The sequence below is a fragment of the Paraburkholderia sp. SIMBA_054 genome (genome assembly GCF_046534875.1).
Classification (GTDB): domain Bacteria; phylum Pseudomonadota; class Gammaproteobacteria; order Burkholderiales; family Burkholderiaceae; genus Paraburkholderia; species Paraburkholderia hospita.
Window position 1 is genome coordinate 1 of record NZ_JAWRXV010000057.1, and the last position, 57,671, is coordinate 57,671.

Sequence of the window (57,671 nt, forward strand, 5' to 3'; positions counted from 1 at the left end):
GAACAGCAAGCGCTGGCGGCGCTCGTTGCGCGGCGTCGGCAGTTGATCACGATGCTCGTCTCCGAGGGCAACCGGCTGGCGCCCGCGCATGCTCAAACCCGCAAAAGCATCGAAACCATAATCCAGGCGCTGAAGGATGAACTTGCCCGTATCGATAGCGATATGGGCGGGCATATCCACTCGCACTTTGCGGACCTGTCAGCGTTGCTTCGTACCGTTAAGGGAGTGGGCGATGCAACGATTTCGGTTTTGATTGCCGAAGTCCCTGAGCTGGGCAAACTGACGCGACGGGAAATCAGTGCGCTAATTGGCGTCGCGCCAGTCAATCGCGATTCAGGCACGATGCGCGGCAAACGAACGATCTTTGGGGGCCGAGGCGGCGTGCGACGTGTCCTTTACATGGCTGCCCTGGTGGCGACCCGTCACAATCCGGCGATCAGGCTGTTTTATCGCCGCCTCGTCGAAGCCGGAAAGCCAAAGAAGGTCGCGCTCGTCGCCTGCATGCGCAAACTGCTGACCATTCTGAACGCGATGGTCAAAGCCGGCAGGCCGTGGGACGCATCGTTTCATGGGACGGACCTCAAAAATGCTTGACCTCCAAGACAGTTGCTATCCTCTTTGAGAAGGAGGTGCCGAAATGGGCAAGACTCGTACACCGTACCCAGCGGAATTCCGGGCGCAGATGGTGGAACTGGTCACGTCGCTGTCCGGGCCACGAAAGGGAACGCCGGAGACGCAATTGTTCGCTGACAAATTGACGACTCGCAAACTCGACGCTGTTGGATGTCGTGGCATCGTAGGTCTCCAGGCATTCAATCCCGCATCCTCTTCAAAACCATCAAATCACGGGTTTTTCCTACTTTCGATAGGTTGCCCGGAAACCATGGCTGAATTAGTCTGGTCGCTCACCAGTCTAAAACTTTGGAGACATAATGCGTCTGACCATAACAATGGCTGTTCTAACAGCCGCCGGCTTCGTCGCTTCAGCGAACGCACAAACCGTCGTCACCATCGGTCACTCGGCTCCGCTTACGGGACCGCAGGCACCAAACGGGAAGGACAATGAGAACGGAGCACGTCTTGCAATCGACGAGTTGAACAAGGCTGGCGTCAGTGTCGGCGGTCAAAAGGTGACCTTCAAACTGGACTCAGAAGACGACCAGGCTGACCCGAAAGTTGGTGTTCAGGTCGCGCAAAAAATGGTCGACAGCGGCGTGGTCGCAGTGATGGGTCCATACAACTCGGGTGTCGCTATCCCGGCTTCAAAGGTGTACAACACGGCAGGAGTCCCGATGCTGCCCGTTGCCTCGAATCCTGCGCTGACCAAGCAAGGCTTCAAGAACATCTTCCGTATTGGCGCAAGTGATGAACAACTGGGTGGCACAATGGGCCAGTTCGCAGCCAAGACGCTGAAGGCGAAGACCGCTGCAGTTATCGATGACCGAACGGCGTACGGGCAAGGAGTTGCTGAGCAGTTCGTGAAGGAAGCCAAAGCCAACGGAATCCAAATCATCGACCAGCAGTTCACCAACTCGTCGGCCACTGACTTCCTCGGCATTCTCACCAGCATCAAGTCCAAAAACCCTGACGTTATTTTCTTCGGTGGCTACGCCTCGCAAGGCGCGCCGATGGCAAAGCAAATGAAGGGTCGTGGCTTGCGCGCCAAGCTGCTCGGTGGCGACGGTATCTGCTCGGCCGATATGGGCAAGGTTGCTGGTGAGGCGGCATCCATTGTCTACTGCGCTCAAGGTGGCGTCTCGTTGGATAAAACGCCGGCCGGCCGCGAATTCCTGCAGAAATACAAGGCTGCCTACAACATCGATACGCAGGTGTACGCGGTTAGCTACTACGACGGCGTCAAGCTGCTGGCCGATGCGATGGTCAAGGCTGGCACCACGACCGATAAAGCGAAAATCACTGCCCAACTGTCCAAGACCGACTACAAAGGCGTGGCAGGAACGTACTCCTTCGATGCGGACGGCGACCTGAAGGGCGCACCGACCACCGTGTATGTCATCAAGAACGGCCTGCCGGTGCCCTACGGTCAGTGAAGTTGATAGCGTAGCAACGAATGACACATGAAACTCACTCGCACCATTTCTACTGTCGAAGTCCATACCGGCGGAGAGGCGTTCCGCATCGTCACCAGCGGACTTCCTCGTCTGCCGGGCGACTCCATCGTGAAGCGTCGCGCATGGCTGAAAGAGAACGCAGACGACATTCGTAAAGCATTGATGTTCGAGCCGCGTGGCCACGCCGACATGTATGGCGGCTATCTGACTGAACCGATTAGCCCGACTGCTGACTTCGGAATCATTTTCCTCCACAACGAAGGATACAGCGACCACTGCGGACATGGCGTTATCGCGCTGTCCACCGCGGCAGTCGAGCTGGGTTGGGTCCAGCGCCAGATTCCTGAAACGCGAATCGGTATCGATGCACCCTGCGGCTTTATCGAAGCATTCGTGCAGTGGGACGGCGAACATGCCGGTAATGTTCGCTTCGTGAACGTCCCGTCGTTCATCTGGAAGCGTGATGTCACTGTCGAGACACCGTCATTCGGTACGGTCAAGGGCGACATCGCTTTCGGCGGTGCATTCTACTTCTACACCGACGGCGCGCCTCACGACCTGGAAGTTCGCGAGTCTTCGGTCGAAGACCTGGTCCGCTTCGGCGCTGAGGTGAAGCAGGCCGCAAACAAGGCCTTCCGGGTTGAACATCCGGACATCCCGGAAATCAATCACATCTACGGCACCATCATTGCCAACAAGCCGCGGCACGACGGTTCGACGCAAGCGAATTGCTGCGTGTTTGCTGACCGGGAAGTGGACCGCTCTCCAACCGGCTCGGGAACAGGCGGCCGTGTCGCTCAACTGTACCTGCGCGGCGAACTCGGCAAGGACGAAACCCTGGTAAATGAGTCCATCATCGGGACTGTTTTCAAGGGACGTGTGCTCAGCGAAACGAACGTTGGTGATTTCAAGGCGGTGATTCCGGAAGTCGAAGGCAATGCGTATATCTGCGGCTTCGCACAATGGATTGTTGATGAGCGTGACCCCCTGACGTACGGGTTCCTCGTTCGATAAACGGCTCCTTGCAGTACCAGTTAGCGCGGAAAGCTGCGACTTAGCATCCGCGCTTTTTTTCGCCCGCGGACAGGTTGGAGCCCCAAACAGAGTGAATGTTGTCTGGAGCACCTGAACGTTTCAACATAGGTCCATCACCGTGCCAAGTTCAGCCTATGCGCAATCCTCTCTGCCGACAACCAAACGGCGTTTTGAGCTTTATGTGCCGCTTCGCGCGCGTGCCCGAAGCAGCTCTCGCCCGGTTCAGGACAGTTCGACCCGACCATGGGATACAGGGCGTATGCGGAGTTCGGACTGACATCTTCTCGAGCATGACTTAACCTCGACGGCATAAGCTTGCGCCCCGGCCAAGGAAACCACGACGTCAAACTTGAACCATGGCGAGAAGCGCCGGCACGTCGCCGATGACACGACTCTGATGTCCCTTGCCCGTGGTATCCCCAAGCAGTATCGCGCCTCCTGCCGCGACGCGACGTCGCTCACCGTCACTGGCCTCGAACTCAATCTCCCCGCTGAGAAAAAATACCCACAGGCACGTGGGCGAAGGATGAAGGTCTCCGACCCATCCGCTGGGCACGTGCACAAAACCGTAGCGGGTCGCTGCCGCGAAATCCGACACGTCAAAGGATTCAGCGGGGGGTGCGAAGTTGCGGGTGACCAGTTCGATGTTTACCGACGCAAAGTGACTTTCGCCAACCGAGTCTGAAAACAGTTGTGAAAACGACAGTGCAAACGCCACGGGGTTTCTCCTTCCGCGGCCTATGTTCCAGTCGGCGTTCGACGTGCCCCGTCAGAGTGTCTCGGAGGCCTGCGTTACTCAGCGCCGCGCGAGACGTCGGCCGCACAACGACTCACGTTGAGTGTCCCGCCCGCCGGCCCGGGCGTCAAGGCACGGTGACGTAAAGCGAGGACAACGCGCCAGCACGGCGAACCGGGTCGCAGAGGTGTGCTGTCCGCTTCGCCGGGACTATTTCTGTCCTGGCCCGATGTAAGACGCACGTGGCTCCGTCGGCCGCCTTCCTCCGCGGCGACCGCCTGTCGCCAGCTCAACGCGAAATTTTCGGTTTCAGAACTCACAAACCCGTGGTCAACATCCCGGCCATCGGCGACGTTAAGGATGCAAGAGGCGAGAACCGTCCGCCTCGCGACCCGCGCTCATTTCAACGCCGGTCGGCTTTGTACCTGCTGGAGCGGAACATGAAAAGCGTGAACGGGCACTCGCTGCGTTGCCAGGTCGAGAAATGGCTCGCACCGGCTCCGGCGATATCGGGTCATGTAACCAGATTCAGTCGCACCCAGTTGGGCGGGCGACGGTGTGTGTACGTTGAGACGTCGTCCTCACGCGGAGTGCGCGCGTTGTTCTTCTTCAGGCACGATGACGGCGGCTGGTACGTGTTTCCGCCGGCTGCCGACAGGCCGAGGGGAACTGCCGGCAGCATTGCTCGTGAGGGGTCGGCTCTGACGTCCACACCCCTGTAACGCCGCGGACCATCGCGCGTTACGCTCGCGGCTAGCCCCTGGTGGACGTCGCTGGGTCCGCCATGAGATTGTTGTCGCCGGGCTGATTCCATCACTTCCCGCGTACGGCGCCGAATTGCCGGAAGAACAACAACATCGTCCCTATCACCACAGACAGAACACGCGTCAACGGCATGCCAGGCAACACTGGCGAACCCCATGTCGACAGGAAAGACGAGGCCCGATGAAACCCGCGCGTTGGAGCGCATCGTAAGCGCCGCTCGCTACGTACAAGCCGCATCGAGCGCCCTTGAACGACACTTCGCGTCAGATGGCAACGGCCGGCCATCGACGCTCGAACTTGTCAGGTTCGAAGCGAATCCGTGGAGAACGAGTTGCCCTTCGCGCTCGAAAGCCGTCGCGCAAATCCGACCGAACTGGATGTTCTGGTCTTCGAACCGGGACTCGCCGTCTTTCGACCAACCATGGAGCGTCCACCGCCGCGCCGGCGCCCGCGTTTCCGAAACACGGAATGTTAAGGCGGCGGGCGCGAGCGAGTACTACGCTTCGCTGGCAGCGGTTTCAACGGCCTTTTTGGTCGCTTTCGTGGCAGCCGCATACGCTGCGCTAGCCGTCTGGCCCGCCGCACCGAAACTGGCCTTCCACATAGCCGCAATCGCGTCACCGCCCGGCACACCCGGCAGTGCATTTTTCGACAGGTTGTCGAACCACGCCTTCGTGTCAAATGCAGGCTGTTTAAAGACCGTTTTGGCCGTCGCCTCGAATTCAGCCTGGGTGCTCGACACGATTTCGTTCACGTGCGTCCAGTAGGCCTGCGCTTTTTGAACGGCGGTCTGCAGCTGGCTTGTCTGAACTGCGAAAACGGCCTGCGGCTCCTTTCTGGAAAGGGACTGGGCAGCGAGCTCTTGCGCTTCGGCTAGCGTTGCCTTGACCGTCTGCGCGTTGAGCTCGATGAGTTTTTCGAAGCCCAGCAAAGCCTTGCTGGTAAGGCCGAAGGCTGTGTCGAAGCCTGCTTTGGTTGCACCGATAGTTTGTTCAGGGACGAGAGAGGTCATGGTCGATTCCAAAAGAAAAGTGGGGCCGCACGTCGGCCGATGAATATGCTGCGATGCAACAATGCAGACTCATCATAACCGCGAGCGCTGCGAAGTCAATGCAAATTTCAAGTATCTATGGGCTTTGGTCCTGCCCCGTCCGGCGCTCGGCCTTTCCGTTTCTCCTCCACAGTTGAGATGAATGAATGTGATATTTTCATAATCATGTTGCATTGCATCAATAAGGTCTCATACTGGGGATTACCCGCACATACGTGCTCCTATGGAGATGCAATGACAAGCATTGAACTCAAGCCGCCCTCGGCAACGCTTCTGGCTCTGGAACCGTTTCGCGCAGCAGTTGACTATGTCGCTGGTCAGGCCCCACTGACCTTCCCGCTGCCACTTGGCGACGGCCACCCGGTACTTGTATTTCCAGGCTTGGGTGTCAGCGGGGCCGCCACGTCGGACTTGCGCCAGCGCCTGCAGCGGCTGGGCTACGAAGTCTATGACTGGGAACAGGGCGTCAATTTCGGGCCGAATGGTGACAATGACCTGCAGCTCGAACTCCTGGGCGACCATCTGAAGCAGATACATTCGTTGCATCGACGTTCGGTCTCGCTGGTCGGCTGGAGCTTTGGTGGTATCTATGCCCGTCAGTTGGCCGCGAAATATCCGGAACTGGTGCGTCAGGTCATCACGCTGGCGACACCTGTTGACGATAACTCGGACGCTACGCATGCGGGGTGGCTGCTGAACGTGCTGAGCAGCGGCATCGCTCCAATGAATCTCGACTCGACGCCGCACCTCGATGCAGCCCCGTCTGTTCCATGCGCTTCCGTCTATTCGAAAACTGACGGCATTGTTGCGTGGGAGGGATGTGTGTCGGCGGAGTCGCCGAGTCACCGCAACATCGAGGTCGAGGATGTGAGCCACTTTGGCATGGTCCATCATCCGGAGGTGCTGCGCGTGGTGGCAGACCTTCTCGCGCAGGATTCGCACGGTTCTCCGCTTGCGGTCACGCAGGCCGTCGACCGATAAGACTGTGCGCAGTTACGCGGCCTACGTCAGACGACAAATGAAAACGACAGCGTGGGCAGGCAACGCGGCCCGCGCTAACGTTTAATCTTCCAACTGGGTACGACGGTATCGTTGCCTCACCCACCAACCTCGCTGAACATCTCAACCGACTTTGGAGGCGACCGATTGGAGGTCTTGAATGTGAGGTGACCCTCGACGCTTAAGCCGACGAAGACTCGTTCGCTTTCAGGAATATGCACCGCACGTCGATTAGTCGAGCCCGGCATCGTGGATTCACGTCCTTTCCGGGAGAAGATGTCTTGCTCGCCGCCGCCCGGTTTCAATGTGCTGCCCGATGGAACGCACAAGCACCGAGGACGTCATCCATTGAACGTGATGCGGGTCCGGCAACGCTTCCTTGTGCTGCTGGTTGCAGCATGTGCATTCTATGTTGCACGTCGAGACGACAGGCTTCGCCAGCTAATGGAAACGCCCCGTTTCTGGGGCGTTTCCGTTTCAGGCTTTCGACTTGTTCTTGGGGCGCTGTTTGGTCATTTGGGGGCTTTTCTCGCCCTGCGCCTTTCCGGCGGCCTTCGCCGGCGAGGCTACCTTCTTCTTGCTCGACATTTCGGCTTCAGCCCCGTGAGCAGGCGAGGCCTTTCTGGGCGATGGCATGATGTACTCCTTATGTCTCGTGCCGTTTTGGCACTTTCCACGATAGGTGGCGTATTGGCGAGAATCAAGAGTCGAAAGAACGACGATTCGCCTCGTTCGACGCGCAATTCAGACTCTGTCGGCTCCTGGTCATCGACGTCCACGACGCATATGCAATTCCTGCCTTGCCGTTTGGCAGCATACAGTGCGCGGTCGGCGGCTCCGATGAGCAATGCAGGGTCGCTGTCTTGCCCGGCCTGCGTCGCAGTGACTCCGACGCTAATCGTGACGATACCTGGCCCCTACTGCAGAGTCGTCGAGCAAGTCCCTCAAATCTATCGTGCCGCCCAAACCAGAGGCCCGGAACGTATAGGGTGGGCATTGGACCGGCTAGTCCACGGCGCTGCCAAAGCGCAGCCGCGCTGCACCCGGGTATGCGTGCAAAAAGAAGCACGGGCAACGAGCGCTCCACTCCTTCTTCGCCACGCCAACGTGGCATTGCTTTCATCGTCCAGGCTGATTTGAATCCAGGCGCCGGTGCCTCCCGTATATACGGTCATGGCAGCGCAATCGAGCGTTGCCTGTTTCAGGAGACCAGCATGAAGCGCGCAATATTCTTTGCGGTTGTGGCACTGACGATGGCAACGTCGAACGCATTTGCAGCAGGTGAACCTGTCATGGTGGGCGGACAGGCGATGTATCCCAGCAAGGACATCGTAGACAACGCTGTCAACTCAGCGGACCACACTACGCTCGTTGCTGCAGTCAAAGCGGCTGGGCTCGTCGATACCTTGAAAAGCGCTGGCCCGTTTACCGTCTTTGCCCCGACCAATGAAGCGTTTGCAGCATTGCCTCCGGGCACTGTAGAGACGCTCGTGAAGCCGGAAAACAAGGCTGCGCTGACCAGCATCCTGACCTACCACGTCGTCCCTGGCCGATACGACTTCTGGAAGCTGGACACGGCTATCAGGGCAGGCGGTGGGAAGACAGAGCTGAAGACCATCAACGGAGAGATGCTCACGTTTTCGGAAAACGGACCTCACAACATTGTCGTTGCAGATGCCTTCGGGCACACCGCCGAGATTTCGACCTATGACGTCGTCCAGAGCAACGGCGTCATCATGGTAGTCGACAAGGTGCTGATGCCGAAATAGGGGCCGCCTCAATGAGTGGTCGTGCACTCGAATTTGGCAGATGCGGATACCCATTTTCCGTGTGTGAAGGTCAAGCAAAACGTGGGTGAAGACCAAGTCATGTCGACGAGCGTCGACATGACAATCGCATTGCTGAAACGATGTGGAGCGCAGTGTTGTACCTAAGTCCCTAGCAGGAAGTAGCTGCGAGAGATTGCAGAAAAGAATCGTGGCAGTTTCAGTTTATTTGATGACGAGAGCGAACCCGTGCGCCATCACTCTTCCTGGTTGCTATCAACTCTCTTGTTTCGTTGTCGCCTCGATCCGCCTGTCCTTCGCACATTTCGGTAGGGAGTAGCGAGTGCCTCCGTCTGCGCCCTAACTCTTCGTGCTTCCCTCTGCCAATGGCGCTTTCCTCCGCGCCTAACTGAGGAAGCCTTCTCTGGTTTGCGCACGGAAAGCTTGTCGGACACGCGAAGTAATTCTTTCGCCAATGTACCCTGTGCCGAAGCATCAAGCTTGTCCGATGGACCGAAGAGCGTTATTGAAAGGACTATCTGGCCCGCGTGGTCGAAGACGGGTGCGCTTAAGCTGTCGACGCCGGGGATGGGTACACCTTGAGTTCGTGACAGAAGGGTGTGCCGTATATCTGCTGCGAGGCGATTAAGGTCATCATCTACATTGGCTACCGCAGGTCCCTGACTTTTTGCGACTTCACGACCGAGCATATGCTCCAATTTCTGTTGCGGCAGGAATGCCGCGAAGAATCGCCCTGCACCGCTGTGGACCATGGACATCACAGTGCCGATATGTAGTCCGACATCGAGATACGTCTCTGCGCCTTGATATTGAATGACTGTGGGACCAAAGTCCGTCCAAACCGCAACGAATGCCCCATGACTCGGGTCCTCGAGCAGGTCGCCCGCCAACCGGATTGCCCGTTGCACCGGGTAGAGCTGCACGAGAGCCCGCAATCCTAACGTCAGTGCACGCGGCCCCGGCTCGAAACAATGAGTCATCCGGTCTCGCCTGAACGACTGCGAACAGTCCCCGAATCGGTGAACCGTTCGAGTCGAGAACACGGCAGGACGCATCAGCCTTCAGACCGGCGAATGTCCCGACGTCGCCGACCCGAATTTTCAGCGCATAGAATGGCCCGCGCTCGATAGGTGCGACGCACGGATTTGGCGAGTGGAGAGCATCGCCCTGGTAACGGTTATATGCTTTACCGCCCTTGCCGAAGAGCGCGGGTCCCGGCCAAGAGTTGCCTCGGCGTTGTAACCCTGTACGGTCTCCTTGAGGTTCAACGCGTTCACACCAATTTTTTCGGCCAGCAAGAAAACCCGCCATAGGGCGAATCAAGTAACTTCTGAACGGGAATGTCCGCACGGACTGACGGCCCGCCCATCGAGTTCGAGGGGTGATGGCACACGACTCCGAACTGCTGCGACGCAGCAGCGAAAATACGAAAGCCGCAGACTTTGTTGTCACCCCATAGCACAAAAAAAAGGCGCCATGTTTCCATGGCGCCTTCAAAAAGTTCTAGCCATTCCGAGGGCCGTGCTAGAACCTGAGAGACGGTACTGAAAAACTACCTGGAAAGCGGCGCCGCAGCGGCTGCATCTGCTTATGACACGCGCGCGATTACCGCTCGCTTTCGAAATATAGTTCCATTTTTTATGGTAATGCTGACTAAGTCAAGCAAAATTTAATCGGTGCGGACTGCTCAAAAGTTACATTCCTATACAATGAATCGTCGTAGGAAAAAGGGACTTAGGCCTTGCTGAGAGAAGGCCTGGAGCGCTTCGAAGGAATCGGTATCCCGGAGCGTGTTCCACAATATTGAAATAACGTTTCATAAAAACCAACATGAACCAGTCATCGACGCGCCCGGCCGTCATGGATTCCGCGAAAGAAAAAGACGGTTCCGGCGACGAGGTCACCGCGCTCGCACGCGGCCTGACGGTACTCCGGCGGGTCGCGGCCGCCGACGCCCCACTGTCCAACCGCGAGCTGACCGAACTGACGGGCATTCCAAAACCGACCGTCTCCCGGATCACCGCGACTCTCGTGAGCGCCGGCTTTCTGTTCCGTCTGCCCGACAGCGAGCGTTTCGTGCTCACGTCGTCGGTGCTGGAGTTGAGCAACGGCTTTCTGCGCAACTTCGACATCCGCGCCCGCTCGCGGCCGTTTCTGATCGAGCTGGCCGAGCGGACCTCGCTGTCCGTGCACCTTGCCGTGCGCGACCGGCTCGAAATGGTCGTCATCGATGCGATCAAGCCGCGCTCCGCCGTGCTGGTGTCGCGCCTCGACGTCGGCTCGCGGATGGACCTGAGCCGCACCGCCGTCGGACGCGCGTATCTGGCGGCGCTCACTGACACCGACCGCGAAAAGCTGCTGATCGGCTTGCAGGCCGCGGCAGGCGACGACTGGGGAAACATCAGCGCCCGGCTCGACGCGGCGCTGCGTGAAACGACCGCGCAAGGCTTCGCCATCGCGACGGGTGAATGGCACGAAGGGCTCAACGCGATTGCAGCCGGCTTCATCGGGCCTTCGGGCGAACGTTACGCGGTCAACTGCGGCGGGTCCGCGCATCAGTGCCCGCGCGACTGGCTCGTTTCGCGCGCGGCGCCGGCGCTGCTCGCGACGATCGACCGGATCGTCCACGAGATCGGCGGCACACCGGGGCGCCGGCTCGACGCCTGAGCACGGTGAGCCACAGTCGCGCGCCGCAGCGGCAAGCCGATGAAAAACCCGACATCCCGCTGACGCACGCCTTTCGACCGCGCGAAATCTGTGTAACGGTCGTAATCCGCCGAAAAATACGCCGCTGGACTGTAACTCGGCCCGGGACGTAGCATCATGCTTTCCCGCGCGCCCGGGGAAGCTGCCAGAGTCTTCCTCGCGCCCCGCCAGCGCATGCGCATCGGCAACGCGGGCGGGAACGCGCCCGGCAACGGACGCAGCGGCGGACACCAGCACGGCCAACAGGGAGGAGCCGTCAGTCATGCCGATAACGTGTCTGGCCGCGAGCGGCCGCCGTCACGTCACGGTCATCGCAATGAATCACGCATCAATTAGCATCGCGCAGGCACGCGCGATCAACACGAAGCGGCGCCCGGCGAAACTCGGCCGCGCGTATTGCACGTACACCAGCACGTACACCAGCACGTTTGCCCCAGCACGTTTGCCCTATTAAGCCAGCCACCTGATCGAACGATGGACGAACAAAAAAAGCAGTCTGAACCTTCACGCAACGCCGCCCCTGCCAGCCCGCCTCCCGGGCGCGATCCCGGTCCTGGACCTGGCGCGGTCAAGCGGCATCGCGGGCGCACGATCGCTCTGATCGTCGCCGTCGTGGTGATCGCGGGCATCGTGCTGGTGCGCTGGCATCCGTGGAACAAGACCACTGACGGCGCGAGCGCAGCAGCGGGCGCCAGCGGCGCACAGGCGGGACGTGCCAGCGGCGGCGGCCGCCGCGGCGGCGCAGGCGGCGCGAACCAGCCGCAACCCGTTCACGTGGCGACCGTCAAGCAAGGCGAAATGCCCGTCGTGCTGAATGCGCTCGGCACCGTCACGCCGCTTGCGAACGTCACCGTGCGCACGCAGTTGACAGGCACGCTGCAGACGGTCGCATTCCAGGAAGGTCAGATGGTCAACAAAGGCGATCTGCTCGCGCAGGTCGATCCGCGTCCGTATCAGATCAGTCTCGCGAATGCCGAAGGCACGCTCGCCAAGGACACGGCACTTCTGCAAACCGCCCGTCTCGACCTGAAGCGCTATCAGACGCTGCTGTCGCAAGACTCGATCGCGAGCCAGCAGGTGGACACGCAGGCGTCGCTGGTCAAGCAGTACGAAGGCCAGGTGAAGGCGGACCAGGCGAACATCGACACCTTCAAGCTCGATCTCACCTACGCGCGCATCACGGCGCCCGTCTCGGGCCGCGTCGGCCTGCGCCAGGTCGACGCCGGCAACTACGTGACACCGGGCGACACGAACGGCGTCGTCGTGATTACGCAGTTGCAGCCGATCAGCGTCATCTTCACGACCTCCGAAGACAACCTGCCCGCCATTCTCAAAGGCATGCGCGCGAACAAGAAGATGTCGGTGACGGCGTACGACCGCAGCAACACGACCTCGCTCGAAGCCGGCTATCTGGAAACCATCGACAACCAGATCGACACCACCACGGGCACCGTGAAGCTGCGCGCGACCTTCCAGAACAACGAAGGCCTGCTGTTCCCGAACCAGTTCGTCAACACGCGCCTGCTCGTGAACGTCGTGAAGGATGCCGTGATCGTGCCGACTTCGGCGGTACTGAACGGCTCGATGGGCGCGTTCGTGTATGTCGCGAAACCCGACAACACGGTAACGGTGCGTCAGGTGAAGGTCGGCCCCGTCGACGGCGAGCGCACCAGCATCGCGTCGGGCCTGCAGGTCGGCGAGCGCGTCGTGATCGACGGCTCGGACCGGCTGAAGGAAGGCGCGAAGATCACCATTCCCGCCGATCGTCCGCGCGGCGCGTCGGGGGCTTCAGGCGCATCGGCGGCCCATGCGGCTTCGGGCGCGTCCGGTGCGATGGGTGCCTCTGGCGCGCACCGTCATCGGCACGCGTCGCAGACGTCGGCGGAATAAGGCACGGCTGATACCGCATGAATCCATCCCGCGCCTTTATCCTCCGCCCGGTCGGCACCGCCCTGCTGATGGCGGCGATCATGCTGGTCGGGCTCGTCGCACTGCGTTTTCTGCCGCTGTCCGCGCTGCCCGAAGTCGACTACCCGACCATCCAGGTGCAGACGTTTTATCCGGGCGCGAGCCCGGATGTGATGACGTCGTCGGTGACGGCGCCGCTTGAGCGCCAGTTCGGGCAGATGCCGTCGCTGAACCAGATGTCGTCGCAAAGCTCGGCCGGCTCGTCGATCATCACGCTGCAGTTCAGCCTCGACCTGCCCCTCGACGTCGCCGAGCAGGAAGTGCAGGCGGCCATCAACGCGGCGGGCAACCTGCTGCCGTCCGACCTGCCCGCGCCGCCCATCTACGCGAAGGTCAATCCCGCCGACGCGCCCATCATCACGCTCGCGATCACCTCGAAGACGCTGCCGCTCACGCAGATCCAGGACATCGCCGACACGCGCCTCGCGCAGAAGATCTCGCAGGTCGCGGGCGTCGGCCTCGTGAGCCTGTCGGGCGGCCAGCGCCCCGCCGTGCGCATCCAGGCCAATCCGCGCGCGCTCGCGTCGTACGGGCTGAATCTCGACGATCTGCGCACCACGATCTCGAACCTCAACGTCAACACGCCGAAGGGTAACTTCGACGGCCCGTCGCGCTCGTACACGATCAACGCGAACGATCAGCTGACCGACGCCGACGCGTACAAGAGCGCTGTCGTCGCGTACAAGAACGGCCGCCCGGTGATGCTGACGGACGTCGCGAACATCGTGGCCGGCGCGGAGAACACGAAGCTCGGCGCATGGGTCGACAGTACGCCCGCGATCATCCTGAACGTGCAGCGCCAGCCGGGCGCGAACGTGATTCAGGTGGTGGACAGCATCAAGAAGCTGTTGCCGACGCTGCAGCAGTCGCTGCCCGCCGCGCTCGACGTGCAGGTCGTCACCGACCGCACGACGACGATCCGCGCGTCCGTGCGCGACGTTCAGTTCGAACTGATGATGTCGGTCGTGCTCGTCGTGCTGGTGATGTATCTGTTCCTCGCGAACATCTACGCGACCATCATCCCCAGCCTGTCGGTGCCGCTCTCGCTGATCGGCACGCTCGCTGTGATGTACCTCTGCGGCTTCTCGCTCGACAACCTCTCGCTGATGGCATTGACGATTGCAACGGGCTTCGTGGTCGACGACGCGATCGTGATGATCGAGAACATCGCGCGCTACGTCGAGGAAGGCGAGTCACCGTTAGAGGCCGCGCTGAAAGGCTCGAAGCAGATCGGCTTCACGATTATTTCGCTGACGGTCTCGCTGATCGCGGTGCTGATTCCGCTGCTGTTCATGGGCGACGTGGTCGGGCGGCTCTTCCATGAGTTCGCGATCACGCTTGCCGTGACCATCGTGATCTCGGCCATCGTGTCGCTGACGCTCGTGCCGATGATGTGCGCGAAGCTCTTGCGCCACACGCCGCCGAAGGAAAGCCACCGCTTCGAAGCGCGCGCGCACGCGGCCATCGACTGGGTGATCGCACGCTATGCGGTCGCGCTCGAATGGGTGCTCGACCGGCAGCGCTCGACGCTCGTCGTCGCCGTGCTGACGTTGGTGCTGACGGGCGTGCTGTACGTCTACATTCCAAAGGGCTTCTTCCCGGTACAGGACACGGGCGTGATCCAGGCGATCACGCAGGCGTCGCAGTCGGTGTCGTATGCGTCGATGGCCGAGCGCCAGCAGCAGCTCGCCGCGGAAATCCTGAAGAACCCGAATGTCGAAAGCTTGACCTCGTTCATCGGTGTGGACGGCAGCAATATCACGCTGAACAGCGGCCGCATGCTGATCAACCTGAAGCCGCGCGACGACCGCGACGCGACCGCGAGCCAGGTGATCCGCCAGTTGCAGCGCGACACGTCGCACATTCCCGGCGCGACGCTCTATATGCAGCCGGTGCAGGATCTGACCATCGATTCGACCGTCAGCCCGACGCAGTACCAGTTCATGCTGACCGATCCGAATATCGACGAATTCGCGACCTGGGTGCCGAAGCTGATGGAGCGCCTCGCGCAGTCGCCTGAAATCGTCGACGTCGCAACCGACCTGCAGAACAACGGCCAGTCGGTGTATGTCGAGATCGACCGCGCGTCGGCGGCCCGCTACGGCATCACGCCCGCCACCGTCGACAACGCGCTCTACGACGCATTCGGCCAGCGCATCATCTCGACGATCTTCACGCAGTCGAACCAGTACCGCGTGATTCTCGAAGCGCAGCCGACCATGCAGCACTACACGGAGTCGCTGAACTCGATCTATCTGCCGTCGTCGACGTCGTCGGGCGGACAGGTGCCGCTCAACTCGATTGCGAGCTTCCACGAAAGGCCCGCGCCGCTGCTCGTCACGCACCTGAGCCAGTTCCCGGCCACGACCGTCTCGTTCAACCTGGCTCCTGGCGCGTCGCTTGGCGCGGCCGTGAAGGCGATCCAGCAGGCGGAAAAAGACATCGGCCTGCCCGCTTCGTTCCAGACGCGCTTCCAGGGCGCGGCGCTCGCGTTCCAGGCGTCGCTCTCGAACGAGCTGTTCCTGATCCTCGCGGCCATCGTCACGATGTACATCGTGCTCGGCGTGCTGTACGAGAGCTTCGTGCACCCCATCACGATTCTTTCGACGCTACCGTCGGCGGGCGTCGGCGCGCTGCTCGCGCTGCTCGTCACGGGCCACGATCTCGACATCATCGGCATCATCGGCATCGTGCTGCTGATCGGTATCGTAAAGAAGAACGCGATCATGATGATCGACTTCGCGCTCGAAGCGGAGCGCGAGCACGGCAAGCCGCCGCGCGAAGCGATCTATCAGGCCTGTCTGCTGCGCTTCCGCCCTATCCTGATGACGACGATGGCAGCGCTGCTCGGCGCGCTGCCGCTGATGCTCGGCACGGGCGCGGGTTCGGAGCTGCGCCGTCCGCTCGGTATCGCGATTGCGGGTGGCCTGATCGTCAGCCAGCTGCTGACGCTCTTCACGACGCCCGTGATCTATCTCGGCTTCGATTCGATTGCGCGGCGTCTGCGCGCGCGCTTTCATCGCGAAGGTCATAGCGACGGTCCGACCCGGCCGCCCGTCACCGACGCCGACGCCTGAATGAAGAGGCCGAACCGATGAACCTGTCGCGCCCCTTCATTCAACGCCCGGTCGCCACCACGCTGCTCGCTATCGGCATTGCGCTGGCGGGCCTCTTCGCGTTCGCGAAGCTGCCCGTCGCACCGTTGCCGCAGGTTGATTTCCCGACCATCTCGATTCAGGCGAGCCTGCCGGGCGCGAGCCCGGAGACGGTCGCGACCAGCGTGGCCAGCCCGCTCGAACGGCATCTCGGCACGATTGCCGACGTCACCGAGATGACCTCGTCGAGCTCGGTCGGCTCGGCGCGCATCACGATGCAGTTCGGCCTGAACCGCAACATCGACGGCGCCGCGCGCGACGTGCAGGCGGCCATCAACGCGGCGCGCGCCGACCTGCCCGCGAGCCTGCGCTCGAACCCGACTTACCACAAGGTCAATCCCGCCGACGCGCCGATCCTGATTCTCGCGCTCACGTCGAAGACGATGACGGCGGGCCAGTTGTACGACTCGGCGGCGACCGTGCTGCAGCAGTCGCTGTCGCAAGTGGACGGCGTCGGCGAAGTCGACGTGAGCGGCTCGGCGAACCCCGCCGTGCGGGTCGAACTGGAGCCGCAGGCGCTGTTTCACTACGGCATCGGTCTCGAAGACGTGCGCGCGGCACTGGCGTCGGCGAATGCGAACAGCCCGAAGGGCTCGATCGAGTTCGGTCCGAACCACGTGCAGCTCTACACGAACGACCAGGCGAAGAAGGCCTCGCAATACAAAGATCTCGTGATCGCGTATCGCGACGGCGCCGCCGTGCATCTGTCCGATGTCTCTGAAGTCGTCGATTCCGTCGAAGACCTGCGCAACCTCGGCCTGATGAACAACGAGCGCTCGGTGCTCGTGATTCTTTACCGGCAGCCGGGCGCGAACATCATCGAGACGATCGACCGCGTGAAGGCGATGATCCCGCAGCTGAAGGCGTCGCTGCCCGCCGCTGTCGAAGTCACGCCGACGGCCGACCGCTCCACCACCATCCGCGCGTCGCTGAAGGACACACAGTTCACGCTGATGATCGCCGTGGCGCTCGTCGTAATGGTCGTGTTCCTGTTCCTGCGCAACTGGCGCGCCACGCTGATTCCGAGCGTCGCGGTGCCGATCTCGATCATCGGCACGTTCGCGGCGATGTACCTGCTCGACTTTTCGATCGACAACCTGTCGCTGATGGCGCTGACCATCGCGACGGGCTTCGTCGTCGACGACGCGATCGTCGTGCTGGAGAACATCTCCCGGCATATCGAGAACGGCATGCCGCGCATGAAGGCGGCCTTCGTCGGCGCGCGCGAAGTCGGCTTCACGGTGATGTCGATCAGCATCTCGCTCGTCGCCGTGTTCCTGCCTATTCTGCTGATGGGCGGGATCGTCGGGCGGCTGTTCCGCGAGTTTGCGCTGACGCTGTCGCTGGCGATTGGCGTGTCGCTGATCGTGTCGCTGACGCTCACGCCGATGATGTGCTCGCGCCTGCTGTCCGAGCCCCACGAAAAGAAAGAGGAAGGCCGTTTCGCGCGCTGGCTGGAGCGCGGCTTCGACTGGATGCAGCGCGGCTACGAGCGCACGCTCGGCTGGTCGCTGGCGCATCCGCGGCTGATTCTCGTCGTGCTGGTCGCGACGATCGGACTGAACGTGTATCTGTACATCATCGTGCCGAAGGGCTTTTTCCCGCAGCAGGACACGGGCCGGCTAGTGGGCGGCATACAGGCCGACCAGTCCACGTCGTTCCAGGCGATGAAGGTGAAGTTCTCCGAGATGATGAAGATCGTCCAGGCGAACCCGGCCGTCGACAGCGTGGTGGGGTTCACGGGCGGACGGCAGACCAACTCGGGCTTCATGTTCGTGTCGCTCAAGTCGAAGAGCGAGCGCAAGATTTCCGCCGATCAGGTGATCCAACAGTTGCGCGGGCCGCTGGCGGACGTCGCTGGAGCACGCACGTTCCTGCAGGCGGTGCAGGATATTCGCGTGGGCGGCCGGCAGTCGAACGCACAGTATCAGTTCACGCTGCTATCGGACTCGACTGCCGATCTCTACAAATGGACGCCGATTCTGACGGAAGCGCTGCAAAAGCGCCCTGAACTCACCGACGTCAACTCCGACCAGCAGCAAGGCGGTCTGGAAGCGATGGTGACGATCGACCGGGCGACGGCGGCGCGTCTGAACATCAAGCCCGCGCAGATCGACAACACGCTGTATGACGCCTTCGGCCAGCGCCAGGTCTCGACCATCTACAACCCGCTGAACCAGTATCACGTCGTGATGGAAGTCGCGCCGAAATACTGGCAGAGCCCAGACATGCTCAAGCAGGTGTGGATCAGCACGTCGGGCGGCAGCGCGAGCGGCTCGCAGTCGACCAATGCGACGGCGGGCACGGTCACGTCGAGCGCGACGTCGAGTGCTTCATCGGGCGGCACGGGAGGCACGACGTCATCGAGCGCGGCCGCTGTCGCGGGCGATGCCGCGCGCAATCTGGCGAACAACTCGATTGCGGCGAGCGGCAAGTCGAGCGCATCGACGGGTGCAGCCGTGTCGACGTCGAAGGAAACGATGATTCCGCTTTCCGCGATTGCGAGCTTTGGGCCGGGTAGCACACCGCTAGCGGTGAACCACCAGAGCCAGTTCGTCGCGTCGACGATCTCGTTCAACCTGCCGCCGGGCAAGTCGCTGTCGGAAGTGACGGATATCATCTACCAGACGATGGCCGAGATCGGCATGCCGGGGACGATCCGCGGCAGCTTCCAGGGCACGGCGCAGGCGTTCCAGCAGTCGATGTCCGACCAGCCGATTTTGATTCTCGCGGCGCTCGCGGCGGTTTATATCGTGCTTGGGATTTTGTACGAGAGCTATATTCATCCGCTGACCATTTTGTCGACGTTGCCGTCGGCGGGGGTCGGGGCGTTGCTCGCGCTGCTGCTTTTTAATACCGAGTTCAGCATCATTGCGCTGATTGCGGTGATTCTTCTGATTGGCATCGTGAAGAAGAACGCGATCATGATGGTCGATTTTGCGATCGATGCGTCGCGGAAAGGGCTTTCTTCTCGTGAAGCGATTGAGCAGGCTTGTCTTTTGCGCTTCCGGCCGATCATGATGACTACGTGCGCTGCGCTGTTGGGCGCGCTGCCGCTCGCGTTTGGGCGCGGTGAAGGGGCGGAGCTGCGGGCTCCGCTTGGCCTCGCTATTGTGGGCGGCTTGATTGTGAGCCAGATGCTCACGCTCTATACCACGCCTGTGGTTTATCTTTATATGGATCGGATTCGGGTTCGGTGGGAAACCAGGCGCAAGCGAGGTGCGGCGGCCTCCGGTGCGTGAGATTTAGGGTTGGTTTTGTCTGCGACGCTGGGTGGGCTGCTAGTGTTTTCGCTGGCATCCGCGTTATGGTGTTTGCCATTCGTTTTCGTTGGCATCCGCGTTACGGTGTTTGCCGTTCAAGCGTCGCCCCTGTGCGGGGCGGCACCTACTTTTCTTTGCCGCCGCAAAGAAAAGTAGGCAAAAGAAAGCGGCTCACACCGCCAGCCCGTGTTCTTATCCACGGGCCCCCAACGGCCCCACGCTTCACACGGCAGTGCCCGGGTTAGTGCTCGTTGCCAACGCTTCGAATCAGCGCCTCACCCGCTTCGAATACCCGTGCACAGGCTAGTGGCAGCGAATGGTATGTGCCGCCCAGGTGGCAAACTGTGTGTAGGTTGTCGCGTCGTACGGGGTAGCGCTCTTACAGGGTGGGACGCGTGTACTATCGGTCCGAAGTGAAGCGTGTGGAGCACTTGGGCCGACACACAGTTTGCCACCTGAGCGGCCGTGGACTATCTGGCACGGCATCCTGTAGTACGCGTGTGTGAAGTGGGTGAGGCGCACCGCAAGAGCGTTGGCAACGAACAAAGGTCACATGATTGCCGTGTGAAGCGTAAGACCTTTTGGGGGCCCTCAGGCAAGAAGAAATGTTGGCGGTGTTAGCCGCTTTCTTTTGCCTACTTTTCTTTGCGGCGGCAAAGAAAAGTAGGTGCCGCCCCGCACAGGGGCGACGCTTGAACGGCAAACACCGCAACGCGGATGCCAACGAAAACACCAGCAAACCACCCAGCGTCGCAGACAACAAAAAACCTTAAAGCTTCTGCGCCATCGCCAGATCAAATATCCTGACCCACTGCCGGGCCTCGCGTTCGGACCTCACAGGTAAGCGCCACTCGGGATGCGCCGCATCCTTAACATCAAGCTTGACCTGCCAGCGCTCCCCATCCCGCACCGGCTGCGCCTCCCGAAGATCCGCAAAAATATACGAACCCCTCAGACCAGCGACCTGCAAGTCACACAACCGCTTCCCCGCCGCGAGGCGAACCTCACCCCATTCGCCCTTGAGTTCGTGAGTCCAGTCGCCATCGCGAATATTCGCCGACACTTCCTTATGCCGACGCCACCACCACGCAAGTGCCGCAAGCACGAGTGCGGCAAACAGGATCGCAGCACCCACAGCCACGCCAAGCCCAAAATGCGCAGAGAGCGCATGAAACGCCTGCACGCAGCCATAAATCAACGCAATCAGAGCCAACAGCGCAACGACGATAGGCATGGCAACGTGTCCTGCAATGGCGGCGCGATATCTAAAACGCAAGCAACAAAACAGCAATCAGATGCCGCGCAGCGTAAAAGGAAAATATCGACCGACGCCCGCTCAGGGCTACTTATGCGTCGCGGTCCACTGCTTCAGAGCCTGCATCGTGTTCTCGACATGCTTGTCGGGCGAAAGACTCGTGTACTCATAAATGATCTTGCCGTCAGGCGCAATCACATACGACACGCGGTTCGCCATCGACGCATGCATCGGCAACCCCGCGTCATACGCGTTGATGACCTTCGAGTCGGGATCGGCGGCAACGGGGAATTTGCTGCGGCATTCGCTGACCGAGAACTTCGTCAACGTGTCGATGTTGTCGTGCGACACACCAATCACGGTCGCGCCGTACTTCTTGTACTCATCCACAGCTTCCGCGAATTCGTGCGCCTCGATCGTGCAGCCCTTCGTGAAAGCAGCGGGATAGAAGTACAGCACCACCGGGCCCTTCTTCAACGCATCGGCCAGCGCATAGGTGTACGTCTTGCCGCCCAGCGACGCCTGCGTCGTAAAGTCCGGCGCGCTGTCGCCCGGCTTGAGCGTCGCGGAAGCCGTCAACGTATACAGCGACATACCCGCGCACAGCGCAGCCGCCAGCGCGAACGGCACAATCTTTAGCTTCATGTCGAATCCTCGAATCGTAAGCGCACGATGCCCGTGCAACGCCTCGCGACGCTATGCCTTACAACATGAAGCGTCGAGGCTCAACTTGCGCCCCATATTGGACCACGTTTGGCAATTGCGCGTCGTCAGCCGGACAAGATGGACACGACGCGCGAGTCAGTCGCCAATCATCTGGCTATCAGTCGCCCAGATGCGCGCCAAACCACGCAGCCGCCGACAGATTCAGCTCGGCCAGCACGATCGGCGTAAGCGCGCCGAATTCTTCCAGCGACTGCGCGCTCGCCACGGCAGCCGCATCCTGCGCCTCGCCCGCCGCTTCCGCGATGCTCAGCAGCGCGCCCATCTGCCCCGCTCGCTCGACGATCGCATCGCGAATCAGCGGCGAGAGATCGAGCGGATCTAGTGTAGCGTCCGGCGTCGAATCGACGAGCACATGCACAAGCGAGAACACGCCCGTCATGAACGCGGCGTCAGCAAACGCCTCGTCGTTCGGGCGAATCCAGCGCGCCGCCAGCTCCATGAAGCGGGCGCGCGTCCCCGCGAGTTGCACGAGCGGGTCGGAGCGCCACGGCAGATCGCCGCCGCCCGCGTACAGCAGCAGTTGCGCCCAGCGCGCGATCTGCCGCGTGCCCGTCGCGATGATCGCCTCGCGCAGCGACGAGATGTTGCGCCCGAGCCCGAACGCGCTCGAATTGACGAGCCGCAGCAGTTGCATCACGACATTCGGATTGCGCTTCAGCTCATCTTCGAGCTCGACGATGCCCGCTTCACGCGCGAGCAGCGCGAGCAGCCGCAGCAGCGAGGTGCGCGACGAGCGCGTACGGCGCGTCGACAGCACCTGCGGCCGCGCGAAGAAATAGCCCTGGAAGAGATCGAAACCGAGATCGCGGGCGAGCGCGAAGTCCTCGCGCGTCTCGACCTTTTCGGCGATCAGCGTCTTGCCGCGACTGGCGAGCGCCTTCGCGAGGGCCGGTAGTTGCGCGCGGTCCGTCTGCAGGAAATCCACCTTGACAATATCCGCGTACGGCAGCGCAGTGAGCAGGTTCGGCGACAGTTCGCACACGTCGTCGAGCGCGATGCGAAAGCCCGCGCGGCGCAAGTCGGCGATGCGCGCGATGAGCCGCGCGTCGAACTGCACCGTCTCGAGGATTTCGAGCACGAAGCGCTCAGGCTCCATCAGATGCACGATGTCGTCGAACAACAGGTCGCGGCTGATGTTCACATAGCCGCGATGCGCGCCGAGCACGGAAGGCACGCCGATGCCGCCGATCGTGCGCACCACCACCTGCGCGGTGGCCTGCGCGTCGTCGGAAACCTGCGCGTAATTTTGCGCGCTGCCGCGAAACAGCAGCTCGTAAGCGTGCAGCGCGCCGTCGCGGTCGAGAATCGGCTGACGCCCGACATAGACGAACTGCGCCGATGAGATCGCCTCGTCCTCTTCGCCTGCTTGCGCAAACGTTTGGGGGCGGCCGGCTTCGTCGTTTTGAAACGGATCAGGCATTTTTAGCGGCTGCTTGGATTCGGAAAACGGCATGCTTGCGGGGTCGCCAACTCGCGCCCCGTCCGGGGGAATAACGGAGCGCGTTCGCCGCCACTTTAGCGGAATCCATCAGCGATGCACAGGCATCCAGGGTAGCCGCGAATCCTTACCATATGTTATGGCGCTTTTTGTGTCTGAAAGCTAAAGATTCTGCCGCAAACGTCGTTATCCCGTTCTGATGGACGGCCTCGCGCCTGCCCCGATCGGTCGGCCGACGGGCATCGCAAGGACGTCCAGCCTCAAGACGAACCGGGTAGTCAGCGACACACATGGAAGCGACCAGGATCACCCCAGCCCGCCGGGGCTTGCTGCGCACGGCAATCGACCGATTCCGCGCGGCCCGTCAGCCCGCGCGCGCGACGGTCGCACCAGGCGCATCTGGTTCGCCAGGTGCTTCGCACGGGCTCGAACAGGCCGCGCATGCCGTCGACTTCCTCGCGCACGTGGCGCGCAATCTCACCTTTCTGTATGTCTCCGAGGCGAGCCTGCGCTTCATCGGCTATCACCGCGAATATCTGCAAACGGTCACGCTGCACGAACTCGTCGCACCCAGCGACGTCGCCCGCCTCGACGCCGCGCTGCGCCGCGCCGACGAAAGCGGCGCCGTCGAAAAAGTCACGCTGGATCTGATCAAGTCGCTGACCTACCCCGTGCCTGTCGAGCTGCGCATTGCGCGCAACTGTCACGACGGCATCGAAGGGTATGCGATCGCGGGCTTCGACGTGTCGAGCTGGCGCGCGACGGAAGCGAGCCTCAAGCATCAACTGCATCACGACAACCTGACGGGCCTCGCGAACGTGCCCGCCCTCGTCGAGGAAATGCGTCACGCGCAGCAGGAGGCGGACGCGACGGGCAAGTCGGCCGCCCTGCTGCTGCTCGATCTCGACGACTACCAGCGCGTGAACCGCGCGCTCGGTTACGACGCCGGCGATGAAATGCTGCGCGACACCGCACGCCGCCTGTCCAACATGACGACGCAAGGCGAAGTGATCGCGCGCATTTCCAGCGACGAGTTCGCGATCCTGCTGCCGCCCGCGCACGCGCGCGCCGACACCGCGATCGCTGCCGAAGCGCTCGCGCGGCGTCTATTGACGGCAATCCAGCAACCGTACACGTTCAACCGCCAGCCGGTGCATCTGTCGGCGAGTGTCGGCATCGCGCTGTATCCGGACACTCAGCACTCGGGCGAATCGTCCGAACACGCGCCGCGCGACAGCCAGCTATTGCGCTGGGCGGACCATGCGCTGGCACGCGCAAAGGCGGCCGGCGGCAACACGCTCGCGTTCTACGTGCCCGACGACAGCCCCGCCGACGCCGAGCGCCTGAAGCTCGAATCGGATCTGTACGACGGCGTGCGCAATGGCGAGTTCTCGCTGCACTTCCAGCCGATCACGAGCAGTCAGTCGCACGGCGTGGTCGGCGTCGAGGCGTTGATTCGCTGGCAGCACCCTGTGCATGGGCTCGTGCCGCCGTCGATGTTCATCCCGCTCGCCGAATCCGTCGGCCTCATCAACTACCTGGGCAACTGGGTGCTGAAGGCCGCGTGCATGCAGTTGATCCGTTGGGACATACAAGGCATCCGGCTGCAATACGTCGCCGTCAATGTGTCGCCGCAGCAGTTCCGCGATCCGCGCTTCAAGGAAAGCGTGCGCGAGGCGATCGCGCTCACGGGCATCGATCCGCACCGGGTCGTATTCGAGATCACGGAAAGCCTGCTGATGCACGACCCGCAGCACGCGACGGCATTGCTCGAAGAGCTCACGGGCATCGGCATCCGCTTCGCCGTCGATGATTTCGGCACGGGCTATTCGAGCCTTGCGTATCTGCAACGCTTCCCGCTCGCGAAACTGAAAATCGACCGGAGTTTTGTGGAGAATCTGTTAACCTCGCGCAACGATCAGGCGATCGTCAGCGCCGTCGTGGGCCTCGCGCAAACCCTCGATCTCGAACTCGTCGCCGAAGGCGTCGAGACGGAAGCGCAGCGTGAACTGCTCACCGAGATGGGCTGCGGTCACATCCAGGGCTGGCTCGTCTGCAAGGCACTCCCATCGGAAGAACTCGCACAGCGCTTCGCATCGCGCGCGCTTCACGTGCATGGTGAAGCGTGACTGACATGACGCGTGTTGATATTGGGCACAGTCAACGTCACGACTTGCCACTCACTGGAACTTGTATGGCTCTTGCGGGACTCTCATGCTAAAGGCTGCGCTGCTTGACCGGCTCTGGGCTCGCATGAACGAGCGCGGCGATTTCCCGATGCTGCAGCAGTCGCTCCGCTCGACGATGGCCGCGATGAATAACGATGACCTCGATTTCAGCGCCCTCGTGCAGATCGTGCTCTCCGACTTCGCGTTGACACAGAAGGTGTTGCGTCTCGCGAATTCGGCGATGTACATGGCGTTCGGCGGCAACATCACCACGGTCTCGCGCGCGTTGATGGTGCTCGGCATGGATGCCGTCGGGCATCTCGTGGTCGGCCTGAAGATCGTCGATCACTTTCATCACAGCGTGCCGCGCCGTATCGACGCGAAACTCGAACTCAACCGCACGATGCTGTCGGGCTGCGTCGCGCGCAAGCTCACCGAGCGCGGCGACCTGCGCGACGGCGAAGAGGCTGTCGTCTGCACGCTGATGCGCCAGATCGGCAAGCTGCTCGTGGTGTTCTATCTCGATGCCGAGTGGGACCATATTCGCCGCCAGATCGATACAGGCATGGGCGAGAACGAAGCCTGCGAAACCGTGCTCGGCGTGACGTTCCAGGAAATCGGCCTCGAAGCGGCGTCGCGCTGGCGCTTGCCGGAGATGATCCGCGTCGGCATGACCGAGTTCGATCCGCTGCAGGACGACGAGCCGCGCCAGGTGCAATGGCTGCGCGCGATCACGAACTACTCGACGGAAGTCGCGAACGTGCTCACGCAGCCGCATCTGCCTCAGGCACAGCGCGACGTGCGCATCGCCGAACTTGCGCAGCGCTACAGCCGCACGCTCAACGCCGATCCCGAAGCACTCGTCGACATGAGCCTGACGCTCGCCGAAGAAGAGACCCGCGACGGCGTGATGCGCGAGATCTTCGAACTGCGCGCGAATGCCGATGCGATTGCGCGCGAGACGCTCGATCCCGAGTCGTGCATCCGCGCGGGCGTCAGTGAATTGCAGGCGTTGCCGAGCGACAGCGGACTCGCACCCGCGCTCGCGATGGCGTCGGAAACGGTGCTCGCAGGTTTGCAGTTCGAGCGCACCGTCGTATTCGTGCGCCATGGCAGCGGCATCTTCAAGGCGACGATGGGCTTCGGCGCGAAGATCGATGCCGCGCTGCCGAAGCTCAGCTTTGCAGCGGCCTTCGCGCCCGACGTGTTCCATCTCGCGATTGCGAACTCGGTCGGCATCTTCATCGAAAACGCGCGCGATCCGAAGATGCACGCGCGCTTGCCGGACTGGTATCGCCGCGCGTTCGAAGGCGTGCATTCATTTGTGCTGCTGCCCGTGGTGCTGGAGAACAAGTCGACGGTCGCCCTGCTCTATGGCGACTGGGCGCATCATGACGTACGGCGCCGCATCTCGCAGCGGGAAATGGCCGCGCTCAACGAACTGGCGCGCGAGTTAGGACGGTTCTTCGCGCATGCGCCTGTGAGCGAAGTCGAAACGCTCTAACGAAAGACGAGCGCCCTCTTCCATCGACATGCGCGGCTCATGAGTTCGAGCCGCGCATTCTCCCGCATCAATCCTCGATCCGCTCCAGCCCCGTCGCCTCAGCGCTGCGGTCGGCGACGCCCGCCCACGCAGCCGCCACCAGACCCATTTGCGCGACGTCGAGCACCTGCAGACCTTCGAGCCGTTCGCACACGCTGCCGATCTCGGTCCATGCGCCGCGTTCGAGCGCCTCGATCACCGTCAGCAACGTGCCCAACACGCCTTCACGCAACAGGATGGCGTCGCGGATCGGCTTGGACAGCGCGAGCACATTCAGCGTGTGTTCGAGCGAGCCGCCGAACACCGAGTCGACGAACGAGAACACGCCCGTGAGGAACGCCGCGTCGGTTTCGTCGCGTCCCGCTTCGGGCAGACGCTGCACGGCGAGTTCCATGAAACGCGCACGCGTCGCGGCGAGTTGCAGCAGCGGATCGTCTTCGAGCGCAACCTTGCGGCCGTCCGCGTAAAGCAGCAGTTGTGTCCAGCGCGCGATGCGGTTCGTGCCCGTCGCGTTGATCGCTTCGCGCAAGGTCGTGACCTTGCGTCCCATCGCGAGACCACTCGAGTTGGCAAGACGCATCAGATGCATCACCAGCACCGGGTTCAGTTTCAGCTCGGCTTCGAGCTGCGCGACGGTCGGCTCGCCACCGAGCAGTTGCAGCAGATTCAGCAGCGCGTGGCGCGGCGCGCTGACCTTGCGCGCGGCCGCGCCCTGCGGATGCGCGAAGTAATAGCCCTGGAAGCGGTCGAAGCCGAGATCGAGCGCCTGCTCGTACACTTCCTGCGATTCGACGCCCAGCGCGATCAACAGCTTGCCCGCCGATTTCAGCACGCTCGCAAACTTGGGGAGCATGGCTTGCGGGATGCGGTGCATGTCGATCTTCACGGCGTCGGCATACGGCAGCAGGCGCGCGAAGGTATCGTTGGCCTGCGCGACGTTGTCGATCACGAAGCGATAGCGGCGCCCATACAGTTCGACGATGCGCGAGATCAGTTGATCGTCCGCGACGATGTCGGGCGGCAGCTCGAACATGAAGCGATCGGCGGGCAGGCTGCGGATCGCGTCGTCGAACAACAGCTCACGCGTGACGGGCAGATAACCGGGATGATTGGCCAGCGCGGCGCGCACGTCGGGCTGCAGGATCGCGTGGATGATGGATCCGGCGGCGCCGGCTTGCGCCTCTGGCTGCTCGCCTTCCGTTTCCTGCTCGCCGGATTCGGCGGCGGGCGCCTGATACAGCTTGAGTTCGAACGCGCACAACATGTTGTCGCGGTTCAGGATGGGCTGACGGGCAAACGAAACGTTTGCGCGCGCGTCCTGCGCAAAGCCCGGAACGTCTTCTGCCTGGCGTTCCTCAGCGACTGCGGTGGTGGTCATTCCGGTCCCCTGTCCGGCCAGCGTTCGCGCTTCATTGCTTACGCTGGTCCCATGCAAGTAGTTGCGGCGAAGCGTGGCGCTTCGTGCTCTCGTCTGTTGAGTATCGTTCTGGCGGCTTCATCCGACATGCGTGGCTGCACCCGCAACATATCGAGCCGTCTTTCCCCGTGCGCAGATTTTAGCGCACGCGGCCATGCGCAGGAGCATGAAGAAGCGAAAAAAGACTGGAAAACAAGGGCAAAAAAACGGCCGCATGAAGCGGCCGTTCGACGTTCGACTCCGGCGCGACGATCCGCGCCGGATGAAGCGCGCATTACTTCAACGTGACCTTGACGTCGAAATACTTCGCCGCGAGCTTGTCGATCGTGCCGTCGGCTTTCAGTTCCTTGAGCGCCTGGTTGACGGCGTCCTTCAGCTGGGCGTCGCCCTTGCGCAGACCGAAGCCGACGCCCGAACCGAGCAGCTTTTCATCCGACACGGCCGGGCCCGCGAATTCGAATCCCGCCCCTTGCGGCTTCTTCAGGAAGCCCTTCGACGCCGCTTCCCCGTCGAGGAATGACGCATCGAGACGGCCCGCGACGAGGTCCGCATAGACCTGATCCTGCGCCTGATACGGAACGACGTCGACACCGAGGGGCGCCCACTTCGCCTTTGCGTAGGCCTCCTGGATCGAGCCTTGCAGCACGCCGACGTGCTTGCCCTTCAGCGATGCCGCTGTCGGCTGCAGACCGCTGCCCTTCTTCGCGATCACCTGGTTGGGGATCACGTAGATGGGATCGGTGAAGTCGATGACGGCACGGCGCTGGTCGGTGATCGACATGTCCGAGTTGATCGCGTTGAACTTGCGGGCCTGGAGCGCGGGAATCAGACCGTCGAACGCGTTCTCGACCCATACGCATTTAGCCTTGAGCTTGGCACAGACGGCGTTGCCGATGTCGATGTCGAAGCCCTGCAGGTCGCCAGCGGGCGACTTCGATTCGAACGGCGCATACGACGCCTCGACGCCGAAGCGGATTTCCTTGATCTCAGCTGCCGTTGCGGCCGTTACCGTCGCTGCCATCAAGGTGCCCGCCACTGCGGCAAGCGTGGCCATCTTTTGCCAACTCATTTTCATTAAAGCTTTCCTCAAGAAGTGCCTGTGGGCGGAATGCCCCGCCTTGGGCGTGCCGCGATCATGGGCACGCCAAAAATACGGTTCAAACACCGTCGTGCGGTTTGGTGCGGCGCACAAGGCGACGCGAGCGCGGGATTTTACAGGGTCTTCCTCAGCCACCCCCGTCGAGTGCACCGGCTTTGCGTTTCGTCGTGCGCTGATAGGTTCGGCTCAAATCAGAAAAATCCTGTCGCAACGACGCAATCCTCCTTAGGAAATTCGCCGGCACTCAAGAAACCGCTAGAGGTTGTGATGCAAATCTGTCGATAGATTCAGACGACTGGCATGCCGTCGTGCTTGCGGCGCGTCAGCGTACCCGCCGCCACACGACGACGCAATACGCCTATAGGCTAATACGCTAATTGCTTCGTATTGCGTATGATATTTTCATTAAGGATTACGACATTATTTTTTTACAAAAATAGTGTCGATATCCCTCGCACTCCAAGCATCCCAGGCGAATCTTCGAGCATCGACTGCAATGAAACACAGCACGGCCATTCCGCTGACACCACTAGCGACCAGCGCGGGCGACGTCAACGCGCCGCCATCGGGTCCGCGCTTCAAGCGGCGTTTTCACGTCATGGCCAAGCCGACGGGGTCGGCCTGCAATCTCGATTGCACGTATTGCTTCTATCTCCACAAGGAACAGCTGCTCGACCAGCGCCGCGGCGATTTCATGAACGACGAGACGCTGGAAACGTTCGTCCGTCAATACATCGAAGGGCAGGACGGCGAGCAGATCGTTTTTTCGTGGCAAGGCGGAGAGCCGACCCTCATGGGGCTCGACTTCTTTCGCAAGGTCGTGCGCCTGCAAGAGAAGTACAAAAGCGCGGGCCAGCGCATTGAAAACAACCTGCAAACCAACGGCACCGCGCTCGACGACGCGTGGTGCGCGTTTCTGAAACAGCACGATTTTCTCGTCGGCCTGTCGATAGACGGGCCGCGCGAGCTGCACGACGCCTACCGCGTGTCCCGCTCGGGCAAGCCCACGTTCGACAGGGTCATGCGGGGACTCGAATGCATACACCGTCACGGCGTCGCCTTCAATGCGCTCGCCGTGATCAACCGGCTCAACGCACGCAGACCGATCGACGTTTATCGCTTCCTCACGCGAGAAGTCGGTGCGACTTACCTGCAGTTCAATCCGTGCGTCGAAGCCAGGACATTCAAACAGGTTGCGCCGCAATTCTGGGACGAGGCATCGATTCCTGTGGTCGGCACCGAACGGGCGAAACCGGGCGCGGCGGATTCCGTCGTCACCGACTGGTCCGTCGATCCCGACGACTGGGGCTATTTCCTGAGCCGCACTTTCGACGAGTGGTATCGCGAGGATCTGGGCCGGGTGCTGGTCAACCTCTTCGAAACGGCCGTCGCGCAGACCATGGGCCTACCGTCGCAGCTCTGCATCACCGCCCCTTTCTGCGGCAAGGGGCTCGCGATGGAGCACGACGGCCGCGTCTACTCCTGCGATCACTACGTCTATCCCGAATACGAACTGGGCGACATCTTCAGCCATCCACTGCATCACGTTGCGTTTTCTGAGCGCCAGAAAGCCTTCGGATTCGGCAAGAAGGACACCCTTCCGAAGTACTGCCTGCAATGCCCGCACCTGAACCTGTGCTGGGGCGAATGTCCGAAGAACCGCCTCGTTCGTGCGCCGGACGGCGAGCCCGGACTCAACTATCTATGCCCGGGGATCAGGCAGTTTCATGCGCATGCCGGCCCAAGGCTGCGGCAGATCGCCCGCAGCCTCCAGCCCGGATAGCCTGGCCGGCCCGTCCTCCACGCGTTCAAACACAAAGCGGATGGAAATCCGTCCGCGTCGCCTCCTGCCGCCTCGTTTTCGCAGGAGACATTCAAGTGCAGCACCCATAGCCAACAAGAGCAATCGATGGAAAAAAAGACCATGCCTCTCAGACACATGCTCAAACGCAAGGTCGTCACGGCGCTGTCCGCGGCGGTATCCGGATGGCTCGCGTTGAGCCCCGTCGCGCACGCAGCCGACACTACCCGGCCGCCGAATATTCTCGTCATCTTCGGCGACGACATCGGTCAGACCAACATCAGCGCGTATGGCCAGGGTGTCGTCGGCTACCAGACACCCAATATCGACCGCCTCGCCCACGAAGGGATGATGTTCACCGACTACTACGCGGAGAACAGTTCGACAGCGGGCCGCTCTTCGTTCATCACGGGGCAATCGCCGTTGCGCACGGGCTTGAGCAAGGTGGGCGTTCCCGGCGTGCCGCAGGGGCTGCAGGCGTCAGATGTGACGATCGCCCAGGCGCTGAAGCCGCTCGGCTATGCGACGGGCCAGTTCGGCAAGAATCACCTGGGTGACCGCAACGAGTATCTGCCGACTGTCCACGGCTTCGATGTGTTCTACGGCAACCTCTATCACCTGAATGCGGAAGAAGAGCCGGAACGTCCGTACTGGCCGAAAGCCGACACACCGCAAGGCAAGGCCTATGCGAAGTATTTCATGCCGCGCGGCGTGATGGACTGCAAGGCCTCGGACCATGACGACACCACCGTCGATGCGCGCTTCGGCAAGGTCGGCAGACAGGTCTGCACGGACACGGGCCCGCTCTCGTCCAAGCGCATGGAAACCATCGACGACGAGACGACAGGCCGCGCCATCGACTTCATGAAGGAACAGTCCAAGGCGGACAAACCGTTCTTCGTCTGGATGAACACCACGCGCATGCACGTGTTCACCCACGTGCGCCCAGAGTACAAGGACAAGGGCGGCATGGCCGGCAACACCTACGCGGATGGCATGTGGGAGCACGACCAGGACGTCGGCAAGCTGCTCAAGTCGCTCGACGAAATGGGGATCGCCGACAACACGATCGTCGTCTATACGACGGACAACGGTCCGAACCAGTTCACATGGCCGGACGCCGCGACAACGCCGTTCCGCAACGAGAAGGACTCCAACTACGAAGGCGCGTTCCGCGTGCCTGCCATGGTGCGCTGGCCCGGCCACGTCAAGGCGGGACAGGTCTCCAATGAAATCTTCTCCGGCATGGACTGGTTCCCCACGCTGCTTGCGGCTGCCGGCGACACCAGCATCAAGGAGCGTCTGCTGAAGGGCGCGAGCATCGGCGGGCAATCCTTCAAAAACCATCTGGACGGCTACAACCAGTTGCCGTACCTCGAAGGCAAGCAGGCGAAGAGCGAGCGCAAGGAGTTCTACTACTTCGACGACGACGGCGTGCTGGTCGACATGCGTTACGGCGACTGGAAGTTCGTCTATTGCGAACAGCGCGCTCCCGGCGGCTTCGCGGTGTGGAACAACCCGCTGACCTGTCTGCGCGTGCCGAAGATCTTCAATCTGCGCATGGACCCGTACGAGCGCGCCGACGTCGTCTCCGACCAGTACTACGACTGGACGACCAAGAACGTCTATGTGCTCTACGGCGCGATTGCGGAGACGGCAAGATTCCTCGACACCTTCGTCGCGTATCCGCCCGCGCAGACTCCTGCCAGCTTCACGGTGGATGGCATACGCGCCGGCGTCGATGCCGAGATCGCGCGCAACAACGCACGTGCGAAAGCGATGACCAAAAAGTCCGACTGACGCGCCATCCCGTCTCGCGAGGCACGCGCTTCCCGCGTGCCTCGCGGCTGACGGCGCACCAGGCACCCGATTCGCGACGCCTGCTCGCATCGACATCATTCTTCGAAGGCTATGCCTGTGATTAGACCGATCCTGTTGATCATGCTCAGCATGGCCGCCTCCGGCTGCACGATGCCGCGATCCATTTCCGTGCTCGGCTCGTTCTTTCCGGACTGGCTCTTTTGCGCCATCGCCGGGCTCGTGCTCGCGCTGATCGTGCGCGGCCTGCTGATCCGGCTCGGACAGGAGCGCACATTCGGCCCGCCCGTGATGGTGCAGCCCACGTTGATGCTGCTCTTTTCGCTGCTGGTCTGGCTGGTCTTCTTTTAACGCTGCAACATCGTCAATCAGAGCCTTCCGATGGCCGTTCGCCCCAACACATTGAAAAGCAGAAAGTGGCCCGCGCTGATGCTTGCCGTCATCACGCTGGCTCTGCTCGCCTACGTCATCTGGCGCGTGGATACTTCACCCGGCACCGACGACGCCTATGCCCAGGCCGACACCATCGATGTGGTGCCCGACGTCAGCGGACGCATCGTCGAGATGGCTGTCAAAGATAATCAGCTGGTCAACAAGGGCGACCTGCTGTTCCGTGTCGATCCGCGCCCGTTCGAGGATGAACTCGCGCGAGCCAAGGCATCGCTCGTCGCGCTCGACAAACAGATCGCGCTCACGCGGCGTGTGGTCACGGCACAGCAGTACGGCGCCGATTCCGTGCATGCTCTCGTCGAGCGCGCCCGCGTCACAGCCGCGCAAACGGCGGAAACGCTGCGGCGCACGCAGCCTCTGCTGGCACCGGGCTATGTGTCCGCGGAGGACGTCGATCGGGTCCGCACCGCCCAACGCGCGGCCGAGGCCGACCTGGTCGCCGCGCGGCTCCAGGCCCAGCAGGCCACCTCGGCCGTCACGGGCGTCGATGCGCTAGTCGCGCAACGCGACGTGGTCCTCGCCGACATTGCGCTGATGCAGTTCCGCCTCGACATGACGACGGTGCGCGCCCCCTTCGACGGCCGCGTGGTGTCGCTAAAAACCTCCGTCGGCCAGTTCGCTTCGGCGCTCAAGCCGATCTTTACGCTGATCGATACACGGCACTGGTACGTCGTCGCCAACTTCCGCGAGACCGAACTCAAGAACATTCGCCCCGGCACGCCCGCTACCGTTTATCTGATGAGCGATACGGGCAAGCGCTTCAAGGGCAGGGTCGATTCGATCGGCTACGGCGTGCTGCCCGACGACGGCGGCCTCGTGCTCGGCGGACTGCCGCGCGTACAGCGCAGCATCAACTGGGTGCGGGTTGCGCAGCGGTTTCCCGTGAAGATCCTGGTCGATCAACCCGATGCGGAACTGTTCAGGATCGGCGCGTCGGCCGTCGCGCAGTTGAACCCGCAGGCCGCCGATAAACCCCGTTCCTGAGTCCGCGATGAAACTGGCCGACTACGTGCCGGAGCCTCTCCAGGCTCTGGCGAGCTTTTTCCGTGAGGAACTGACCGAGGCGCGTCCCGGGCGCGTCGCTCAGGCAACCCAATTGGGCTCGCTCTGTCTGCTCGTCGTGTTTGTGTCGATGACACTGAGCGTGCCGATGATCGCGGTGTCCCTGATCGTGCTGTTTTACGGCGTACAGCAGAACGCGTTTTTTACCAGGGTCGTTGCCGTCGTATTCGTCGTCGCGACCGTGCTCGACGTCGGCTGCCTGTTTCTGGTGCTCAAATACGCTTACGGTTATCCGTTGATCCGCATTGCCGCAGCCAGCCTGATTCTGTTCGTCAGCATGTATCTGATGCGCGTGAACAAGCTTGGGCTGATGTTCTTCGCGGTTGCGCTGGTGGCCGCCTACGGTCAAACCATCCCCGATTCGCTGGACTTTCCGGAAATCGCGGTACGCGCTTTGATGTGGGCGGTCATCGCGGGCATGTATCCCGTTTTGCTCATGGTGATCGTGTGCGGCTTTCTGTTCCCTTCCCGTCCCGTCGCCCTGTTGCAGCGCGAATTGCATCGTCAGCTCTCCGATGTATCGGCGCGTCTCGAACAGATGCGCGGCGCGGCGCTAACGGACGCATCGGCGGCATCGCCTGCCACGCGCATCGAAAAAGACACACTGGCGCTGCAAGGGCTGCACACCTTCGCCACGTCGGACGACGCCGGCTATCGCGCGATCGCACCGTACTGGAAAGCGTGCATCGCCGCCGCCGGCTACCTGCGCGCGAAGACGAACGCACTCGCCGAACGCCCGCTCCCGATGGGCGATGCCGGACGTGCGCTTGTGAGCAGGCTGAGGGACGAAGTGGCGGCGCTGAACGCGTCAGTCGAGCGGGCCGAGCCGTATCGCGGCACATGGATACCGACCCATGCTGAGCGCGCAACCGCCACGACGTTCGGTCTGGACGGTCTATGCCATACCTTGCAGGATCTGACGCGTTTCGACTTCGGACAACCGGCGCCGAAGGCGCCAAAGGACGAAATGTTCGTCCCCGACTCGCTGACGAACCCGTGTATCTGCGCTTCGCGCTCAAGGTGACGCTGGCCGCATTGATCTGCTACGTGTTCTATCACGGCGCGCAGTGGGACGGCATCCATACCAGCCTGCTGACCTGCGTGATCGTCGCGTATCCCAGCACGGGCGCGTCGTTCCAGAAAATGATGCTGCGCTGTGGCGGCGCACTGATCGGCGCGCTGCTCGCTTTGCTCACGACCATCGTCATCATCCCCCGCCTCGACGGCATCTTTGGCTTTCTGCTGATGCTCGCCCCGATATTCTTCGCGGGTGCGTGGGTGGCCACGGGCTCCGAGCGCTCGTCCTATATCGGTACGCAGTTCGTGTTCACCTTCGCGATGGCCACGCTGGAAAACGGGTTCCGTCCGTCTGCCGATCTGGGCGAGATTCGCGACCGCGCGATCGGCATCCTGATTGGCATCGTCGTGTCGGCCGTGGTCTACACGTTCATCTGGCCCGAGAGCGAGGTGAATACGATCCGCCAGAAACTCGCCGATGCGCTGCGCGAAGCAGGCAAGCTCATTCGTCACCCCGAGTGTGCGGGCGGTTCCGAACAGCTGGGCTATCTGCAACAACGCGTGGCCTGCTGGAACGCGCTCAAGAACTGCGAAGACATGGTGGAGCGCGTGGCAATGGAAGTCAACCTGCCATCCGCCACGCGACAAGCGATGCTGCAACGCACGCGCGACGTTCTGGATGGCGGCCGGCAGATTGTCGATCAATGGGACGTCTTGCGTGACAGGCTGGGTGCCGAAGGCCATGAAGAACCTGTCGCAGATCAGGCATGGGACGCGTGGCGTCAGCAGGCAGCAGAAGCACTCGACCACTACGCCGACGGGCTGGCTGCGCAGCCGCCCGTGGCTGCCCCGCCCCGCTCGCTGCCCGTTGCTCCATCCGCCAACCCGCCATCGCCCCTCGCCACACAAGCGTGGCAACTGGCCACGCAGATTATCGAACTACCGGATTGGACGACGACGGTTGCTTCCGGCATCGACACCGCCGCTACGCAACCGGGAAAGAGCATTTGACATGGCAAACTCACTCTCTCGCTTCAGGCTCGACATACTGATCTGCTGCACAGCGTTGCTGTCGGGCTGCGCGTTAATCCACAACGACACTGCGCCGCACGTGCAGATCGCGCCCGAACAGATCCGGCTTGCCGACGACATCCATCTCGCCCACGACGGCTGGCCCGACGCCCAATGGTGGAAGCGCTACGACGACCCGCAACTCGACACGCTGATCCAGCGCGCCCTGGCAGGCTCTCCGACTATCGCGATGGTGCGCACGCGTGTCACTCAGGCGGGGTCCCAGGCGGACGTGCTCCGTGCCGGCACGGGCCTGCAAATGGCCGCGTTCGCGCTGATCAACGAGCAACGCGCATCGGCAAACGGTTTTCTGGGTCCTTATGCGCTGAATCTGCCGCGTCTCGGCATCACCGGTCCGTGGTACACGGAAGGCGCGCTCGGGGCGGTCGCCGATCTGAATATCGATTTGTGGGGCATGCACCGTTCGGCCGTCGAAGCCGCGCTCGGTGTGCAAAATGCGCGGATCGCCGAAACGGCCGCCGCGGAACTGGACATTTCGTCTGGCATCGCACAGCTCTACTACAGCATGCAGACCACGTACCGGATGCTCGATTTGCTGCAACAAACGAGGGATGCACTCGACTACGCGGTCGACGCGCATCGAGGCAAGGTCCAGCACGGACTGGAAGCGAACACGCCATTGCATGGCGCGCGCGCGCAAGTGCTGGCCGTCGACCGCCAGATCGTTGCAGCACAAGGACAGGTCAAGGAACTGCGCGAATCGATCCGGGCGCTGGTCGGCGCGGGACCCGATGATCTGAACGACATCCACCCCGTGCCGTTGCCGCAAGTGGAAGCGAGCCTGCCACGTACGCTGCAATACGAACTGCTCGCCCGACGCCCCGATCTTCAGGCCATGCGCTGGTACGTGCAATCGTCCTTCAGCCAGATCGATGCCGCCAAGGCCGCTTTTTATCCCAGTCTGGACATCAAGGCGTTGATCGGTCTCGACTCGCTTCACCTCGACAAGCTCTTTCGCAGCGCCAGTCAACAGATCAACCTGATACCGGGTCTCTACCTGCCGATCTTCGACGGCGGCCGTCTGAACGCCAACCTGCATGGCACGCGCGCCGCCAGCGACATGCTGATCGAGCAATACAATCAGGCGGTGCTCAACGCCGTGCGCGACGTCGCCGTCAGCAGCAACCGTCTGCAGGCGCTTGATGACGAGCGCGCACTCCAGATGGAAAAGATCGGCGCAACCCGATTCGCGCAAGAATCAGCCGAGGCGTACTACACGCGTGGTCTCGCGAGCCGTCAGATTGCAACCGAGGCCCGCCTGCCCGTGCTGGCTGAACAGATGGCGCTTTTGCTGCTCGATGGCCAGCGCCTTGAGCAAGGTATCGCGTTGACGAAAGCGCTGGGTGGCGGCTATACGAGCGACACCGCCAAACCTTGAACTGCCCGCCCGGGCTACGCGAGTTGCGAGTGCGTTTGGTCCGTCGTCTCGACAACCAGAAGCCCCGCCCGCAATCCAGGCTTCACAGTCGCGTTGGGAAACACGATGCGCTCCTCGTCGTGGCGCACGACATAGCGATAATCGCCATCGCGCGCGAGAACCGTATCGCGCGTGAAGGCCGTGAAATTGGCCACGTCTTTCGCGAGCAACAACTCGAACGAATCGCTTTGCTTGGTGATCTGATCGATGACGGTAAAGACACGCGGCAGCGGCAAGGAAGCATCGCCTGGCTCACCGGCAATCAGCTGGCGCAACGCTGTATCGGCGGAGGCAAATCGCGCAAGATCGTTCTGCCCGAAGGGACGAACCTTCCCCAGCTCCAGCGTGCAGGCATCCGCACCGCAAACCTCGGAGGTGAAATGCGAGTACGTATTGCCTTTGGTGGTATGCAAGAGCACAGCCGCTATCCGCGCATCACGCAGCCATTCGAACATCGCGCGCGACAACGGCGCACCCGTATGCGGCAGCAGCGCGAACTGCTCGAACACGGAAGCGCGAATCGCAGTGTGCAGATCGACATGCCATCGCGCGCCTGGCGCGTCGGATGCCTCGGCGAAAAACTGCTGCGCGATACGCTCCAGCGCCACTGCACGCGGCGCCTCGTGACTCGTGGGCAACTGCGCATGACGTCCGCTGAACAGCCGGTTTAGATCGTCGTCGATATAACGGCACGACTCGCGCATCGCCTGCACGTTGCCGAGTATCACCAGCACCCGGCAAGCAAGCGCAGCGCGTCCCTGTGCGATGTCGCGCACCACAAACGACAGCAGTTCGATCGGCGCGGTCTCGTCGCCATGAATGCCCGCCGACGCCAGCACGCTGCGACCCTCGCCATCCGCCAACCCGGCGGGCTCGAACTGCAGCACACCGTCGTCGATCCATGCCCAACGCACGCCGTTCGCGCACACGCCCTCGCGCGCATCGTCGGCGGGCCGATGGCCGGCCAGCGTGAACGCGAGGAAATCGTCGAGCATCGCCGGCACGGACGGATTAGCGCTGGAAGTCATACAGCGAACCCAGACCAAGAATCTGCGTCAGTTCATCGAGGGCCGTGCGCGACTCGATCAGCAATTTCGGATCGGCGAGATCGGTCGGCGCGAGGCGGTCGCGATAGTGCGTCTCGATCCATGCATCGAGACGCGTGAAGAGCTTGTCATCGATCCACACGCCCGGCGCCACCGCGCCCCGCTCCGCTTCGTTCAGCACGACACGCAAGCGCAGGCAGGCCGGGCCGCCGCCGTTCTTCATGCTCTCGCGCAGATCGAACACCAGTACATCGTCGATGGGCGCCGTGCTGGCGACCAGCTCGTCGAGATAAGCCGCCACGCGCGGATTCTCACGGGACTCCTGCGGCACGACCAGCACCTGCTTGCCGCTGGTTCCGTCGTTGAGCAACAGCAACTGGCTGTTGAACAGATACGACGACACGGCATCGGCGACGCTCACCTGCGCATCCGGCACTTCGATCACGTTGAACTCGCCGTTGAACTTCGAGAGCTTCGAACGCAGTTCGTCGTACACAGCCTTTTGCTCGACAAACGCAAGCTGATGGCAGAACAGCGTGCGCGCATTGCCAACCGCGATCACATCGTTATGAAACACGCCCGCGTCGATCACTTCGGGCGTCTGTTGCGCGTACACGGTCGCGTCGTCGGCAAGACCGTGACGGTGCGCAACCGCGCGGCTCGCCTCGAACGTCTGACGCGCGGGATAGCGCTTCGGCTCCGGCCCGCGGCGATATTCGCTGCGTCCGTACACGAAGAACTCGACGCCCTTCGCGCCATATTCCGCGCAAAAACGCGTGTGGTTCGCCGCGCCTTCGTCGCCGAGCGCGGGCGTGCCGGGCAATGCCTCGTGCACGACGAAGTGTGATGGGTCGGCGAAAATCGCGCGCAGCGTGCGGCGCGTCGCTTCATGCTCGATCGCGCGATGCAGCTTGCTGGTCAGGTTCGCGGGCGTGAAATGCACGCGGCCATCCTGCGTATCCGCCGAGGGGCTGACCGTCGCAGCATTCGCCGTCCACATCGCGGATGCGGAACTCGCCGCCGCGAGCAGCTCCGGCGCGTTCTTCGCGACGCGCTCGATCACGCTCGCGTCGTCGCCGGAAAAACCGAGCTCGCGCAACAGGCGTATCGACGGGCGCTCTTGCGGCGGCAGCACGCCCTGTTTGAAACCGAGGTCCGCGAGCTGCTTCATCTTGCGCAGGCCCTGCTTGGCAGCGGCCTTCGGGTTCGCGACGGACTTGTCGTTGTTCTGCGACGCGACGTTGCCGAACGACAGCCCCGCGTAGTTGTGGGTCGGTCCGACAAGTCCGTCGAAATTGGCTTCAGTGGCTTGCATCGTCGATCCTTAGAAATGAAGACCCGGCGACACGCTCGCGGGCATTTGCAGTTGCGCGCTTTCGACAGAGGCCATCGGGTACGCACAGTAATCGGCCGCGTAGTACGCGCTCGGCCGGTTGTTGCCCGAGCGGCCCGTGCCGCCGAACGGCGCCGCCGAAGAAGCGCCATTGGTCGGCCGGTTCCAGTTCACGATGCCGGCGCGGATCGCGCGCTGGAAGTGCGTCCACAGCGCTTCGTCGTCGGCGAGCAAGCCCGCGGACAGGCCGAACTCCGTGTCGTTCGCACCCGAGATCGCTTCGTCGAACGAGCCGTAACGGACGATCTGCGCGAGCGGCCCGAAGTGTTCTTCGTCCGGCAGGTTCGTCACATTCGTGACGTCGAGAATGGCGGGAGAAACGAATCCGAGCTTCGGATCGCGCTGCTCCATCTTCAGCAGCGGCTTCGCGCCATCCGCAATCAGACGTTCCTGCGCTTCGACCAGACGCGCCGCCGCACGCGCCGAAATCACCGCGCCCATGTACGGCTGCGGATCGGCGTTGTACTCGCCCACGGCAATGCGCGAACTCACTTCGACGAGACGCGCGAGGAACTGATCGCCGAACGCGTCGTTCGGCACGAAGATGCGGCGCGCGCACGTGCAGCGCTGCCCTGCCGACAGGAACGCCGATTGAATCGTGTGATGCACGGCGGCATCGAGATCGGCGACGGGCGCGACCACGAGCGGATTGTTGCCACCCATCTCCAGCGCGAGCACGATCTCGGGACGGCCGCCGAACTGCTTGTGCAGCAGCGTGCCCGTGTCGGAACTGCCCGTGAAGAACAGGCCGTCGATCTGGCGATGGTTCGCGAGCGCAACGCCCGTGTCCTTCTCGCCCTGCACGAGGCTCAGCACGCCCGCGGGCAGGCCTGCATCGCGCCACACCTCGACGGTCAAGCGCGCCACGCCCGGCGCGAGTTCCGAAGGCTTGAACACGACCGCGTTGCCCGCGATCAGCGCTGGCACGATATGTCCGTTCGGCAAATGGCCGGGGAAGTTGTACGGCCCGAACACAGCGACGACGCCATGCGGACGATGACGAAGCACTGCTGTGCCGTCGGCCATCGCGGCGCGCCGCTCGCCCGTGCGTTCGTTGTACGACTGGACCGAGATGTCGACCTTCGCCGCCATCGTCGCGACTTCCGTGCGCGCTTCCCACAAAGGCTTGCCCGTTTCGCGGCCAATCGCCTCGGCAATCGATTCCTTGCGCTCGTTGATCAACGCAGCGAAGCGGCGCACGACAGCGACGCGCTCGTCGAGGCTAACGGCCGACCACAACGCGAACGCACGGCGCGCGCTCATCACGGCGCGATCGACGTCTTCCGCCGACGCGCTATTGCCTTCCCACACCGTCGCGCCCGTGCCCGGGTTGCGCGATGCGAATGCGTGTCCTGTGCCGGCGACCCATTCGCCGTCGATGAAAAGCTCGCTCATGTCAGTCCTTATTTCTGTTTCAGGGGCAGCACGCGCACCGGCTCGCCTGCCTTCACGTTCAAAGCCACCGCTTCGTCCGCCGTCAGACGGAACACGCCGTGGTCCACGACACCCGCCGCGACGCCCGTGCGGAAATCGTCCAGCGACGTGTTCGAGACGAGCGAACGGGGGCCGCCCTCCTGCGCTGCGACGGCAGCAATCTCGACGGGCACGACGACGCTCTCGCGCACCGTGCGCAGATCGGCGACGTGGCATTCGAGCACAGGACCCGCATCGAAAATATCGACGTGATTCTCGTAACGCAGCCCTTCCGCTTCGAGCATCTTGCGCGCAGGCAACGTGTCGCTATGCGTGAGGCCGATGGCCTGCTGCGCTTCGTCGGGCAGCAGTTCGACGTACACGGGAAAACGCGGCATCAGCTCCGCGAGGAACGACTTGCGGCCGTGCGAGCTGAGATAGTCGGCGGCATTGAAATCGATCTGATAAAAATGCGAGCCGACCGCGCGCCAGAACGGCGACGTACCGTCGGAATCGAAATGGCCGCGCAGCTCCGCGCAGATGCGCTGCGGAAAGCGCTCGCGAAACTGCGCGATGAACATGAAGCGCGAGCGCGACAGCAGACCACCCACGCCATGTGCGCGATAACGCGGGCTGAGAAACAGCGAGCACACTTCCGCGTAGCCCGTCAGGTCGTGCGAGATGTTGAGCGCACGCATGCGCGTCCAGATGCCGAGATCCTGCGACGCATGCACGACCGTGCTCACGCGATAGTTATAAAACGGCTGCTCGAGTCCCACGGCTGTTTCGATCCCGCAGACACCGGCAATGTCCTTCGTCTGCGAATCTTCCATCACGAAGAAGTAACCCTTTTCGTGCGGCACGGCCTTGTCTTCGAGCGTGCGACGCACGCGCTCGACGCGCTCGGCGAGCGCATCGCGATCCGGCTTGAAGGTCGTGAGACCGGGACCCGTCTCCTGAGCGAGCGCGACGAGCGCGTCCACATCGCCCGTCTGCACGACGCGAACGACGATCATTGTGCTTCTCCCGTGGTGTGTGTCGGTTCCTGCTGATGCAGCGGCACGCAGCGCACCGTATCGCCGTCCTGCACGTCGAGCGCATGGCGCGCGGCAGCCGGCAGCGGCGCGCCGCCGTCCGTCTGCGCGGGCAGATCGGCGAGCACGCAGCGGAATTCGCCCGGCTTGTTGCTCGCGATCAGATACGTCGCGCCCTGTTGCGCCGATGTTTCGTGCACGGTGCGCGTCTCGTTGCGCTTCACGCACGCGCTGCGTTCTATTTGCGCGGTCAGCACGGGGCCGGCATCGAAGATATCGACGTAGCGGTCCGTCTCGAAGCCTTCTTCCATGTGGATGTCGTACGCGAGCAGCGCCTTTTCGTCGGGCTCGCCGAGCACGCGCTGCGCAGCTTCGGGCAACAGCGGCACATAGATCGGATAGCTCGGCATCACTTCCGCGATGAACGTGCTGCTGCGGCCGCCCGACTGCACTTCGATATCGGCGAAATTGCGGCCGAAGAACTTGCGGCCCACGGCTTCCCAGAACGGCGACACGCCCGTATCGTCCGTCACGCCGAGCAGCAGCGAGAACACTTCGGACGTGAAGCGCTTGCGGTTCGCGGCGATGTACATCATCCGCGCACGCGACATCAGATGCGCGGCGGCATCGCCGCGCATCGCCGGGTCGATATAGAAACCGGCGAGACGGCTCTTGCCCGTCAGTTCATGCGACATCGTCAGCGCGTGAATCTTGCGGTTAACGTGCAGTTCGCGCGACGCGTGAATGAGGGCGTCGTTGCGGAACACGTAGAACGGCTCCGAATAGCCCGCTGCCGCGACGATGCTCGACGTGCCGTGCAGCTTGCCCGTCTCGCTGTCTTCCAGCACGAAGAGATAGAACTCCTCGCCCGGAAAATCGACTTCCGCGCGAAACGAGTCTTCCGACAACGCGACGCGCGCCTCCAGCGCGCGCCGGTCGTGCGGCAGCGAGTGCAGCACGGGCTGCGCGGTGCGCGCCATCTGTTGCAACGCGTCGAGATCGGCCAGGCGGCCAGGGCGGACGAAGAGCATCGTGGTCTCGTGTAATGTGGCTTGAAGGATTACTTCGCGAGCGCTGTTGCGCCGACGACTTCCTCGATCGCCTTTTCGAAGCGCGCGAGACCTTCGTTCATGTCGTCAGCGGAAATGATCAGCGACGGCGCGAAACGCAGCACATCGGGACCGGCCATCAGCATGATGACGCCGTGCTTGCCGGCTGCCGTGACGAAGTCTTTCGCGCGGCCCTTGAAAGCTTCCGTGAGTTCCATGCCGATCAGCAGACCCTTGCCGCGCACGTCCTTGAAGATGCCGAAGCGTTCGTTGATCTTCGCGAGCGTCGCCTTGAACTGTTCGCTGCGCGCGCGCACGCCCTCCAGTAGTTTCGGGTCGCTGACGAGATCGACCACTTTCAGCGCGATCGCTGTCGCGAGCGGATTGCCGCCGTATGTGGTGCCGTGCACGCCGACCTTGAAGTGGGCGGCGAGTTCGTTCGTGGTCAGCATCGCGCCGATCGGGAAGCCGTTGCCGAGCGCCTTCGCGGTGGTCAGGATGTCGGGCGTGACGCCCGTGTCCTGATACGCATAAAAGAAGCCCGTACGGCCGACGCCCGTTTGCACTTCGTCGAAAATCAGCAGTGCGTTGTGCTGGTCGCAGGCTTCGCGCAGCGCTTTCAGGAACGCGGGATCGGCGGGGATCACGCCGCCTTCACCCTGCACCGGCTCGACGATCACCGCGCAGGTTTTCGGGCCGATCGCGGCGCGCGCCGCTTCGATATCGTTGTAAGGCAGGTGCCTGATGCCGGCGGGCACAGGGCCGAAGCCTTCCGAGTACTTCGGCTGTCCGCCGACGCTCACCGTGAAGAACGTGCGGCCGTGGAACGACTGGGTGAACGAGACGATTTCGTCCTTCTGCGCGCCGTGGCGGTCGAAGGCGACGCGGCGCGCGAGTTTCAGGGCGGCTTCGTTGGCTTCCGCGCCAGAGTTCGCGAAGAACGCGCGGTCGGCGAAAGTCAGCTCTTCGAGGCGTTTTGCGAGGCGCAGGACGGGCTCGTTCGTGTAACCGTTACCGATATGCCACAGCTTGGCGCCCTGATCGTGAAGAACCTTCAGCAGTTCGGGATGCGCGTGGCCCAGCGCCGTGACGGCGATGCCGCCCGCGAAGTCGATGTAGTCCTTGCCTTGCGTGTCCCATACGCGGGAACCGGCGCCGCGGTCCGGTACGAAAGACGCTGGCGCGAAGACGGGGACCATGACTTCGTCGAAGGTCTGGCGGGTGACATTTTGGTCGTGCATGGCGGGGCCTCGGGGTTTGGTCACTTTGACGGTTCTTAGTTTAGGTGACAGTGGGCGGGGCGTCTTGCGTGGAAGCGACGGGTTCTTTTTTTATGTCTGCGACGCTGGGGGTGGGTTGGGGTTTTTTGTTGCCTTGCGGCGATGGGCGGTTTGCCTGGTTTTTGCTGGCATCCGAGGGTGAGCCTTCGCGGCGCGGGCGTTGCCGGTCGGTGTTTTGCTCTTTTCGCTGGCATCCGTGTTGCGCCATCGCGGCGCGGGCGGTTTGGTTTGCTTGTGTTTTCTCTGGCATCCGCGTTTTCCCTTCGTGGCACGGCCGGTTTGGTTGTTCTAGCCCTTGCGCTGGCATCCGCGATTTGCCTTCGTGCTTCAAGCGTCGCCCCTGTGCGGGGCGGCACCTACTTTTCTTTGCCGCCGCAAAGAAAAGTAGGCAAAAGAAAGCGGCTAACACCGCCAACATTTCTTCTTGCCTGAGGGCCCCCAACCGGTCCCACGCCTCACACGGCAACATCTCTGTTGGCGCCCGTTGCCAACGCACTGAATGAGCGCCTCACCCACTTCAAACACCCGCGCAAGGGCTGGCGGCAGCGAATGGTTTCTGCCGCCCAGGTGGCAAACTGTGTGTAGGTTGCCGCGGCGTATAGCTTGGCGCTCTTACATAGCGGACGCGCGTGCTATCGGGTTCGAAGTGAGGCGTGTGTGGCGCTACGGCCTACACACAGTTTGCCACCTGGGCGGCGGAGGACTATCTGGCACGGCGTGCTGCGACGCGGGTGCATGAAGCGGGTGCATGAAGCGGGTGAGGCGTACAGAGAGAGCGTTGGCAACGCACGATAACAACTGTGTTACCGCGTGAAAGACGGGGCCGTTGGGGGCCCTCAGGCAGGAAGAAGAGTTGGCGGTGTGAGCCGCTTTCTTTTGCCTACTTTTCTTTGCGGCGGCAAAGAAAAGTAGGTGCCGCCCCGCACAGGGGCGACGCATGAAGCACGAAGGCAAAACGCGGATGCCAGCGCAAGGGCTAGAACAACCAAACCGGCCGTGCCACGAACGCAAAACGCGGATGCCAGCGCAAAGGCAAACACACCGCGCCGAAGCTCGCGCAGCAAACACCGTAGCGCGGATGCCAGCGCAAACACCAGCAAACCACCCCAGCGTCGCAAGACAAAAAACCTAAACCTCTTGATCCGGCGGCTCAATCAACGCCGCGGGCCGCGGCTCGCTAATCGCCGCACTGCCACCGCTGCCATGCTGCTTCTCGATGAAATTCCTCCGCTCTTCACGCGGCGTAACGCCAAATTTTTCCCGATAAGCATTAGAAAAATGCGCAGCAGAAGAAAACCCACATGCAAGGCTAATCTGCACAACAGACTTACTAGTCCGCTGCAACTGCGTCCGCGCCTTCGCAAGGCGCAAACCGAGGTAATACTTCGACGGCATCGACCCAAGATACTGCCGAAACAGCCGCTCCAGCTGCCGACGCGAAACGCCAACAAGCCCAGCTATCTCATCCGAAGTCAGCGGATCCTCAATATTCGCTTCCATCAACAGCAAAGCATCATTCAACCGAGGATGCCGCTCGCCCGGCGCCGTCACGAACGGAATCCGCTGACGCTCTTCACCGGACCGCAGCACGCCAACGCCTAAAGTATCGGCGATACGGTCAGCCAGCTCCGGCCCGTGCTCACGCCCAATCATGGCCAGCATGAAATCAACCGTCGCCTGCCCACCCACGCAGGTCGCGCGATCACGATCGATCTCGAAGATCTGCTGCGTAACGATCGACCGCTCGAATTGCTCGGTGAACTGCTGATACGTCTCCCAGTTCACACTCACGCGATAGCCGGAGAGTTGCCCCGCCATCGCCAGCCACCACACGCCGTGGTGAATACCCGTCACAAGCGGCGTACGCTGCCCAACCCGCGACAGACTGGCAAGAAACATCCGGTAATCCGCAAACTGCTGAAAGCGCTCACTAACGAGAACCAGCCAGTCGCATGAAATCGCATCGCCGAATGCGGCATCGGCAGGCCACTGCGCGCCGCCCGCGAGCGGCACCGGCCGGCCGTCCCACGAGCACACCTGCCAGCGGTACAACGCGCGGCCATCAATCTCATTCGCAAGATTCAGCGCATCGACAATAGGCCCCACGCCCGACATCGAAACGGGTGGCAACGCGACAATCGCGACCTGAGTCGTGCGTGCCGGACTGGACGACGGACGTGGCATTAACGTGTGCTGCGGGACGCCCGCTTACTTGAGACTGCCCGACAGGAACTGCTTCAGCCGCTCGCTCTTCGGCGTGGCCAGCACCTCGGACGGCACGCCTTCTTCCTCCGTGCGGCCCTGATGCAGGAACATCACATGGTTCGACACGTTGCGCGCAAAGCCCATTTCGTGCGTCACGACGATCATCGTGCGGCCTTCTTCAGCGAGCTTCTGCATCACCTTCAGTACTTCGCCGACCAGCTCGGGATCGAGCGCGGAAGTCGGCTCGTCGAACAGCATCACGTCCGGGTTCATCGCCAGCGCGCGCGCAATCGCCACACGCTGCTGCTGCCCGCCCGACAGATGCGACGGATACTGCTTCTCCAGACGCGGTGCAAGACCGACCTTCTCCAGATACTCGCGCGCGCGCTCTTCGGCTTCCTTGCGCGACAGGCCGAGCACGTGAATCGGCGCCTCGACCACGTTCTCCAGCACGTTCATGTGCGCCCACAAGTTGAAGTGCTGGAACACCATCGCGAGCTTCGTGCGGATGCGCTGCAGCTGCTTGTGATCCGCGACCTCGAAGTTGCCGTGACGATCGACCTTCGTGCGCACCGCTTCGCCATCGACGACGATCTGACCGGCGTTCGGCCGCTCGAGAAAATTGATGCAGCGCAGGAACGTACTCTTGCCCGACCCGCTCGCACCGATGATGCTGATCACGTCGCCCTTGTTGGCATTCAGCGAGACGCCCTTCAGCACTTCGTTATCGCCATAGCGCTTGTGGATGTCCTGCACGGCGAGCTTGCAGGCTTCCGTTTGAGTCGTGTGGAGCAAGGTGCTCTCCCAGAGTGAAGACGGGTGAAACGGTGCTTACGTATTACGGGCTCTCGGCCGGTCAACGCCGCACGGCCAGATACGCAAGCCAGTGGCGCTCGGCGCGCCGGAACAACGCAACCAGCGCGAACGATACAGCAAGATAAATCAGCGCCGCGAGCCCGAAAGCCTCGAACGAGCGGTACGTCGCGGAGTTCGCATCGCGTGCGACCTTCAGCACGTCGGGTACGGTCGCGGTGAAGGCGACGGTGGTCGCGTGCAGCATCAGGATCACTTCGTTACTGTACAACGGCAGCGCGCGGCGCAGCGCGGACGGTATCACAATCCGCCGGTACATCGTGAACCAGCTCATGCCATAGGCGCGCGCGGCTTCGACCTCGCCGTGCGAGGTCGCGCGAATCGCGCCCGCGAAGATCTCCGTGGTGTACGCACAGGTGTTCAATGCGAACGCGAGAATCGCGCAGTGAAACCCGCTGCGGAAGAACGAATCGAGCAGCGCATGCGAGCGCACGAACTCGAGGCTGTAAATGCCCGTGTAGATCAGCAGCAACTGCACATAGAGCGGCGTGCCGCGAAACACGTAGGTGTAGAGGCGCACGGGCGTCGACAGCCAGCGCTTTCTCGATACCCGCGCCACAGCTAGCGGAATCGACGTCACAAAACCGATGCCGATCGATGCGACCAGCAGCCACAATGTGACGGCAAGACCCGAGATACGTTGCCCGTCCCAGTAGAGGAACGCGCGCCAGAACTGGTTGAGAATGTCGATCATGATCGTCTCCTGCGCGTGGCGCGAATTAGAGTTCGGCGTGTCGAACGCCGATCGAATAGCGCTTCTCCAGCCAGATCAGCACGAGGTTCGACACGGTCGTGATGGCCAGATAGATCGCCGCGGCAACGAGGATGAAGAAGAACATGTTGAACGTGCTCTTGCCGGCGTCCTGCGCGGCCTTGACGACATCGGCGAGTCCGATGATCGACACCAGCGCCGTCGCCTTCACGAGCACCTGCCAGTTGTTGCCGATGCCCGGCAGCGCGAAGCGCATCATCTGCGGGAACATGATGCGGGCGAATACGCGCGCGCCGCTCATACCGTATGCCGCGCCCGCTTCGAGCTGGCCGCGCGGCACGGCGAGAAACGCGCCGCGAAAGGTCTCGGTGAAATACGCGCCGTAGATGAAGCCGAGCGTCAGCACGCCCGCGACGAACGGGTCGATGTCGAATTGCGGCAGGTTCAACGCGTCGGTCAGGTTATTGACGGCGATCTGGATGCTGTAGAACAGCAGCAGCATGAGAACCAGGTCGGGCACCGAACGGATCAGCGTCGTGTAGCCCGTCGCGATCGCGCGCATCGGCCGGCTCAACGACAGCTTCGCCGCCGCGCCGACCAGCCCCAGCACGACGGCCGTCGCCAGAGAAAGAACCGACAGCTCGATCGTCTTGATCGTGCCTTCGAGGAGCACCGGGCCAAAGCCATATAAGAACACGCGTGTCTCCTTTGAGGTTATCCGGACAGCCACAACGAACTGCGGCATGGCGCGGATACTCGCAAGCAAAAATAAATTGCTCAAACCGGGACATGCGCTTGTTGTGCATCGCAACATCCGCGAAGGCGCTGCATGGCGGGCGTTGGACGCCCGGTATAGCGGGCGCTATCTGTTTGTAAGCGGATGGTGCGCGCATTGCGTGTGCCGCGAATTAGCAAGTTTGCGGTCGCTTTTTCGATAGACGCGCGAAGCCGCCCGCATGCTCGCAAACCCGCGCCGATTGGGGCTTTCCCTGAAAGACAGCCGCATCCGATACTGCCAGGCGCTTCCCGTGGAAGCCGTCCCGACGCACCCGCGTTAGACTGGCTTCTTCCTTCGACACCCGACGCTTCTGCGACAAGGATCGCCGCATGACACTTCGCCCCGACTCCACGACGCTCGACGCCTACACTCACGACGCCGCCCGCTACTCGCGCGAATGGCTCGACCAGCCGCCGCCCGACGACATGTATGCGCTGTGGGAAAACCATCTGCTGCCGACGGGCAAGACGGCCGATATCGGCTGTGGCAACGGGCGCGACGCCGCATGGCTCGCGGACCATGGGTATCGCGTGACGGGGTTCGATGCGTCGGAGGGTTTGCTCGAAGAAGCGCGGCGGCTCTATCCGCAGATTGCGTTTCGCACCGCGACGCTGCCGTCGCTCGCCGAGATCGACGAGCAGTTCGACAACGTGGTCTGCGAAACCGTGCTGATGCATCTGCCCGTGGACGCCATCACCGATGCCGTCGACAACCTCGTGCGCATCCTGCGGCCCAACGGCATGCTGTATCTGTCGTGGCGCGTGACGGAGGGCGTGGACGCGCGCCAGCCGGATGGACGGCTTTACTCGGCGTTCGAGCCGTCGCTCGTCACGGACGCGCTGACCAGCTGCGTGATCCTGTTCGCCGACGACACGACGAGCGCCAGTTCCGGCAAACGCGTGTGCCGCATCATCGCGGCGAAGCGGTCCGAGGACTGAGCACGTATCGGGTCACGTATCAATCGATGCCGAGACATGCGCGGATTGCGGGCAGCATCGCCTCGACGGCCGCGCGCCCTTCCGCAATCGCGGGCTCCGCACGGTGAAAGTCGAAGATGCCCATACCCGCGAGGCGCGGCTGGATCAGGATGTCGGCCGGTTCGCCCGCGAGGCGGCTGCGCGTGATCCGCACCTGCATGATGTCGATGCTTTGCGCGATCGAACTGAGCATCGACGGCACGCGCGCGCTCGGCGCAGGCGCCACGCGCACATCACGCGAATGCTGTTCGGGCGAAGGCTGCAGCCAGTTCGGAAACGGCTTGCCGTTGCGCCGTAGCAAAACAGGCGGCGCCGGCGTCGCGATCGCGGGCGGCGGCGCGTCGGGATCGAGCGGCAGCTGCTCGGATTCTTCGACGGCTCGCTCGATGACGGCCTCGATCGATTCTTCCGTCGGCATGGGCGGCAGATCGACCACCGCGCCGCCGAAGTCGCGGCCATTGAGAATGTCGTTGTTCAGGTCCACGGCGATCACGCAGTCGGCCCGCATGCCGCGCGCCGCCGATACGGGCACGGGGTTCGACAGCCCGCCGTCGACGAGCCACACGCCCTCATGCAGCACCGGCGTGAAAATGCCTGGAATCGCAATCGACGCGCGCACGGCATCCACCACGCCGCCGTCCTGCAGCCACGTCTCGCGGCCCGAATCGAGTTCCGTCGCGACGGCGGCGAACGGCATCTGCAACTGGCTGATCTCGCGTCCGTTGAAGCGGTTCGCAAACACCTGGATGACTTTCCTGCCGCCGAGCAGCCCGCCCGAAAAGCGCAGATCGAGCAGACGCACGACCGACTGCCACGTGAGCCCCGTCACCCACTCTTCTAGCCAGTCGAGATCGCCGTTCGCATAGACGGCGCCGACCAGCGCGCCGATCGACGTGCCCGCCACGAGGTCCGGCTTGATGCCCGCGTCGTGCAGCGCCCGGATCGCCCCGATGTGCGCCCAGCCGCGCGCGGCCCCGCCGCCGAGCACGAGGCCGATGCGCTTGTATCGCCTACGTGTGGCCATTGTTGTTTTCTCCCTTGTTTGCAGGCGTTTTCTGTTTGGACCGTGGCGTTCGTCTGTCGTTTTCAGCCCTCTTTCCAGCCTTCGCTTGCGGTCGCCCTGCTCGCCCTGGCTTATCCGCCCTCCGTCAGTGCCCGCGCATCACGTCCGAGCGCGAGGTCGTGTAGACGACGTGATTGACGTCGAAGTGCACGTTGAAAAAGCCCTCTTCGGTGACGCCGCCTTCGCGCCACTTCCAGCTCCATACCGTCTCGGGTTTGAGCGGATAAACGGCCACCTCGCCGGGCTTGCCGAGCAGGCGGCGCACTTCGTCTTCCGTCATGCCGGAGCGGATCTTCGCGAAGTTCGCGGCCGTCAGCACCTGCGTGATCGACTGCAACGTGCCGTCCGGGCCGATGTCGACCATGTATGTGTTGAGGCCTTGTGGACCGCGCGGATATTCGAACCGCTTCGAGCCGTCGGTGAACTGGCGCTCGGTTTCGGGCTTGCCCATCTGGTCGCGGATCTGCGCTTCCGTCGTGATGCCGGGCGTGAGTCCTTTCAGAAGCAGCGCATCCGGTTTGACGGCGTTGAAAAATTCCTTGAGCTTTTGCACTGCTTGCTCGCTCTGCTGGTCGTCGCAGCCGGCGAGCGCGGACAGCGCGCCTGCCATGGCCACGGAAAGCATCATGTTGCGCAACGAGGTGCGATTAACCATCTTCGAAAACTTGCTAGACACAAATGATGTGAACGACACAGAGCATAACCCGGTCGACAGCCGGATCGCGAACGATGGCTGTGCAGATGTGTATGGAAAGTTAAAGAATTGCTACGCGAGATTTCTCGTGCGCGAGAAGTGGGATCTGCGATGAACCCACGGAGAAGGCTTGCGAAGGGGAACGTGGTGGCGAATGCAGCAACATCGAAAGCGTTTCGGCCAGAAGCCACATGTGCTTCTGGCCGTGACGCAATTTTCACTGCTATGACGACCGCAACGACAGCGGCCGCTGGCCCCTCGACTATCCGGCAAGTGCTGACAATCTAGCGTCAGGTTCGAAAATGCGCGAGAGCGCGTTTACACCGAATCGGCTGACGAATCGCATGCGATCTCGCGTGCGGCGGCCAACGATTAGCGTCGGCACGCCAGCCTCGTGATTGCGTGATGCGTGTGAAGTCGCCGCGCCGACGCGCCGGGCGTCCTGCCTGCACCCGGCTGACCCGGCCGACCCGGTTCGTCCGGTGTGCATTGCGTAGCCGACCTACGCGTGACGTGAGGGGCCGACCGGCGTCGAGGTCCGTGGAGGCCGCCGCCTCGTCACGCGGGCATGCATTGCGCAGATCCGCGTCGTTGGCGGCGACGATGACACATTAACGCCCGCGCGCGCGTGATTCCGTGCGACGGCACACGCATCGGACCTTCTCGAAGCGGCCGGAAATGCATTTCGAGCCCTGTTTTCAGGGGTTTTCTGCATCGCTGGCCGCGCGGCCTCCGATTCGCGCACACGCCGACCCTGCTGCCGACAGGGACATGATCAGCCCGCCAGCAGGAACGGGAGCGCTTTGGCACAATCCCGTTTTCCCGCACGCCACGCGGACCCGCGCTTCGTCCTTGCAAAAGACGATAGTTGGCCGCACATCGATTCCATGATCCCCTTTTCCGTCCTCGACCTTTCTCCCATCACGGCTGGCGCGAGCGCGGCCGATGCGTTCCGCAATTCGCTCGATCTCGCGCAGCACGCCGAGCAATGGGACTACAAGCGCTTCTGGCTCGCCGAGCATCACAACATGACGGGTATCGCGAGCGCGGCGACGTCGGTCGTGATCGCGCATGTCGCGGGCGGCACGAAGACGATCCGCGTCGGCTCGGGCGGCGTGATGCTGCCGAATCACGCGCCGCTCGTGATCGCCGAGCAGTTCGGCACGCTGGCGTCGCTGTTTCCGGGGCGCATCGATCTGGGCCTGGGCCGCGCGCCCGGCACCGACCAGACCACCGCCCGCGCGCTGCGCCGCGATCTGAACGGCAGCGCCGATTCGTTCCCTGACGACGTCGTCGAGCTGCAGCGCTACTTTGCCGATCCCGTGCCGGGGCAGCGCGTGCGCGCCGTGCCGGGCGCCGGCCTGAAGGTGCCGTTGTGGCTGCTCGGCTCGAGTCTGTTCAGCGCTCAACTGGCGGCCGCGCTCGGTCTGCCGTTCGCGTTCGCGTCGCACTTCGCGCCGGATTACATGATGCAGGCGCTGCACGTGTATCGCGCGCAGTTCCGTCCGTCGGAGACGCTCGACAAGCCTTACGCGATGGTCGGCGTGAACCTGTTCGCCGCCGACACCAATGACGAAGCGCGCCGCCTCTTCACGTCGCTGCAGCAGCAGTTCATCAATCTGCGGCGCGGCACGCCGGGCCAGTTGCAGCCGCCCGTCGATCACCTCGCCGTGTCGGAGATGGAGTTGAGCAGCGTGCAGCACTCGCTGGGGTGCTCGGTGATCGGCGATCGCGAGACGGTGCGCGACGGCCTGCGCTCGATCATCCAGCAGACGGGCGCAAACGAATTGATGCTCACCGCGCAAATCTACGATCACGCGGCGCGGCTGCGTTCGTTCGAAATCGGCGCGCAAGTGCGCGAGGAGCTAGGCGACGCTTGAGCCCGGCGGTAGCCGGTACCACGCCGGCACGCACACCCGCGTCCGTTTGAAGCGAAGGCGCACCGCTGCCTTTGTTTCGAACGCACATTCGCGTGGTCAATGGTTTCCGGCAACAGATGATTCATTCAGCTGTACGACTCGCCGCCGATGAGAACGCCCGTCAAGGGGCGCCTCTCTCGTCTATCACTCGTTTTGCTGCGTTGAATCCTGCCGTCAAGGCGTCATCTTCCGTGCCGAAGACTTGATTTCCTTCCGCGACGAGCCCAATCGGCGCGCCTACCGGTCTTCTCGGGTCCACCGTGCAGATACTCACTACTGCAACGTACCCCACCGGGGGCCCATATGTGAATTCGCTTGACACAGCCCGCACAGACTCAAGCTTCACGGTGACCTCAAAGCCTTTGTACGAGTACATTTTTTCCATTGATTTACTCCCAGCCTGGCAGACCGCGAGCCGGTCGCACGCTCGAAGACAACGTAGCACAACAACATGCCGTGCAGCGCTGGTTTTTGCGGTCGGTAGCCAAGGCACAAATCCTGGCGGCTCGCGATTCGCTTGAATGCGCTCACAGCGACCGCCATCACCGTGGCTGCCTGCGGGCATGTGACGGCGCCTACAACTCAACAGTTCGGTTTGCCATGCGGTCGCCTAGACGAGGCACTGCACCGCAAAATGCCCCGACAGTTTTTCCAATCGATGAACAACGCAGGAATACGCTGGCGGGACAGAAAGCCGTTTGAACGCTCACCGATTCGTCGGCACCGCCGCCAACCCGTCCAGCAACGCCTTGTGAAATGCCGCTGGGTCCTGCATCTGCGGCGCGTGGCCGAGTTCGGCGAATTCGACGAGCGTCGCGTGCGGAATCGCCTTCGCTGCCGCCTTCCCCAGCTCCGGGTAATGACCGATCTTCGCGCGTACCTCAGGAGGCGCGGCGTCCTTGCCGATCGCGGTCGTATCCGTCTGCCCGATCAGCAGCAGCGTCGGCATCTTCAGCAGCCCAAGTTCGTACACGACAGGCTGCGTGGAGATCATGTCGTACAGCAGCGCCGAATCCCACGCGACTTCCTTCTTGCCCGGCCCGCGGTACATCCCCGCGAGCATCTGCACCCACGGCTCGAAATCGCTGCGCCACTGGCCCGAGTAGTAGGTCGCCTGCTCGTAGCGGCGAATGCCGTCCGCCGTGGTCTTCAGTTCGCGCTCGTACCACTGGTCGACAGATAGCGACGGCACGCCCTTCGCCTTCCAGTCCTCCAGCCCGATGGGATTGACGAGCACCAGTTGCTGCGTCTGCGCCGGGTACATCAGCGCGTAGCGGATGGCCAGCATGCCGCCCGTCGAATGTCCGACGATAGTCGCGTTCTTCACGCCAATCGATTCGAGCAGCGCATGCGTGTTGCGCGCCAGCTGCTGAAAGCTGAATTGGTAGCGCTGCGGCTTGCTCGACTTGCAAAAGCCGATCTGGTCGGGCGCGATCACGCGATAACCCGCCGTCGACAGCCGCTCGATCGTGCTTTCCCATGTCGCGCCGCAAAAATTCTTGCCGTGCAGCAGCACGACGGTGCGGCCGTTCGGATGCTCGGGCGCGATGTCCATGTAAGCCATATGCAGCGCCTCGCCCTGCGACGTGAACTCGAACTGCCGCACGGGCGCGGGATAGTTGAAGCCCTGCAACTCGGGGCCGTACGCGGGACCGTCGTCGGCGGCCGCGCTCGACGCAGGCGCGGCGGCGGCATTGACGGCTTCGGCGGCGCACGCGTCGAGGCCCAGCATGGCGATGCAGGCGGACAGGGAAACGGCAACGAGGGATGAACGGAGTGTCATAGGGTGGCGGACAAAGGCAAGGACAGGAGCAAGGGAAACACAGGCCCGTCATGATGCACGCGTCGCGGCCCGCTTGCAGCGGCGCGTGCAACGGCCTCGCCCGAAGCAGCCGCGCCCGCGCGTCAAACAGCCGTTTCAAGTCCCGCGCGGGTTCTGCGCTTGGTCCGTCCGGCATAATTTGCCCGAACGGCTGACGGCCAGGCATCGCGAAGCCGCCTTTTCTACCGGCCCGCGCGCGGCCTATCCCGCCGGACCACGCACGAATGTGGCATGGCGAACGCGGCATGTTGCGCGCGGCAGGCGCATGGTCCAGACTAATCGCTGGCCGGCGGGAACGTGCATTGCGGACGCCAGCCGACAGCCAGGGCCAGAAGCCATCGCGCAAAAGACCAAGACCACAACAACAACGCACAGCGTCAGATAAAAGACAGAAAAACACAGCAACGCCGGGGCAAAGAAAAGCTTCCACCAGGGCTCACCAATAAACGGAGACGCACATGGATTCGCCGGCAAGCCTCAACGATCTTCAACACACGACACTCGCCATCGTCCTCGCGGGCGGACGCGGCACGCGCCTCGGACCGCTGACGAACAAGCGCGTGAAGCCCGCCGTGCACTTCGGCGGCAAATACCGGATCATCGATTTCGCGCTGTCCAACTGCCTGAACTCGGGCATCCGCCGGATTGCCGTCGTCACGCAGTACAAGGCGCACTCGCTGCTGCGGCACGTGCAGCGCGGCTGGGGCTTCCTGCGCGGCGAGTTCAACGAGTTCATCGACCTGTGGCCGGCGCAGCAGCGCGTCGAAGGCGCGCACTGGTATCGCGGCACGGCCGACGCCGTGTTCCAGAACCTCGACATCATCCGTTCGATCGGCCCGAAATACGTCGTCGTGCTGGCGGGCGATCACATCTACAAGATGGACTACACGCGGATGGTGATGGATCACGTCGAATCGGGCGCCGATTGCACGGTCGGCTGCATCGAGGTGCCGCGCATGGAAGCGACGGCATTCGGCGTGATGCACGTCGACGAGCAGCGCCGCGTGACGGGCTTCGTCGAAAAGCCCGCCGATCCGCCCGCGATGCCCGGCCGGCCTGACATCGCGCTCGCCAGCATGGGCATCTACGTGTTCAGCGCCGACTACCTGTACTCGCTGCTCGAGGAGAACATCAGCAGCGTCGCGACGGACCACGATTTCGGCAAGGACATCATTCCGCGCGTCGTCACGACGGGGACGGCGATCGCGCATCCGTTCAGCATGTCGTGCGTGTCGTCGGACCCGAGCGTCGAGCCGTACTGGCGCGACGTCGGCACGATCGACGCGTACTGGGCCGCGAATCTCGATCTGGCGTCGACGATTCCCACGCTCGACCTCTACGACCGCAACTGGCCGATCTGGACGCACCAGGAACAGCTGCCGCCCGCCAAGTTCGTGCGCGACCTGAACGGGCTGCAAGGCTCGGGCACCAACCTGATCGTGTGCGGCGGCTGCGTGATCTCCGGCTCGCAGATTTCGCGCTCGGTGCTGTCGTCGAATGTGGTCGTGAGTTCGTTCTGTAACATCGCTGAGGCAGTCTTGTTGCCGCAGGTGTCGATCGGCGCGAGCTGCCG

48 protein-coding genes (1 of these 48 running past the window's edge) are annotated in these 57,671 nt (G+C 62.5%); 23 read left to right on the forward strand and 25 right to left on the reverse strand.

The features are described from left to right. The 3 genes from SB822_RS42580 to lhpH all read left to right on the forward strand — a co-directional run. Positions 1-594: IS110 family transposase (locus tag SB822_RS42580; protein WP_410857507.1), on the forward strand; the 594-nt coding region annotated here is incomplete at its 5' end. A 338-nt stretch (positions 595-932) separates the two neighbouring features. After that, positions 933-2,051, forward strand: a complete 1,119-nt coding sequence (locus tag SB822_RS42585; RefSeq protein WP_090838508.1) for a branched-chain amino acid ABC transporter substrate-binding protein — start codon at positions 933-935, stop codon at positions 2,049-2,051. 27 nt (positions 2,052-2,078) lie between these two features. Beyond that, a complete protein-coding gene (gene lhpH / locus SB822_RS42590; RefSeq protein ID WP_007734433.1) occupies positions 2,079-3,086 on the forward strand; it encodes a trans-3-hydroxy-L-proline dehydratase in 1,008 nt (335 codons plus the stop codon). 364 nt (positions 3,087-3,450) lie between these two features. On the opposite strand, the gene SB822_RS42595 is transcribed toward lhpH, so the two are convergent. Then, on the reverse strand, positions 3,451-3,825 hold the full coding sequence (locus SB822_RS42595; protein WP_007588410.1) for a hypothetical protein: 375 nt from the start codon (positions 3,823-3,825) through the stop codon (positions 3,451-3,453). A gap of 458 nt (positions 3,826-4,283) precedes the next feature. On the opposite strand from SB822_RS42595, the gene SB822_RS42600 reads away from it, so the two are divergent. Beyond that, on the forward strand, positions 4,284-4,565 hold the full coding sequence (locus SB822_RS42600; protein ID WP_079500140.1) for a hypothetical protein: 282 nt from the start codon (positions 4,284-4,286) through the stop codon (positions 4,563-4,565). 539 nt (positions 4,566-5,104) lie between these two features. Here the strand turns inward: SB822_RS42600 and SB822_RS42605 are convergent. Further along, the gene (locus tag SB822_RS42605; RefSeq protein WP_079499415.1) at positions 5,105-5,620 is read right to left on the reverse strand and encodes a phasin family protein; all 516 of its coding nucleotides are present in this window, start codon (positions 5,618-5,620) and stop codon (positions 5,105-5,107) included. Positions 5,621-5,893: 273 nt separating this feature from the next. Here SB822_RS42605 and SB822_RS42610 point away from each other — a divergent pair, with 273 nt between their 5' ends. After that, positions 5,894-6,640: an esterase/lipase family protein gene (locus SB822_RS42610; RefSeq protein ID WP_090838506.1), complete on the forward strand. Its 747-nt coding sequence runs from the start codon at positions 5,894-5,896 to the stop codon at positions 6,638-6,640. 495 nt (positions 6,641-7,135) lie between these two features. Here the strand turns inward: SB822_RS42610 and SB822_RS42615 are convergent, their stop codons facing one another. Further along, positions 7,136-7,294, reverse strand: coding sequence for a hypothetical protein (locus tag SB822_RS42615; protein WP_007745052.1), 159 nt, complete (start codon positions 7,292-7,294; stop codon positions 7,136-7,138). After that, positions 7,225-7,566, reverse strand: a complete 342-nt coding sequence (locus SB822_RS42620; protein ID WP_090838505.1) for a diguanylate cyclase domain-containing protein — start codon at positions 7,564-7,566, stop codon at positions 7,225-7,227. The genes SB822_RS42615 and SB822_RS42620 overlap by 70 nt, the downstream gene beginning before the upstream one ends. A 306-nt stretch (positions 7,567-7,872) precedes the next feature. Here SB822_RS42620 and SB822_RS42625 point away from each other — a divergent pair, with 306 nt between their 5' ends. Continuing rightward, positions 7,873-8,427 carry a fasciclin domain-containing protein gene (locus tag SB822_RS42625; protein ID WP_090838503.1) on the forward strand — a complete coding sequence of 185 codons (555 nt, stop codon included), beginning with the start codon at positions 7,873-7,875 and terminating at the stop codon, positions 8,425-8,427. A gap of 254 nt (positions 8,428-8,681) precedes the next feature. Here SB822_RS42625 and SB822_RS42630 read toward each other — a convergent pair whose 3' ends face one another. Together SB822_RS42630 and SB822_RS42635 are read right to left on the reverse strand one after the other, a co-directional pair. Next, positions 8,682-9,215, reverse strand: a complete 534-nt coding sequence (locus tag SB822_RS42630; RefSeq protein ID WP_409373095.1) for an IclR family transcriptional regulator C-terminal domain-containing protein — start codon at positions 9,213-9,215, stop codon at positions 8,682-8,684. After that, positions 9,121-9,756 carry an FAD-binding protein gene (locus SB822_RS42635; protein ID WP_244144685.1) on the reverse strand — a complete coding sequence of 212 codons (636 nt, stop codon included), beginning with the start codon at positions 9,754-9,756 and terminating at the stop codon, positions 9,121-9,123. The genes SB822_RS42630 and SB822_RS42635 overlap by 95 nt, the downstream gene beginning before the upstream one ends. Positions 9,757-10,275: 519 nt before the next feature. On the opposite strand from SB822_RS42635, the gene SB822_RS42640 reads away from it, so the two are divergent. From SB822_RS42640 to SB822_RS42660, 5 genes are all read left to right on the forward strand, one after another. Then, entirely contained in the window at positions 10,276-11,112 is an 837-nt protein-coding gene (locus SB822_RS42640) for an IclR family transcriptional regulator (protein WP_007588400.1), read from the forward strand. A 301-nt stretch (positions 11,113-11,413) separates the two neighbouring features. Then, positions 11,414-11,605, forward strand: a complete 192-nt coding sequence (locus SB822_RS42645; RefSeq protein ID WP_090838501.1) for a hypothetical protein — start codon at positions 11,414-11,416, stop codon at positions 11,603-11,605. A 20-nt stretch (positions 11,606-11,625) separates the two neighbouring features. Further along, the gene (locus tag SB822_RS42650) at positions 11,626-13,041 is read left to right on the forward strand and encodes an MdtA/MuxA family multidrug efflux RND transporter periplasmic adaptor subunit (RefSeq protein ID WP_090838499.1); all 1,416 of its coding nucleotides are present in this window, start codon (positions 11,626-11,628) and stop codon (positions 13,039-13,041) included. Between the two features lie 17 nt (positions 13,042-13,058). After that, positions 13,059-16,196, forward strand: coding sequence for an MdtB/MuxB family multidrug efflux RND transporter permease subunit (locus SB822_RS42655; RefSeq protein WP_090838496.1), 3,138 nt, complete (start codon positions 13,059-13,061; stop codon positions 16,194-16,196). 17 nt (positions 16,197-16,213) lie between these two features. Continuing rightward, positions 16,214-19,516: an efflux RND transporter permease subunit gene (locus SB822_RS42660; RefSeq protein WP_079486145.1), complete on the forward strand. Its 3,303-nt coding sequence runs from the start codon at positions 16,214-16,216 to the stop codon at positions 19,514-19,516. 790 nt (positions 19,517-20,306) lie between these two features. Here SB822_RS42660 and SB822_RS42665 read toward each other — a convergent pair. From SB822_RS42665 to SB822_RS42675, 3 genes are all read right to left on the reverse strand, one after another. Further along, positions 20,307-20,771 carry a hypothetical protein gene (locus tag SB822_RS42665; RefSeq protein WP_079486147.1) on the reverse strand — a complete coding sequence of 155 codons (465 nt, stop codon included), beginning with the start codon at positions 20,769-20,771 and terminating at the stop codon, positions 20,307-20,309. Between the two features lie 108 nt (positions 20,772-20,879). Beyond that, positions 20,880-21,437 carry a peroxiredoxin gene (locus tag SB822_RS42670; RefSeq protein ID WP_007588394.1) on the reverse strand — a complete coding sequence of 186 codons (558 nt, stop codon included), beginning with the start codon at positions 21,435-21,437 and terminating at the stop codon, positions 20,880-20,882. Between the two features lie 178 nt (positions 21,438-21,615). Beyond that, positions 21,616-22,938 (reverse strand): EAL and HDOD domain-containing protein, encoded by a 1,323-nt coding sequence (locus SB822_RS42675; protein WP_051058239.1) that lies wholly within the window; start codon positions 22,936-22,938, stop codon positions 21,616-21,618. 308 nt (positions 22,939-23,246) lie between these two features. On the opposite strand from SB822_RS42675, the gene SB822_RS42680 reads away from it, so the two are divergent. Together SB822_RS42680 and SB822_RS42685 are read left to right on the forward strand one after the other, a co-directional pair. Next, positions 23,247-25,085 (forward strand): putative bifunctional diguanylate cyclase/phosphodiesterase, encoded by a 1,839-nt coding sequence (locus tag SB822_RS42680; protein WP_090838494.1) that lies wholly within the window; start codon positions 23,247-23,249, stop codon positions 25,083-25,085. Between the two features lie 85 nt (positions 25,086-25,170). Further along, complete coding sequence (locus SB822_RS42685; protein WP_410857508.1) at positions 25,171-26,628, forward strand: HDOD domain-containing protein; 1,458 nt, start codon at positions 25,171-25,173, stop codon at positions 26,626-26,628. 67 nt (positions 26,629-26,695) lie between these two features. On the opposite strand, the gene SB822_RS42690 is transcribed toward SB822_RS42685, so the two are convergent. After that, a complete protein-coding gene (locus tag SB822_RS42690; RefSeq protein ID WP_410857509.1) occupies positions 26,696-28,045 on the reverse strand; it encodes an EAL and HDOD domain-containing protein in 1,350 nt (449 codons plus the stop codon). A 313-nt stretch (positions 28,046-28,358) separates the two neighbouring features. Further along, positions 28,359-29,159: an ABC transporter substrate-binding protein gene (locus SB822_RS42695; protein WP_007743493.1), complete on the reverse strand. Its 801-nt coding sequence runs from the start codon at positions 29,157-29,159 to the stop codon at positions 28,359-28,361. Positions 29,160-29,679: 520 nt separating this feature from the next. Here SB822_RS42695 and SB822_RS42700 point away from each other — a divergent pair. From SB822_RS42700 to SB822_RS42730, 7 genes are all read left to right on the forward strand, one after another. Beyond that, complete coding sequence (locus SB822_RS42700) at positions 29,680-30,966, forward strand: anaerobic sulfatase maturase (protein WP_090838491.1); 1,287 nt, start codon at positions 29,680-29,682, stop codon at positions 30,964-30,966. A 126-nt stretch (positions 30,967-31,092) separates the two neighbouring features. Beyond that, on the forward strand, positions 31,093-32,784 hold the full coding sequence (locus SB822_RS42705; protein ID WP_090838489.1) for an arylsulfatase: 1,692 nt from the start codon (positions 31,093-31,095) through the stop codon (positions 32,782-32,784). 111 nt (positions 32,785-32,895) lie between these two features. Continuing rightward, the gene (locus SB822_RS42710; protein WP_007588384.1) at positions 32,896-33,153 is read left to right on the forward strand and encodes a YtcA family lipoprotein; all 258 of its coding nucleotides are present in this window, start codon (positions 32,896-32,898) and stop codon (positions 33,151-33,153) included. A gap of 30 nt (positions 33,154-33,183) precedes the next feature. Further along, a complete protein-coding gene (mdtN, locus tag SB822_RS42715; protein WP_090838487.1) occupies positions 33,184-34,236 on the forward strand; it encodes a multidrug transporter subunit MdtN in 1,053 nt (350 codons plus the stop codon). 7 nt (positions 34,237-34,243) lie between these two features. Beyond that, a complete protein-coding gene (locus SB822_RS42720; protein WP_158660502.1) occupies positions 34,244-35,338 on the forward strand; it encodes an FUSC family protein in 1,095 nt (364 codons plus the stop codon). Beyond that, positions 35,311-36,342 carry an FUSC family protein gene (locus SB822_RS42725; RefSeq protein ID WP_158660503.1) on the forward strand — a complete coding sequence of 344 codons (1,032 nt, stop codon included), beginning with the start codon at positions 35,311-35,313 and terminating at the stop codon, positions 36,340-36,342. The genes SB822_RS42720 and SB822_RS42725 overlap by 28 nt, the downstream gene beginning before the upstream one ends. 1 nt (position 36,343) lies before the next feature. Next, on the forward strand, positions 36,344-37,801 hold the full coding sequence (locus SB822_RS42730; protein WP_090838484.1) for an MdtP family multidrug efflux transporter outer membrane subunit: 1,458 nt from the start codon (positions 36,344-36,346) through the stop codon (positions 37,799-37,801). Positions 37,802-37,815: 14 nt separating this feature from the next. Here the strand turns inward: SB822_RS42730 and astE are convergent, their stop codons facing one another. The 11 genes from astE to SB822_RS42785 all read right to left on the reverse strand — a co-directional run bounded on the left by astE (position 37,816) and on the right by SB822_RS42785 (position 49,542). Next, positions 37,816-38,868: a succinylglutamate desuccinylase gene (gene astE / locus SB822_RS42735; protein ID WP_090838482.1), complete on the reverse strand. Its 1,053-nt coding sequence runs from the start codon at positions 38,866-38,868 to the stop codon at positions 37,816-37,818. Then, entirely contained in the window at positions 38,852-40,201 is a 1,350-nt protein-coding gene (gene astB, locus SB822_RS42740; protein ID WP_090838480.1) for an N-succinylarginine dihydrolase, read from the reverse strand. Before astB ends, astE begins: the two co-directional genes overlap by 17 nt. A gap of 9 nt (positions 40,202-40,210) precedes the next feature. Next, positions 40,211-41,674 (reverse strand): succinylglutamate-semialdehyde dehydrogenase, encoded by a 1,464-nt coding sequence (gene astD / locus SB822_RS42745; RefSeq protein ID WP_090838478.1) that lies wholly within the window; start codon positions 41,672-41,674, stop codon positions 40,211-40,213. Positions 41,675-41,682: 8 nt separating this feature from the next. Further along, positions 41,683-42,708, reverse strand: coding sequence for an arginine N-succinyltransferase (astA, locus tag SB822_RS42750; protein WP_090838476.1), 1,026 nt, complete (start codon positions 42,706-42,708; stop codon positions 41,683-41,685). Continuing rightward, positions 42,705-43,757, reverse strand: a complete 1,053-nt coding sequence (aruF, locus tag SB822_RS42755) for an arginine/ornithine succinyltransferase subunit alpha (protein WP_007588376.1) — start codon at positions 43,755-43,757, stop codon at positions 42,705-42,707. Before aruF ends, astA begins: the two co-directional genes overlap by 4 nt. A gap of 29 nt (positions 43,758-43,786) precedes the next feature. Then, positions 43,787-45,016, reverse strand: coding sequence for an aspartate aminotransferase family protein (locus tag SB822_RS42760; protein WP_086914329.1), 1,230 nt, complete (start codon positions 45,014-45,016; stop codon positions 43,787-43,789). Between the two features lie 40 nt (positions 45,017-45,056). Then, entirely contained in the window at positions 45,057-45,386 is a 330-nt protein-coding gene (locus tag SB822_RS42765; protein WP_410857510.1) for a hypothetical protein, read from the reverse strand. Between the two features lie 797 nt (positions 45,387-46,183). Further along, a complete protein-coding gene (locus SB822_RS42770; RefSeq protein WP_410857511.1) occupies positions 46,184-47,239 on the reverse strand; it encodes a GlxA family transcriptional regulator in 1,056 nt (351 codons plus the stop codon). A gap of 24 nt (positions 47,240-47,263) precedes the next feature. Continuing rightward, positions 47,264-48,055, reverse strand: a complete 792-nt coding sequence (locus SB822_RS42775; protein ID WP_410857512.1) for an ABC transporter ATP-binding protein — start codon at positions 48,053-48,055, stop codon at positions 47,264-47,266. A gap of 61 nt (positions 48,056-48,116) precedes the next feature. After that, positions 48,117-48,827 carry an ABC transporter permease gene (locus SB822_RS42780; RefSeq protein WP_007738405.1) on the reverse strand — a complete coding sequence of 237 codons (711 nt, stop codon included), beginning with the start codon at positions 48,825-48,827 and terminating at the stop codon, positions 48,117-48,119. A 25-nt stretch (positions 48,828-48,852) separates the two neighbouring features. Continuing rightward, positions 48,853-49,542, reverse strand: a complete 690-nt coding sequence (locus tag SB822_RS42785; protein ID WP_009770427.1) for an ABC transporter permease — start codon at positions 49,540-49,542, stop codon at positions 48,853-48,855. Positions 49,543-49,952: 410 nt separating this feature from the next. Between SB822_RS42785 and SB822_RS42790 the strand changes: the two genes are divergently transcribed. After that, positions 49,953-50,561, forward strand: a complete 609-nt coding sequence (locus SB822_RS42790) for a class I SAM-dependent methyltransferase (RefSeq protein ID WP_410857513.1) — start codon at positions 49,953-49,955, stop codon at positions 50,559-50,561. Between the two features lie 19 nt (positions 50,562-50,580). On the opposite strand, the gene SB822_RS42795 is transcribed toward SB822_RS42790, so the two are convergent. Next, positions 50,581-51,624 (reverse strand): patatin-like phospholipase family protein, encoded by a 1,044-nt coding sequence (locus SB822_RS42795; RefSeq protein ID WP_410857514.1) that lies wholly within the window; start codon positions 51,622-51,624, stop codon positions 50,581-50,583. Positions 51,625-51,748: 124 nt separating this feature from the next. Beyond that, the gene (locus SB822_RS42800; protein ID WP_410857515.1) at positions 51,749-52,318 is read right to left on the reverse strand and encodes a hypothetical protein; all 570 of its coding nucleotides are present in this window, start codon (positions 52,316-52,318) and stop codon (positions 51,749-51,751) included. Between the two features lie 926 nt (positions 52,319-53,244). Between SB822_RS42800 and SB822_RS42805 the strand changes: the two genes are divergently transcribed. Then, positions 53,245-54,237, forward strand: a complete 993-nt coding sequence (locus tag SB822_RS42805; RefSeq protein ID WP_410857516.1) for an LLM class flavin-dependent oxidoreductase — start codon at positions 53,245-53,247, stop codon at positions 54,235-54,237. 745 nt (positions 54,238-54,982) lie between these two features. Here SB822_RS42805 and SB822_RS42810 read toward each other — a convergent pair. After that, the gene (locus SB822_RS42810) at positions 54,983-56,008 is read right to left on the reverse strand and encodes an alpha/beta fold hydrolase (RefSeq protein WP_410857517.1); all 1,026 of its coding nucleotides are present in this window, start codon (positions 56,006-56,008) and stop codon (positions 54,983-54,985) included. Positions 56,009-56,556: 548 nt separating this feature from the next. Here SB822_RS42810 and glgC point away from each other — a divergent pair. Beyond that, on the forward strand, positions 56,557-57,671 hold the 5' portion of the coding sequence (gene glgC, locus SB822_RS42815) for a glucose-1-phosphate adenylyltransferase (RefSeq protein ID WP_007738423.1). It continues 160 nt past the right edge of the window; the window shows 1,115 of its 1,275 coding nt (coding positions 1-1,115); the start codon lies at positions 56,557-56,559; the stop codon falls past the right edge of the window.

Coding starts and splice junctions, on each gene's coding strand:
- SB822_RS42585 (WP_090838508.1), top strand. CDS start 933: ATGCGTCTGACCATAACAATGGCTGTTCTAACAGCCGCCGGCTTCGTC.
- lhpH (WP_007734433.1), top strand. CDS start 2,079: ATGAAACTCACTCGCACCATTTCTACTGTCGAAGTCCATACCGGCGGA.
- SB822_RS42600 (WP_079500140.1), top strand. CDS start 4,284: ATGAAAAGCGTGAACGGGCACTCGCTGCGTTGCCAGGTCGAGAAATGG.
- SB822_RS42605 (WP_079499415.1), bottom strand. CDS start 5,620: ATGACCTCTCTCGTCCCTGAACAAACTATCGGTGCAACCAAAGCAGGC.
- SB822_RS42610 (WP_090838506.1), top strand. CDS start 5,894: ATGACAAGCATTGAACTCAAGCCGCCCTCGGCAACGCTTCTGGCTCTG.
- SB822_RS42615 (WP_007745052.1), bottom strand. CDS start 7,294: ATGCCATCGCCCAGAAAGGCCTCGCCTGCTCACGGGGCTGAAGCCGAA.
- SB822_RS42625 (WP_090838503.1), top strand. CDS start 7,873: ATGAAGCGCGCAATATTCTTTGCGGTTGTGGCACTGACGATGGCAACG.
- SB822_RS42635 (WP_244144685.1), bottom strand. CDS start 9,756: ATGGCGGGTTTTCTTGCTGGCCGAAAAAATTGGTGTGAACGCGTTGAA.
- SB822_RS42640 (WP_007588400.1), top strand. CDS start 10,276: ATGAACCAGTCATCGACGCGCCCGGCCGTCATGGATTCCGCGAAAGAA.
- SB822_RS42645 (WP_090838501.1), top strand. CDS start 11,414: ATGCCGATAACGTGTCTGGCCGCGAGCGGCCGCCGTCACGTCACGGTC.
- SB822_RS42650 (WP_090838499.1), top strand. CDS start 11,626: ATGGACGAACAAAAAAAGCAGTCTGAACCTTCACGCAACGCCGCCCCT.
- SB822_RS42655 (WP_090838496.1), top strand. CDS start 13,059: ATGAATCCATCCCGCGCCTTTATCCTCCGCCCGGTCGGCACCGCCCTG.
- SB822_RS42660 (WP_079486145.1), top strand. CDS start 16,214: ATGAACCTGTCGCGCCCCTTCATTCAACGCCCGGTCGCCACCACGCTG.
- SB822_RS42665 (WP_079486147.1), bottom strand. CDS start 20,771: ATGCCTATCGTCGTTGCGCTGTTGGCTCTGATTGCGTTGATTTATGGC.
- SB822_RS42670 (WP_007588394.1), bottom strand. CDS start 21,437: ATGAAGCTAAAGATTGTGCCGTTCGCGCTGGCGGCTGCGCTGTGCGCG.
- SB822_RS42675 (WP_051058239.1), bottom strand. CDS start 22,938: ATGCCTGATCCGTTTCAAAACGACGAAGCCGGCCGCCCCCAAACGTTT.
- SB822_RS42680 (WP_090838494.1), top strand. CDS start 23,247: ATGGAAGCGACCAGGATCACCCCAGCCCGCCGGGGCTTGCTGCGCACG.
- SB822_RS42685 (WP_410857508.1), top strand. CDS start 25,171: ATGCTAAAGGCTGCGCTGCTTGACCGGCTCTGGGCTCGCATGAACGAG.
- SB822_RS42690 (WP_410857509.1), bottom strand. CDS start 28,045: ATGACCACCACCGCAGTCGCTGAGGAACGCCAGGCAGAAGACGTTCCG.
- SB822_RS42695 (WP_007743493.1), bottom strand. CDS start 29,159: ATGAAAATGAGTTGGCAAAAGATGGCCACGCTTGCCGCAGTGGCGGGC.
- SB822_RS42700 (WP_090838491.1), top strand. CDS start 29,680: ATGAAACACAGCACGGCCATTCCGCTGACACCACTAGCGACCAGCGCG.
- SB822_RS42705 (WP_090838489.1), top strand. CDS start 31,093: ATGGAAAAAAAGACCATGCCTCTCAGACACATGCTCAAACGCAAGGTC.
- SB822_RS42710 (WP_007588384.1), top strand. CDS start 32,896: ATGCCTGTGATTAGACCGATCCTGTTGATCATGCTCAGCATGGCCGCC.
- mdtN (WP_090838487.1), top strand. CDS start 33,184: ATGGCCGTTCGCCCCAACACATTGAAAAGCAGAAAGTGGCCCGCGCTG.
- SB822_RS42720 (WP_158660502.1), top strand. CDS start 34,244: ATGAAACTGGCCGACTACGTGCCGGAGCCTCTCCAGGCTCTGGCGAGC.
- SB822_RS42730 (WP_090838484.1), top strand. CDS start 36,344: ATGGCAAACTCACTCTCTCGCTTCAGGCTCGACATACTGATCTGCTGC.
- astE (WP_090838482.1), bottom strand. CDS start 38,868: ATGACTTCCAGCGCTAATCCGTCCGTGCCGGCGATGCTCGACGATTTC.
- astB (WP_090838480.1), bottom strand. CDS start 40,201: ATGCAAGCCACTGAAGCCAATTTCGACGGACTTGTCGGACCGACCCAC.
- astD (WP_090838478.1), bottom strand. CDS start 41,674: ATGAGCGAGCTTTTCATCGACGGCGAATGGGTCGCCGGCACAGGACAC.
- astA (WP_090838476.1), bottom strand. CDS start 42,708: ATGATCGTCGTTCGCGTCGTGCAGACGGGCGATGTGGACGCGCTCGTC.
- aruF (WP_007588376.1), bottom strand. CDS start 43,757: ATGCTCTTCGTCCGCCCTGGCCGCCTGGCCGATCTCGACGCGTTGCAA.
- SB822_RS42760 (WP_086914329.1), bottom strand. CDS start 45,016: ATGCACGACCAAAATGTCACCCGCCAGACCTTCGACGAAGTCATGGTC.
- SB822_RS42770 (WP_410857511.1), bottom strand. CDS start 47,239: ATGCCACGTCCGTCGTCCAGTCCGGCACGCACGACTCAGGTCGCGATT.
- SB822_RS42780 (WP_007738405.1), bottom strand. CDS start 48,827: ATGATCGACATTCTCAACCAGTTCTGGCGCGCGTTCCTCTACTGGGAC.
- SB822_RS42790 (WP_410857513.1), top strand. CDS start 49,953: ATGACACTTCGCCCCGACTCCACGACGCTCGACGCCTACACTCACGAC.
- SB822_RS42795 (WP_410857514.1), bottom strand. CDS start 51,624: ATGGCCACACGTAGGCGATACAAGCGCATCGGCCTCGTGCTCGGCGGC.
- SB822_RS42800 (WP_410857515.1), bottom strand. CDS start 52,318: ATGGTTAATCGCACCTCGTTGCGCAACATGATGCTTTCCGTGGCCATG.
- SB822_RS42805 (WP_410857516.1), top strand. CDS start 53,245: ATGATCCCCTTTTCCGTCCTCGACCTTTCTCCCATCACGGCTGGCGCG.
- SB822_RS42810 (WP_410857517.1), bottom strand. CDS start 56,008: ATGCTGGGCCTCGACGCGTGCGCCGCCGAAGCCGTCAATGCCGCCGCC.